We start from the raw sequence: 54,561 nt of genomic DNA, 5'->3' as shown, positions 1-54,561 counted from the left end.
GCGCCGACGAGCCGGTTGCGGGGATCGCTCGCGTATCTCAGTGACCGGGCCACCCCGGAAGCCGTGAGGATCGTGCCGTCAGAGCAGGTCACACCCCTGCGCAGGGTGAAACTCGCCGAAGTGGCTCCGGCCCGCCACTTCTCGGCGAGGCCCGACACCACCTGCCCGTCCGGCGCCATGGTGACCAACGAGTCGTAGGCGTAAGCAGCCAGGGCGGAGCCGAACTGCGCGTACGGATGAAAACTCGGGGTCTCTGATGCGGTGGCGATCGTGACGGTTCCCCCCACGACGACAGGGGTGCGGGTCGATGACACGTCGCCGCCGCCGCAACCGGCCAGCACGACTGACGCGACGGCGGCGGACGCCACCGCGGCCGACCGGGCCCTGGGAAACGACACGGTTCGGCGGTGCATGCCGCTCATCGTGCCACCGCGATCAACGGCGCCGGACCGCCTCTCCCGGGCCGGACACGAACGGAGCGGAGGAATTCCCCCGTCCGAGTGAAACCCCCGACTCGCGGTTGATCTCCGCTGCCGATGTGGCGTCACCCGGCGCGCACACTGGCACCATGGCGAACCACTCATCGGACCTCCCGGACGGCTCGGCAGCGCGGGAGGTCGACCGACTCGCGGCCTCGTACTGGGACTTCCTGCTCGCCCGCGAGCCGTCGCTGCGGACACGCCGCGGGCTGCCGGTCGAGTCGCTGCCGGGGGTGTCCGCCGCGGAGGCCGACGAGCGCGCCGGGTTCGCGGCAGAGGTGCTGAACCAGCTGGGCGCGCTGCGGCCCACGGTGCTGCCCGGTCCCTCCGCCGACACCGCGGACTTCCTACGGGCGCTGGCCGAACAGGAAGCGGAGGCGGGACGTTTCCACTGGCTCACCCCGACCGCCACGCCGTACCAGCTCTTCCGCCTCCAGCAGTACGGTGACACGGTCTTCCGCCCGTTCCGCTTCGAGCACCGGACCGACACGGACCGGTACGTGTCCCTCGTACGGGATCTGGCCCGCTGCGTCGCGACGATCGGTGAGAAAGCCACCGAGCAGGCAGCACGGGGCTTCCGCATCCCGGCCCCGGCGCTGGCCGGGGTCCACACCACCCTCACCCGGCTGCGGGCATCGGCGACGCGGTACGTCCGAGCGGACGCCGAGCGGCTCACCCGACTCGACGCGGCGAGCCGGGGCCACCTGCACGACGCGATGGTGGGCATCGTGGCCACCGAGCTGGAGCCGGCGTTCGACCGCCTCCTCGCCCTCGTGGGCGACCCGGACTACGGCAGGCGGGCGCCACAGGCCGTCGGATGGGCCCACTACCCAGAAGGCGAAGCGGCGTACCGGTCCTTCGTCACGACGTACACGTCCGGCGACACACCACCCGAACGCCTCCACGAACTCGGCCGGGAGCACTGCCGCGAACTCAGCGAGCGGATGCGGGAGATGCGAGCCACACTCGGCTTCGCGGGGACGGAGGCGGAGTTCCACGAACGGCTCGCGACCGAGCCCCGCCTGTACGCCGCCACCCCGGAGGAGGTCGAGGCCCGCTACCGCGGACACCTCGACCGCCTCACGCCGCTGCTGCCACGCTGGTTCACGGTCCTGCCCCGCGCCCCGTACGACGTGGCCCGCCTCGACCCGGCGCTGGAGGCGTCGATGACGTTCGGCTACTACGACTCGCCGACCGCCACGCAACCGGTGGGCCGTTACCGCTACAACGCCTCGGACCTGGCGCACCGGTCACTGCTCGGTGCGGCCGCGTTGATCTACCACGAGCTCGCGCCCGGACACCACTTCCACCTCGCCCGTCAGGCCGAGAGCACCGCGCTGCCCGACCTGCGACGCGAACTGGTGCCCTTCAGCGGGTTCCAGGAGGGCTGGGCGGAGTACGCGGCAGGGCTCGCCTGGGAGATGGGGCTGTACGACGACCCATGGGACGGGTACGGACGCCTGGCCCATGAACGGTTCACCGCACAGCGCCTCGTCGTCGACACCGGCCTCAACCTCGGGACCATGACGCTGGAGCAGGCCCGCGCCTTCATGCGCGCCCACGCGGCGGCCGAATCCGAAACGCAGATCACGAGCGAGTTGCTGCGCTACGCGACCGACATGCCGGGACAGGCACTGACGTACCGGGCGGGTCATACGGAGTTCACGGCATTGCGGACAGCGTGCGAACGCGACTCCGGCGCCGCGTTCGACGTGCGCGCCTTTCACGAGGCTGTGCTGGCCGGCGGCACGCTCCCGTTTCCCGCCCTGCGCCGACGGATGGCGAGAGAACTGCACGAGGCATCGGGCCATCCAGCGGTCTGAACAGGCCGTCATGGGAAGGCCGTTCTACTCGAATGAGTGAAGGCCACGGCGGAACTGTAGCCGTACGCCCAACCATGGATATTCTCTGTGATGCGGGGTGCGGATTCGATGACGTGGAATCCATGCATGGCAACGCAGTTTTCCTGTTCAAATCCTGTCGCCCTTTCCGTCATCGTTTCCTTGGCCGAAGAGAAGGAAGCCCTGCCATGCCTCCTGTAGTACCTCCTTTCCTGATCGGTCTGATCACCGCGTCCCTGGTCAAAAGGCTGGGCAAACCCGTCATGCGAGGGATCGTCAAAACGTCGGTGGGCCTGGGAATCGAAATCAAGAGGGCCGTCCACGAAGCCGGCGGGGAAATCCAGGATCTCGCGGCCGAGGCGACCGCCGAAGTGCTCGCCGCCCAGATGACGCATGGCACCGAGCACGGCACCGACACCAGCGCCCCGGAGGTCGGCCCTGCGGGCCGGGCCGAAGCGGGCACCGGGCCGGCGCCCACGGCCGCAGCGGCCCCCGCGGCACAGGCGGTCCACGCGCCACAGGCCGACAGCGAGAGCAAGACCGCGGCCAAGACCCGCGGCGCCGCTTCCGCCGCTGCCAAGGTGCGCTGAGCGGCTCGGCCACCACCCGTTCACCGACACCATCGATGAGAAGCGGGCAACGGAAGCGTGGAAGGCATGGCTGCGGAAGGCGGCACCCTGATGGAGACAGGTCAGATGTCTGCGACCGGAACACCCCTGTATTCCGCCGAACTCATCCAGGAAGACAGCGCCTACAAACTCGTCGTGACCGATCGCCTTCGCCACACCGTGCAGACCGCCTACCTGTCCAGGAGTGTGGTGAAGCAGCTGCCCGTCTTCCTCTCCAAGCTCAGCTCCCTCCAGCCGGGCGGTCACCGACAGCGATGACACCACACGACGCGAAGAGGTGGTTCCGTGTCCACCGGCGCACGGTGGACCCCAGGATCCGACTGGTGTGCCTCCCGCACGCCGGTGGCACGGCACAACTGTTCCACGGCTGGCCCGCGCTGCTGCCGGAGGACGTCGAGGTGCTCGCCGTGCGGTACCCCGGCCGCCAGGACCGGCTCGCGGAAGCCTGCATCGAGGACATGGCCACCCTGGCCGACACGATCGCGGACGCGCTGCGACCCTGGCTCGACCGGCCGCTGGCACTCTTCGGACACAGCATGGGCGCCTGCGTCGCCTACGAGCTGGCCCTACGGCTGGAGGCCCGCGGCATCGCCCCCGAACACCTGCTGGTCTCCGCACACGCAGCCCCCCAGCATGCCGCACACACCGCACTGCACAACGCCGACGACGAAACCCTGATCACCCACGTCCGTGACCTCGGAGACCTGCACTCGGAGGCCTACGACATCCCGGAGCTGCGTGATCTGCTGCTGCCCGCCCTCCGGGCGGACTACCGGCTCATCGAGGGCTACCACAGCCCGCATCCGGCTCCGGTCAAGGCGCCGATCACCGCGTACGTCGGCCAGGACGATCCGAGTTGCGTGCTCCACCAGGCCCTTGCCTGGTCCGACCTCGCTGCCTCGGATTCCTTCGAGCTGCGCTCGTTCCCTGGGGACCACTTCTATCTCGTGGCCCGGGAGACCGAAGTGGTCGAGGACGTGGCAGCACGCCTTACGCACGCGAACGGCGAGGACCAGACCTGACGGTGGTGTGCCCCCGTCTCCGGAAGCTGGCCGTTCACTGCACCCACCCACAAGGGGCAGGCGCCATGTGCGGTCGGTCCTCGGCCAGGGGCGCGTCTCGGCCCCGGCAGCTGCCCGTAAGGCTGTGCCGGAAGGCGGGGCCCGCCACCGCGTATGGCGCCCGCGGCGCTTTCAGGGGACGATGCCTGTGCCGGGCGCTGAGACGCGCGGTGTCCCTGGCAGCGACACCGAAGGCCGGCACGGAGAGGGAACCATGCGACCGGGCACACGTGTCGCCGACGCGACACTCCGGCTGCTCAGCCGGGACTGGGCCGGGCTGGCCATCGCCCTGTTACCGGCGGCCGCGGGCGCTTGGTGCGTCACCCTGGGAACCGGCTGGCGCGTTCTCGGCGGTGTGCTCTGCGCCGTGGCCCTCGCGCTCGGTCTCGGGTCTCTCCGCCATCTGGTGCACGTGGCCCGGATACGGACGAGGTATCCGCCACCCGGGCTCATGGTCGACGTGGGCGGCTACCGCATGCACGTCCTCGCCGAGGGAGACGCCGGACCGAGGCCGACCGTGGTCTGGATGCCGGGCGGCCATACCGGCGGGTACACCATGTACCGACTGCACGCGCTGGCGCGCGAACGGACGCGTTCGGTCCTGGTGGACCGTCCGGGCTCCGGCTGGAGCGACCCGGGCCCGTTCCCGCGCACGACGGCAGTCGAAGCCGTCGAACTACTCACGGCGCTGGAGCGGACCGGCGAAAAGGGACCCTACGTATTCGTGGGGCATTCCTTCGGGGGACTGCTCATGGCCAACGCGGCCAGGCGCCGCCCCGACCTGGTGGCCGGCCTGGTGCTGCTCGATCCCACCCCGCCCGATGTCATCGCCTTCGGCCCGTCACTTCCGGGCCTGCGGCATGCCGTGAGGGACCAGACCGCCCTCGCACTGCGCCACCTCTTCGGCCTCCACGCCCTCGTGCCCAACAACGAGGTGCACTCTCCCGAAGACCCGGCGCATGTTCTCGCCGTGATCGAGACCAGGACCAAGGCGAACTGCGCCGCGGCATCGATCCTGCGAGAGCTGTCGCCGGACGGCATCACCCGAGTCGGTTGGCAGACGGTCGTGTACGACGGCGAACTCGGCTCGCTGCCTCTCCTCCTCGTGGCGCCACGAGACCTGACGGGCGGTGGCGAGATCTTCGACGCGGTCGACGATCCAGAAGAGAGCGCCCGGGTACGGCACTTCCTCCTCACCGCGAGAGATCGCTTTCTCAAGGCCTCCAACGCGGCCCGGAGGGTCTATACCCCGGAGGGAACCGGCCACGATTTTCCCGACCGCGTACCCGAGTTCGTTGTGCATGTGGTGGGCTCACTGCTGGACGAACGCGGGCCGAGCGCGCCGGATCCATCGTGATCCCGTTCCCCAGCCACGATCTGCCCCGGTGCACCGCCCGAACGAATGAAAGGCGTCAGCGTCCCCGGGCACATCGGCCGAGGGCCGACTACGGTGTTATTGGCGGGGGGGTGACCGTGCCGTGTACAGAAGAGAGGGTTCACTCATGTCCCCTGTAGTTCCTCCCTCCTTTCTCGTTGGCCTCGTCGCGGCCCCTCTGGTCAAGAGAGTGGTGAAACCGCTGGTGCGGGGCATCATCAAGACGTCGGTCGGCCTGACCCTCGAAGTCAGGCGCGCAGCCATCGAGGCGGGCGAGGAGATTCAGGGCCTCACCGCCCAAGTGGCTGCCGAGAAGCTGGCGAGTTCGGCTCGCACGCGTCGTGTGGGAGCCGACGGCGAGGTAACGTCGCAGGCCGCTCCCTAATCCGCTGTTTCCTACGGCTACACGGACTACGCGTTGGGAGCGATCCCGTCGTACAACGGTGCGCGGCGCTTGCCCTCGCACGTGCCGGGTCAGGCTGCGCGGATGGCCGTCAGATCCATCAGACGACGGCACCGATCCGCCGAGAAATCCGGTCCACCACAGGCGGACGCCCTGTGGACTCCCTCCCCCATGCGTGGCGCTGCTTGCTGCGCACGGATGCCACCTTGCCCAGCGCGGCGTACCTGCCCTGCCCGCGGGGGTGATCCGCTGGACGAGGGGCCGCCGGTGGTCGACGGCCATGCCGCTTGACGTAGTTGACCACGCACCGCAACTCCGCGACCCCATCGTGTGTCCGCTGTGCTGATTCCGATGTTCTGGCATTGACAAAGGCGGTGGCGATGTTCGATGGAGGTCACCGGGGACGGAACTGACCACGAGGGCCCGCCCGTGGTGCACTGACGCAGTCCCTGCGGCAGTGCACCAGCATCTTCCGTCCCGCGATCGGCCACGAAGCGTGACCGGCGTACCTGGTCGGCGGGCCTTCCGGAACACGCCCAACGATCATCATCCGGCAACCCTCCTGGGGAGAATCTGGGGAGTACGAGCCGCCGTGGGGAGCGCGTGGGGAGAATGGGCTGCGTAACGCGGCACGATCCCGAAAGAGCCTGAAAGGGTTATCCAGGCAGGTCAGAGTCGGTGCTGAACTCATCGCCGCAGGTCAGGGCATCTCGGTAGACAACTTCAAGAAGATCTCTTCGTCGCCCGAGCCTGCCCGTCACCATGCCTCCACCGAACCCCAGAGGCCTTCGGTGAGCCCACTGTGCACCATGACGTGCCGAATAGCGGCCCAGCCTGTGCCGCGCACCGACACCTCTTCAGAGCGAGCGCCGCGGCAGCGAATCAAAACCGCAGCCATCCCTCTCTCACCACCAGCTTCGGTCACGATAAAAATGACTACGAATCCGCAGACGAACACACGGAATTCGAGGTCACCGTCCGACCGCAGCGAATTCTGTTAATGTTGCGGTAACAGCCCGCTCCCCGATACGCAGGCGCGCACTCCAGGCGTCGAGACAGGCGGCCACCCTGCCGTCATTTACCCGACGAAGATTGCCATTTCTGGGCCCGAACCGCGGGCCGTCGAAGCCGCCCGCCCGCCGGGATGACGCCGAGAACAAAACAGCTATCCCCACGCAACTGACACAGTTCCGTACGCCTCACGAGACCGGGCCCGCCTGAGGATCGGCGCAAGCCAGGCAATCAGCCCTCTCCGCCGCTCGCGCACGCAAGGACAGCTGCACAAGGCCAGGCTCAGCGTGCACGCGCACACCGCCGAAGCACCTGACTACTCGTCAGTAGAGTCAGCAAAAGGTCAGCAAGTGTCTGATCAGACCTGGTCACAGACGCCAACACGTGCACGTCGCGCTCCCGCCCGAGCCGGTCACCACGAGACGCACCACTCCCCTTGGGCCGTTCCTGCCCAGGGGACGCCAACCGCGCCTCACGGATAGCCGCTCCAGGAACGCAACCACAGGGCAACTCACCCGGCCTCGCGGCTGCAGCCGCACCGGCGGGAGTTCAGAGCGGGCAGCGGAGCGCCGTTATAGCCCCCGTACACTTCCCCGATGCGAGTCTCCTCCAGCCAGCCCTTCCAGCCATCTCCGATGCCCTGCCGGGATCGCCCGATGCAGTTGACGACGAGGGCCGCGCGGCCATCGAGCAGCAGCTCAGCGCGCTCCATCGGCATTCGTGACCGCTTCCGCCGACTGCCCGTCGGATCCGCCGTGAACATCACCATGCGACGCCACCGAGCCCAGTTGGACCAGACCAATCCTGTCCGAATCGTTGACATGTACGGCACCCGCCGCAATTCTGAGAGCGCTCTCAACGAGAACCGGACGGCTCCACTCCGCCGGAATCCACCTCGTTGGAATCCCCCCACCCAAGGAGAGAGCGAGTGCCCAGAAGGCTCAGGAGTCTCAAATGGCACGCCCTGGTGGTGGCTGCGGCCACCGCCACCACGGCGCTTGTCACGTTCGGGGCCCCCTCCGACGCGAACGCGGCCGTCCCGACGACGATCCCACTGAAGTTCACGAACAACTCCGGCCGCAGCGACCCCGTGTACATCTACGACCTCGGAACACTCCTCTCGACGGGCCAGCAGGGCTGGGCCGACGCGAACGGCACGTTCCACGCCTGGCCCGCCGGCGGCAATCCGCCGACGCCCGCGCCCGACGCGTCGATCACGGGACCGGCCAACGGCCAGTCGACGACGATCCGGATGCCCAAGTTCTCCGGCCGGATCTACTTCTCCTACGGCCAGAAGCTCGACTTCCGGCTGACCACCGGCGGCCTGGTGCAGCCGGCCGTGCAGAATCCGAGCGACCCCAACCGCAACATCCTCTTCAACTGGTCCGAGTACACACTCAACGACTCCGGGCTGTGGATCAACAGCACCCAGGTCGACATGTTCTCGGCCCCGTACGCCGTCGGGGTCCAACTCGCCGACGGGAGTACGAAGAACACCGGCCACCTCAAGCCGGGCGGCTACACCGGGTTCTTCAACGCCCTGCGCGGTCAGCCGGGCGGCTGGGCCAATCTGATCCAGACCCGGTCCGACGGCACCGTCCTGCGGGCGCTGGCTCCCGGCCACGGCATCGAGGCGGGCGCGCTGCCGAGCACCGTCATGGACGACTACGTCAACCGCGTGTGGCAGAAGTACAGTTCGTCGACGCTGACGGTGACACCGTTCACCGATCAGCCGAACACGAAGTACTACGGGCGCGTCTCTGGTGACGTCATGAACTTCACCAACAGCGCCGGAGCCGTCGTCACCAGCTTCCAGAAGCCCGACTCCGACAGCATCTTCGGATGCTACAAGCGACTGGACGCCCCCAACGACCTGGTGCGCGGCCCCATTTCACGCACCCTGTGCGCGGGCTTCAACCGCTCCACGCTCCTGACCAACCCCAACCAGCCGGACACGGGCTCGGCGAACTTCTACCAGGACACGGTGACCAACCACTACGCCCGCAAGATCCATGCCCAGATGGCCGACGGCAAGGCCTACGCGTTCGCGTTCGACGACGTCGGCAACTACGAGTCACTCGTCCACGACGGCAATCCCCAGCAGGCGTACATCACGCTGGATCCGTTCAGCTGACGGACGCCAGAGGCTAGCTAGGCGGACACCGGGAAGGTGGTGCGCTTCACCAGGTCGTGCCAGCCGGACTCCAGGCGTTCGAGGGGCATCCCGCACTGTCGGGTCAGATGGTGGATCAGGGCGGGTTCCAGATAGCCCATGAGGGTCTGGGCGAGGAGTTCGCTGTCCGCGCCGGGCACGGCCTCACGCAGCAGCATGGCGACATGGGTGAAGCGGACCCGGTACGGCGCCGAGCTGAAGCGGCGGGAGGCGTCCGGTTCGGCGGCGATGTACAGGTCGAGCCGGTCGCGGGTCTCACGCAGGGCCCGGCAGCCGAAGGCGTGCAGGCGGTCCGCCGGTGACGCGCCGGGACCGAGGGGCGGCGGGCCGCCGAAGAAGGCGGCCTGGAACCGCCGCTCGGTGTGGTCGAGCAAGGCCATCAGCAGGCCGGTGCGGTCACCGAAGCGCCGGAAGACGGTTCCCTTGCCCACCGAGGCCGCGGCGGCGACGGCCTCCATCGTCACATTGGCCACCCCGTGCTCCTCCACCAGGCGGGCGGCCGCCTCCAGCAGACGGGCGCGGTTGCGCGCGGCGTCGGCACGCAGCTGCGGCCCGTCGGACCCGGAGGTCAGCTCCAGCGCGACGGGCTCCCCGGAGGGTTCCCGCCGCTTCGGAAAGGGCGGAAGTGGGGTGGACATGAACACAGCGTAACGGCATCCGGGGACAACTGGACCCCGGTCCGCTTAGCTGGTACAACTTTAAACAGACCAGCAAGCGGACCTCGGTCCGGTTTATTTCGGCACTATTTCGTCCCCAGGAGTTACCCATGTCCGTACGTATCCTCGCGCTCGTCGGCAGCCTGCGCGCCGGCTCCCACAACCGCCAGCTCGCGGAGGCGGCCGTGAAGCTCGCCCCCGAGGGTGCGGAGGTCGAGCTGTTCGAGGGGCTGGCCGAGGTCCCCTTCTACAACGAGGACATCGACGTCGAGGGCAACGTGCCGGCCGCCGCCGCGCGGCTGCGTGAGGTCGCGGGCAACGCCGACGCCTTCTTGCTCTTCTCGCCGGAGTACAACGGCACGATGCCGGCTGTCCTGAAGAACGCCATCGACTGGCTGTCGCGCCCGTACGGCGCCGGCGCCCTCAGCGGCAAGCCCGTCGCCGTGATCGGCACCGCGTTCGGCCAGTACGGCGGCGTGTGGGCGCAGGACGACGCCCGCAAGGCCGCGGGCATCGCCGGTGCCACGGTCATCGAGGACCTCAAGCTCTCCATCCCCGGCTCCGTGACCCGCTTCGCCGAGACCCACCCGGTCGACGACGCCGAGGTCGCCGCCCAGCTCACCGAGGTCGTCGCCCGCCTGCACGGCCACGCCGACACCTCCAGCGCCGCCTGACAACTCCCCTGAGGGCCGGTCCGGTTCACCCGGGCCGGCCCTCCGCGCGTCCCCAGCAGCCCCGAACAGAGCCCAACTGTCCTCGAATGTCGGCGATCTTGGCGGAACCAAACCCTCCGGGCCAAGATGCCCGCATGAAGGGTGATCTCTTTTCCAGTGACCACATGGTGCAGCCCGCCGTCGCGCCGGGCATGACCATCCAGAACGCCAAGTCGATCAAGTACGCCGTCAACGGCGACATGCTCGCACGCCAGGGGGCGATGATCGCCTACCGGGGGAATCTGCAGTTCGAGCGCAAGGGCCAGGGCGTGGGCGGCATGCTCAAGCGGGCGGTCACCGGTGAGGGACTTCCGCTGATGACGGTGCGCGGGCAGGGCGAGGCCTGGTTCGCACACGAGGCGCAGAACTGTTTCATCATCGACATCGAGCCGGGCGACCTGTTCACCGTGAACGGGCGCAACGTCCTGTGCTTCGACTCCACGCTGTCGTACGAGATAAAGACCGTGAAGGGCGCGGGAGTCACCGGCGGCGGCATCTTCAACAGCGTCTTCAGCGGTCACGGCAGGCTGGGGTTGATCTGCGAGGGCAACCCGCTGGTGATACCCGTCTCGCCGCAGCAGCCGGTGTACGTCGACACGGACGCGGTCGTCGGCTGGACCGCGCAGCTCCACACCTCGCTGCACCGCTCGCAGTCGATCGGCTCGATGATCCGCGGCGGCTCGGGCGAGGCCGTGCAGTTGAAGCTGGAGGGCGATGGTGTGGTCGTCGTCCGTCCGAGCGAGGCGACGCCGCAGAAGGCGCAGCAGCACTGAGGGCGGGAGCAGGGAAGGGGCCCTGCCGCGCGGCCGGGCCCCTTCTTGCCATCTCGTCCGTCAGCGCCCGGCGGCGGGGGTGTTGACGGTGGTGACATTGACGGCGGCCCACGCCTTGTCCACCGTCCGGTACTCGGCGCTGGTCGCCCCGTACATGTCGGCGGCGGCCTGGAGGGTCGCGGTCCGCGCGTCGTGGAAGTCGGTCGTGGAGACCATGTAGCGGGTCAGCGCGCGATAGAAGATCGCGGTGGCCTTGGCGCGTCCGATGCCGGTCACCTGTGAACCGTCGTACGTCGGCGAGTCGTACGTCACGCCGCCGACCGTCTTGCGGCCGCTGCCCTCGGCGAGCAGGTAGTAGGCATGGGACGAGACGCCGGAGCCCGCGTGCACCTCGGTGTCGTAGGCCGCGGGCGACCAGTAGTCGATGGTGCCCTCCAGCTTGTCCAGGGAGGGGTGGTCGAGGCGGCGCAGGAACTTCTGGGCGAGGCCCAGCTTCTCGCCCACGAGGTAGTTCGGCGGGTTATTCGGGTTGTTGGCGGCGAACTCGACGTTGGAGCCGAAGATGTCGGCGAGGGACTCGTTGAGGGCGCCCGGCTCCCCGTACTGGTTGCCGTCGGCGTCCATCCGGGTCGGTTCGAGCGCCGCGGTGGCGTCGACGACTCCGTGGGTCAGCTCGTGGCCGGTGACGTCCAGGACGACCAGCGGCTTCTTGAACATGTCGCCGTCACCGTCGCCGTACAGCATGCAGCCGCATGTCGAGTCCCAGAAGGCGTTGCCGACCTTGCTGCCGAAGTGGACCATCGCGTGGGCGCCGGTGCTGTCGTTCTTGATGCCCTTGCGGCCGAAGGCCTTCTTGTAGAAGTCCAGCGTCTGGGTGATGCCGTACTGGGCGTCGACCGCGGCGGTGGCCCGGTTGGCGGTGGTGCCGGTGCCCCACTTGTTGGTGGTGCTGATGAACTTCGTGCCGCGCGTGAAGGCTTCCAGTTCCAGGCCCTTGGCGTCCCTGGTCTCGGTGTTCCACCGGGTGGGGTCCTTGAGGAGGAAGCTGGTGCGCGCGGTTTGGGTGGTGGTCAGTGTCACCTTGCCGGCGAAGAGGGAGGTGCCGCTGCCGGTGGCCTTGACCGGGTAGCGGGCGGCCGCCGTCGCGCTGAAGAGGCTGGACGGCTGGGTGGCCACGCCCGTCCGGGGGCTCGCCGTCTCGCCCTTCTCGCGCAGCGTCTTCTCCAAGTGCGGCGAGATGAACTCGTCGCTGTCGGGGGTGTCGCTGCGGATCCGGCCGCTCTGCGCGTCCACGACGACCGTGCGGGAGCCACCGGCCTCGGTGGTGTCGCTGTCCGTCACGCGCACCTGGTAGGCGAGGGCGGCGGCGCCGTCACGGGCGTCGACGACGAGTTCGGCGCTGCCCGCGTCGCCCTTGGCGACCGTGGCGGCCTTCTGCTCGGCCTGTGCGGGCGTCAGCTTCGCCTCGGTCGTGGCCGGCTTGACAACGTGGTCGGCGGCCCGGGTCACCCCCAGGTAGGCGGACTGCTTGCCGAGGTGGACGACGAGGTCGCCGCCGAGCACCGTGAGCCCCTGGTGGCTGCGGACGAAGCGGACGTGCCGCTTGCCGTCCGGGTCCGTCATGACGTCCGTGGCCCGCAGGGTGTCCCCGTGGCTGACACCGGTGGCCGACGCGTGGGCGAACGCGGCGGCCCGGGCCGCCTCCACCGGCGAGGGAGTCGAAGTCGCGGCGCGGGCGGGCGAGTCGGGCACGGCCGCGAAGGCGGGGCCCGCCGGGAGGGTGGCGGCCGTCGTTACCGCGACGGCGATCGCCACGCGGCGTATGTGGGGTCTATGCACTGAGTTCCTTCGAACAGGGGCGGCCGGGATCGCCAACCACCCTGAGGCACAGCGCTGTTGAACGCCGTGGGAGCTGTCGGGCCCCAAGGCGACACCCTCACCGATTAACCATGTCCACGCAAAGAAAAAAAGATGCCTTTTGCAACCTTCAAGGCGATCTCTTTACGAATGTTCACGGCTCAGCGATCAAGAGGTGACCAATTGCGCGTCGCCCGGACAGATGCGAGGGGGGCCGGAGCGGTTGCCTCGCACGGCTCCCCGACCCGCACATGTGACCGATGCCGCAGCGGCGCCGGCCCGCGGCGGGCGGAGCCGGAGGCGAGACGGCGTCAGATCGTGCGGTGGGCGAGGGAGGAGAGGAGAGTCCGCAGGTCCGCGGCGGGACGTGAGGTCAGGGAAGCTCCCGCCGGCAGGACGTCCGCCGCGGCGAGATGCCGGCGCGCCGCGCGCAGGGCCGCCGAGCGGCCGCCGGCCTGTTCGACGTCGACACGCCGCCGACCCGTTGCCGATCAAGACGGCGACGACGTGCGCGAGGTTGCCTGCCGCGATAAGGAAGCGCGAACCGCCGTCGGCGCAGGCATAGTTGGGCCCCATGCCAGACAGAGACCAAACGGCGGAAGCGATCCCCGACGGGCCGATGCGCGCCGACGAGTTCCCGATCGACACCTCGCTCGTACGACGGCTGCTGGCCGCGCAGTTCCCGCAGTGGGCCGAGCTGCCGCTGAAGCGCTTCCCGTCGGCCGGTACGGTCAACGCCCTGTACCGGCTCGGCGACGACCTGGCCGTACGCCTCCCCCGCATCGAGGGGGGCGCCGACGACGTGGGCAAGGAAGCGCACTGGGTGCCGCGGCTCGCCCCGCTGCTCCCGGTCGCCGTGCCCGAGATCCTCGCCACCGGCACGCCCGGCGAGGGTTATCCGTGGCCCTGGATGGTGCAGCGCTGGCTCGACGGCGAGCCGCCACACACCGGCCGCCTCACCGACCCGCTGTCACTGGCCGCCGACCTCGGCGCGTTCGTCGCCGCGCTGCGCCGGGTCCGGTTGCCCGACGGGCCGACCGCCTACCGGGGCGTGCCCCTGTCGACCGAGGACACCACGACACGCGCCGCGCTCGACGAACTGAGCGGCACGATCGACACCTCGGCCGCCACGGCGGCCTGGGAGGCGGCGCTCGCGGCGCCCGCGTGGACCGGCCCGCCGATGTGGGTCCACTCCGACCTGATGCCCGGCAATCTGCTCACCCACGGGGGCCGGCTCGACGCCGTGCTGGACTTCGGCACCGTCGGTGTCGGCGACCCCGCCTGCGACCTCATCCCGGCCTGGAACCTCCTCCCCGCCGAGGCGCGGGACACCTTCCGGCAGGCGGCCGGCGCCGACGACGCCAGCTGGGCGCGGGGGCGCGGCTGGGCCCTGTCCATGGCGCTCATCCAGCTCCCTTACTACCGCGTCACCAATCCGGTGATCGCCGCCAACGCGCAGCACGTCATCCACGAGGTCCTCACGGAAGCCGGCATCCCCTCAGAAGCCGCCGTCCCCACGGAAGCCGACGCCGGGCCCTGACAGCCGTAATGGAACGTATATTCGAATAAGGAGTACGCTGGGCGTATGTCCACGCACCTCCAGGGCTCGCTCTTCGACCAGACCGACGAGCTCCACCTCAGTCCGTTGCACACACTGCGCAGGACCACGCTGGGCGACGGGGCCTGGATCGACCTGTTGCCCGGCTGGCTCGGCGGAGCCGACGCCCTCTTCGCGCGGCTCGTCGACGAGGTGCCGTGGCGGGCGGAGCGGCGGCAGATGTACGAGCACGTGGTGGACGTACCGAGGCTGCTCGCCTACTACCGGGCGGGCGACACGTTGCCGCACCCGATCCTCGCCGAGGCACGGGACGCGCTGTCCGCGCACTACGCCGCCGAGCTGGGCGAACCGTTCACCACCGCGGGGCTCTGCTACTACCGGGACGGCCGGGACAGTGTGGCCTGGCACGGGGACCGGATCGGCCGGGGCGCGCGGGAGGACACCATGGTCGCGATCCTCTCCGTGGGCGCGCCGCGCGACCTGCTGCTGCGCCCGCGCCACGGAGGCGACACCGTACGGCGCCCGCTCGGACACGGCGACCTGATCGTGATGGGCGGCTCCTGCCAGCGGACCTGGGAGCACGCCATTCCCAAGACGGCGCGGGCGGCGGGGCCACGGATCAGTGTGCAGTTCCGCCCGGACGGGGTGAACTGAGGCGGGCGCGGGCGTCCGTATCCGGCGGCGTCCTTCGCCTCACGGCGTCAGGAGGGCCTGGACCGTGGGGCCGTACCGGTCGACGATGTCCTCGATCGCGGTCGCGCGCAGCCGGGCGCCCCGTGCGATGCCGTACATCGTGCCGAGGCCGAGCAGCGTGCCGACGGCCAGTTCGGCGCGCAGGCCCGCGTCGGGGCCGGTCAGACGGAGGGCGAGGCGGTCGCTGACCTGGGTGCGGAAGTTGGCACGCATGACGTCGCCCTGATCGCCCTGGCGCGGAGCGAAGATGATCCGCAGGATGGGGTCGGCTCCGCGCTCGGTCTGGCCGACCAGCACCTGGCGGACCATGTGGTGGCCGAGGTTCTCCAGGGGTGCGTCCAGGAGTGCGGCGGCATCCGTCTCGAAGGACATCACGCGTGCGAAGAGCGCGTCCTTGTTCCCGAAGTACTTGAGGATCAGTGGCGCGCTCACGCCCGCCCGGTCGGCGATCGCCTTGAGCGTGATGTCCGCATGGGCGTGCCGGGCCATCAGATGGCGGGCCGCGCGCAGGATGGCCGCCTTCGTCGCCTCGGCATCACGACGCGGCGGGGCGGGCGGGGTTGCCGCGAGACCGGCGGGCGGGGTGGTCACGGTGCTCATGCTCCTTCCAGTGCCTCGTCCCGGGGCGCTCCCTTGCCGTCGGAGGCCCGGCGGGTGTCGCGGATGGCGGGGTCGGCGGGTATGACGAGGGCGGTGGCACAGGCCACCAGTGCGACCGTACCCGCCAGGGCGAAGGCCAGCAGATAGCCGTGCAGCGTGGGTATCGGGGCACCGCCGAGGAGACTGGCGTGGTGGACCAGGATGGCGGCGACGGCGGCGCTGCTGACGGCCTGCCCGACGGTGCGCATCAGCACGTTGACGCCGTTCGCGGACGCGGTCTGCCCGGCGGGCACGGCGCGCAGGATGAGGGTGGGCAGCGCCGAGTAGGCGAACGTCGTTCCCATCGCGCAGACCGCGGAGCCCAGCATGATCACCAAGAGGCTGTGACTGTCGATGATGCGTATGCCGTAGCCGAGGGCGATGACCAAAGTGCCGATGGCCAGCGTCACGCGGGCGCCGCGGGCCGCCGACACGCGCGCCGAGACCGGCGAGAGCAGCAGCATGATCACCCCGCCGGGCAGCATGACCAGGCCCGTCGCCACGATGGACAGCCCGAGTCCGTAGCCGGTCGCCTTGGGCGCCTGCACCAGCTGTGCCGTGACCAGGGAGTTGGCGTAGAAGGCGAAGCCGGTCAGGAGCGCGGCCACATGGGGCAGGGCGACCCGGGGGCTGGTGGCAAGCTTCAGGTCGACCAGCGGCCGTTCGGCGCGCAGTTGCTGCGCCCACCACAGGCCGAGGACGCAGACGCAACCGACGAACAGGCCGAGGATCCGGGGGCTGGTCCAGCCCCACTGACCGCCCTGTGACACACCCAGCAGCAGACAGGAGAGCCCGACGGCCAGGCCCAGCGCGCCGAGCAGGTCGAAGCGGCCCGGCTCACGGACGGGCGACTCGCGCACCGCCCACCAGGCCAGCGTCGTCCCGAGGGCGCCGATCGCGGTCGTCCCCCAGAACATGACGTGCCAGCTGGCGTACTCGACCACCATCGCGGCGAGCGGCAGGCCGAGGGCGGCGCCGATCCCCACGGTGGAGCTCATCAGCGCCACCGCGGAACCCGTACGCTCGGGCGGCAGTTCGTCCCGCAGCAGGCTGATCGACAGCGGTACGACGGCGGCCGCCGCCCCTTGCAGGGCGCGGGCCGCGATGAGTATGCGGATGTCGGACGTGAGGGCGCACATGAGCGAGCCGACCGTCATCATCCCGAGGGCGATCAGCAGCACCTTCTTCTTGCCGTACATGTCGCCGGCGCGGCCCAGCACGGGGTTCAGTACCGCTCCGGTCAGCAGCGTCGCCGTCACCATCCAGGACACGGCACCCGCCGACGCACCCGTCAGCCGCGGCAGGTCGGGCAGGAGCGGCACCACCACCACCTGCATGACGGCCATGAGGCTCCCGCCGAGCGCAAGGACCGGGACCGTCAGTCGGTCACGCAGTGCCGCCATGAACTCTCCAGAAGTCGACGCGGAGAAGATGGTGAATAGCAATTCACCATAGCGGGTGAATTGCTATTCACTCAATGCGTGCCCTACTTCTGGGGCGGCTACCGGCGCTTGAACCCGCAGAGCGCAGCCGAAGCAGTCGGCGCAGCGCGCTGCCGACTGCGTCGCTCCAGCACACCGAGTGGTCGCGGACTGCGCGCGATCTTCACGCGGTTCGCGTCAGCTTGCGGGCGTGAGCGGCGCCACTCGCCGCACAGCACCCCCGGAAGATCATCGGCAGAGCGTCGCCAGACGGAAGGAATTCCACCTTCCGGCACATCGAAGACACCCTCGACAGCAAGATCGTCTTCGTTCAACTCTGTACGACATTTGCCCAATTGTCCTGATCATAGCCAACCGGCATCCGGCGATTTCTCCCACTCTCCGACAACCCGATAGGCATACCGGGTCATCGACAGAACTTGATCGCAGGAGGTCTCCGCATGCCAGAACTCACCCGTCGCCGTGCCCTCGGGGCCGCGGCCGTCCTCGCCGCCGCGGCCGGTACCCAGCCCGTCGCCGTGGCCAAGGCCTCGGACGCCGGGCACCACGGCGGCCCCGAAGCCTTCGACGAGGTCTACCGAGGCCGCCGGATAACGGGCCGTGCCGTCAGCGGCGGCGGTCACCACCACGATCACGGCGCCGGGTACGCCGTGTTCATCGACGGGATGGAGCTGCACGTGATGCGGAACGCCGACGGCAGCTGGATCAGCGTCGTCAGCCACTACGACCCGGTGCCCACCCCACGCGCCGCCGCCCGCGCCGCGGTCGTGGAACTACAGGGCGCACCGCTCGTCCCCCTCAACCCGCCCCAGCCGTGACCCAGACCCGTCAGCAGACCGTGGAGCCCCGCACATGACCGTACGCAAGAACCAGGCGAACCTGACCGCCGACGAGAAGCGGCGTTTCGTCGACGCGCTCCTCCAGCTCAAGCGCAGTGGCCGGTACGACGCCTTCGTCACGACGCACAACGCCTTCATCCTCGGCGACACGGACAACGGCGAACGGACGGGCCACCGTTCGCCCTCCTTCCTGCCCTGGCACCGCAGATTCCTGCTGGAGTTCGAGCGGGCGCTGCAGTCCGTGGACGCCTCCGTCGCCCTGCCGTACTGGGACTGGAGCACCGACCGTTCGACCCGTTCCGCCCTGTGGGCGCCCGACTTCCTCGGCGGTACCGGGCGGGCCCTGGACGGCCGGGTGATGGACGGACCCTTCGCGGCCTCCACCGGCAACTGGCCGATCACGGTGCGCGTCGACGGCCGTACGTATCTGCGGCGTTCGCTCGGCAGCGGCGCCCGCGAACTGCCGACCCCCGCGGAGGTGGACTCCGTGCTCGGCATGGCGACGTACGACATGGCGCCCTGGAACAGTTCCTCGGACGGCTTCCGCAATCACCTCGAGGGCTGGCGCGGCGTCAACCTCCACAACCGCGTGCACGTCTGGATCGGCGGCCAGATGGCCACCGGTGTCTCCCCCAACGACCCCGTCTTCTGGCTGCACCACGCCTACATAGACAAGCTCTGGGCCGACTGGCGGCGCCGCCACCCCGCCTCCGGCTATCTGCCGCTCTCCGGCACCCCCGACGTCGTGGACCTCGACGAGACCATGAAGCCGTGGAACGACGTGAAACCGGCGGACCTGCTGGATCACAGCGCGTTCTACACCTTCGACACCGTCTGACCGCGTTCACAGGTCCGGTACCCGCTCTCCCGGCGAGCGCCCCGGATAGACGCGCCCATCCCGCCCGCGCCGAGCCGCGCCACGATCCGGTAGCGCCCCACCTGCCACGGGTCCCTCGCACTGCTGTCCGCGCGCACTTCGGGGGCTGCCCGCCGAGCGTTCGGCGGGCAGCCCCCGAAGGAGAACCGACGTGGGGAACGTACTAGGCGTTGCTCGGCTCGGCCGTGCGGCACTCGGGGTGCCCCCAGCCCTGGCCGTTCTTGGCGATCGACTCGCCCGCCGCGTAGGAGCGGCCGCAGACGCAGCGGCCGGGGAACTTGGCCTTGATCGTACGGGTCGACGTACCCTGCCGGGGTGTCTTCGCGGTGGCCGTGGTGCGGCGGCGGCCGGCGCCGGAGGGGGCCGGGGTGTCGGGGGACGGCGGGGGCTCCGGGGAGCCGAGGTCGCTGCCCGCGGGCTGCTGGACGATGGCGGCCTGGCTGGCGGCGCGGTCGGCGAAGTCGTTCAGGCGGTCGCCGTCGACCTGGTGGGCGGGGACGTAGCGGAACTCCACGGTGCGGCCGTCGAGGAGTTCGTCGATGCGGGCGACCAGTTCCTGGTTGGCGACGGGCTTGCCGGAGGCGGTCTTCCAGCCCTTGCGCTTCCAGCCGGGCAGCCAGGTCGTGACGGCCTTCATCGCGTACTGGGAGTCCATCCGGATCTCCAGCGGGACGTCCGGCGCGATCGCCGTCAACAGGCGCTCCAGCGCGGTGAGTTCGGCGACGTTGTTCGTCGCCGTGCCCAGCGGTCCGGCCTCCCAGCGGGTCGGCGTCTCCGCGCCGTCGGCCACGACCCACGCCCATCCGGCCGGTCCCGGGTTTCCCTTCGAAGCCCCGTCACAGGCGGCCACCACACGTTCAAGCATGTCCCCGATCATGCCACGGTCCGGCGACGGCTCCCCGCACGGGCCGTAGCCTGCTCTCCGGGGTCCGCGGACCGGTGCCCAGCAGCCGCAGCCCCAGCGGCGTCGCCGTGTGCAGGACGTACAGACCGCGTGCGCATGGTTGCCCCAGAGGCAAGGGGCCAAAATTCCGCCGTCCGTTCAGGACACGTCGGTCGTCTTGGGCATCGTGCCCGCGGTCGTCTTGACGTCGATCATGGAGAACGCCGCGCCCTGCGGATCGCTCAGCGCGGCGAACCGGCCGAACGGGCTGCTCATCGGCCCGAAGCGCAGGATCGCGCCCCGCTCGGTGGCCTTCGCGACGGCGGCGTCGCAGTCGTCGACGGTGAAGTAGACGTTGACGTACGGCGGGACCTCGGGCGGGAAGTCGTCCGTCATCCTCATCCGGCCGAGGACCGGGTCCCCGCCGAGGTCGTACAACCTGAAGTCGGTCGCGGCGTCGTCCAGTTGCTTCGCGTGGTATCCGAAGACGGCCGGGAAGAAGGCGTCCGACTTCTCGGGTTCACGGGTGAAGACCTCGGCCCAGCAGTACGCGCCGGGCACGGCCCTCGCCTCGAAGCCCTCGTGAAGGCCGCCCTGCCACACGCCGAAGACGACACCACTCGGGTCCCGGGCGATCAGCATCGAGCCGAAGTCGCCGACCTGCATCGGCTCCATCAGCACCTCGCCGCCGTGGGCGCCGATCTTCTCGGCGGTCGCGTCGACGTCCGGAGAGGCGAGGTACAGGCACCAGGCGGACTGGCCCTCCTGCCCGGGCATCGGCTGGACGACGGCGGCCACCGCCTTGCCGTTCGCGTAGGCCTGGGTGTAGTTGCCGAACTCCGAGGCCGCCTCGCCGAACGTCCAGCCGAGAACGTCACCGTAGAAACTCTTCGCTCCCTCGACATCGCTGAACATCGCGTCCGCCCAGCAGGGCGTTCCCTCGGGTTGTACGGCCATGGCGTTCCACTCTTCCTGGTTCGGCGGGGTGCCTGGTCACGGTTCGCACGTGCGGCTCCGGTCGGTCCGTTTTCACGCTAGCCAGCCTCCGTCCGGGCCGCGCGCCGAGCGGAGCGCTCTGGACGACACTGGAGAGCGGACGCGGTGGTCGTCGACAGGACGGGACACGGGATGATGCACGCGTGGGAAGTGGCCCGGCCGGGGCCCCTCGAGCAGGAGCCGCTGCGCTTCGTCGAGCGGCCCGTCCCGGTGCCGCGGGCCGACGAGCTCCTCGTCCATGTCCGTGTCTGCGGGGTGTGCCGCACCGACCTGCACGTCACCGAGGGCGACCTGCCGGTGCGCCGGCCGCGTGTGACACCCGGCCACGAGGTCGTCGGCGTGGTCGCGGCGACGGGCGCGGATGTGCTCGATCACGCGGTCGGCGACCGGGTGGGCGTCGCCTGGCTGCGCCGTACGGACGGCACGTGCGGGTACTGCGCGCGCGGGGCCGAGAACCTCTGCCCGGCCTCGGAATACACCGGCTGGGACGCCGACGGCGGTTACGCCGAGTACACGACCGTCCCGGCGGCCTTCGCCTACCGGCTGCCCGGCGAGGTGGACGACGTCGCGCTGGCGCCACTGCTGTGCGCGGGCATCATCGGCTACCGCGCGCTGCTGCGGGCCGCGCTGCCGCCGGGCGGACGGCTCGGGCTGTACGGGTTCGGCGGCAGCGCTCACCTGTGCGCCCAGCTGGCTCTCGCACAGGGCGCCACCGTGCACGTACTGACGCGTGACCCGGTCGCGCGGCGGCTCGCGCTGGAACTCGGGGCCGCGTCCGCCCGGGGGGCGTACGACGAGCCGCCCGAGCCGCTGGACAGCGCGATCCTGTTCGCGCCGGTCGGCGACTTGGTCCCGGTCGCGCTGCGGGCGCTCGACCGGGGCGGGATCCTGTCGGTCGCCGGGATCCATCTGAGCGACACCCCACCACTGCACTACGAAAGGGAACTGTTCTACGAGAAGGAGCTGCGCAGCGTCACCTCCAACACACGCCAGGACGGTAGGGACTTCCTGGCGCTGGCGGCCCGGCACGGCGTACGCGCCACGACGCACACCTACCCGCTGTCCGAGGCACAGCGGGCGCTGCGCGACCTCAAAGCCGGCCGTTTCGACGGGGCGGCCGTACTGGTGAACGACCTGCCGCCGATCACTTGAGCATGCGCGCCCGCTGCGCGCGTGCGTGGATGGATCCTAGACGTGTCTGCGGCGCTGGAGGTGGCATGGCGGGCCGAGGCGGTGAGGGCGCTACGGGTGTGGGGGCGTCGTTCGCCGCGATGGAGATCGCCGTCGAGGCGATCGGCACCACTCTCAACGAGCGGACCACCTGCGAGGAGCTCGTGGAGTTCGTGTGCCGGCAGGTCTGCGACGCCGCCGCGGTGGATCTGCTGCCCGCCGACGTCCCGGCCGCACAGCACACGCACGAGCCGGACCTGACCCGTGTCGCCACCGGCGGCCGTACCGAGCTGCTCACCGCCTGGACAGCCCACGGCCCCCGCCCGCTGTCCGTCCAGGCCCTCGACGAGGGCCATCCGATCACGGCGACGCTCGACCTGTCCGGCACGGTTCCCCGGCAGGTCATGACCGTGCCGCTGCTCGCGCACGGCCAGCTGTACGGGGTGCTGCTGGCCGTCCGGCAGGGGCCGGCCTTCAGCGACCGGGGCACCGCCGTCACGCACTACGCGGCCCGGCTCGCGGCCGTCCACCTCGGCCACTCACGGCAGCACGACGCCGTACGCAGTACGGTGCTCTCCCTGCAGCGGGCGCTGCTGTACGAACCGGGCCGCCCGCATCCCAACCTCGACCTCACCACCCGCTATCTGCCGTGCGGCGGCAGTGTCCTGGTGGGCGGGGACTGGTTCGAGACCGTACGGCTGCACTTCGGGCGCACCCTGCTGGTGGTGGGCGACGTCATGGGGCACGGGCTGGACGCCGCGGTGGACATGAACGCCTACCGCTCGATGCTGCGCTACGTCGCCTCCACGGAGATGCCGCCGCACCGGGTGCTGCGCCGCCTGGACGCCGCGGTCGCCGAGGACGGCACCCGGCGCCCGGCGACCTGTCTGCTCGTCCAGGTCGACCCGGCGCGCGGCGCGGCCGTACTCGCCAGCGCCGGGCATCTGCCGCCGGTCGTGTTCGCCGGGGACGGCAGCGGGGAACTGCTGCATGTGCTGGTCGGTCCACCGCTGGGCACCGGCGTGGGCGGCTACGAGGCGGTCACCCGCGCGCTCGCCCCCGAGGACACCCTGGTGATGTTCACCGACGGTCTGGTGGAGCGGCGCGGCGAGGACATCGACGCCTCGCTCGCCCGGCTGGCCGGACTGCGCCTGGCTCCCGGGACGGGGATCGACGAAGTCCTCGACGAGATCCTCGTGCGGCTCGACGCCCAGCACGCGGAGGACGACGTGGCGGTACTGGCCGCCCGTATCCGCCAGCGCCCCCCGGCATGAGGCTCGACGCCGCGGTGGCCGACGTACGTCTTCCCCCTTCTGCCCGGCTGTGCTTGCCTGGGGAGCCCTTTCGGCGGGCGGGGCGGGAGTTGCTTCATGCGGAGGCCGTGGATCGTGGGGGTGCTGATGGCCGGGCTACTGCTCGGCGCGTGCGGGGATCCGGCGTCCGGGCCGGAGGCGTCGCCGCCCGCTGCGGCGTTGCCCGCGGCCTCGACCAGGGTGCGGGTGCCCGCCAGTACGGCCAGGCCGATGGGGATGTCGACGAAGAACACCCAGCGCCAGTCCAGGACGTCGGGGAGCGTGCCACCGAGCAGCAGGCCTACCGTGGCGCCGACGCTGCCCATCGCCGCGTACACGCCCATCGCGGTGTTGCGCGATTTGCCGGCCGGGAACGTCGTGGTGATCAGCGCCAGGGCGCTGGGCGTCCGATCGGCTCCTCTCGCTCCTGCCGCTCCTGCAAACCCCGTGGACAGCTGCCCGCCACCGACCTGGCCGAGCGCCTGGAGGTGTCCGTGCGGATGATCTTCCGTGACGTGGAGGCATGGCCGGCGTCCGGTGTGCGGGGCAACGCGGAGCGCGGGCGTACCGGCGGCATCGCGCATCGGCTCGGCACCGCGCAAGGTCATGGGCGCGCTGCGTGCGCCGCACCGCGAGGCGGCCGGCCTGGTCAGCCCCGAATTCTCGTCGATCCTGTCCGCCGGCGGAGCGGGCCGCCCAGGTCGGCCCCGCATCTGGGGACACAGCGGCGCAAGGGAGTGGCACTGGCCGAGGTCCGGGACACCCCGCGTCGGCAGGTCGGCCAGGTCCCCGCCGAGGTGCAGGTCGTGGTGCGCGTACGACACACCTCCCTGGCCGGATTCCCGCGCATCCGCGAGGCCGAGCGCTTCCGCTCCCTGGGCGCCGCACAGCAGTTGCTCGCCTTCGGCACCGAGTTCGAAGTGGTCTCACCGGCGGAGCCGCGCGAGAGCCTGGCGCGGGTCGCGGCAGAGACCGCCGCGCTGTACGCGCCGGGGATCAGTCCGTGAGATCGACTCGCACCGTCGTCAGACCGGCGCCCATCAGGCGCACCGCGGCGCTGTTGAACCGCGGCAGGCTCTTCAGCCGCGCGCGGACATCGTCCTCGGGCATCAGATGGGCGGTGCCGGCGTGCCACCGCCCCCTGACGCGGACCCGGACCCGCGGGTCCGCCAGGATGTTGCGCACGTACTGCGAGCGCTCGCCGTATTCGCTGACGAACCAGAACTCCCGCCCCACCAGACGTCCGCCGACCGGTGTCCGGCGCGGCAGCCCCGATGTGCGTCCGGTGGTCTCCAGCAGGGTCTGGATCGGCAGCCGCTTCAGGAGCGGATTGCCGATCCACCGCTGGAACGACGTGACGACGCGGTACTTCAGGTCGGGGTAGCGGGACATGCGAGGTCCTCCTGTTCAGTGCCGGGCCCACCATTGTGCGGGGCCCGGCGACCGTCTCATCCTCATGGCCGCCGTCGGAGTTCCGTTTCGATCAGAGAGTTGAGATGGCGGCGCGCGTCCTCGGTGCTCAGCGGGAGCGCCTGCCGCAGCCGTTTCAGGGCGAGGTCGTCGGCGGGCTCGGCGCAGCGGGACGCCAGCGAGCTGGAGTTCGCGGCCCGGCTGCCGCAAGGGCTCGACACCGTGGTGGGCGAGCACGGGGCCAGGCTCTCCGGGGGACAGCGGCAGCGGCTCGCGATCGCACGGGTGCTGATCCGCGACCCCGGGTGCTGGTCCTGGACGAGGCCACCTCGGCGCCGCACAGCGGCCGGCTCGCCTGATCCGCGTCGGGCGGAGGGGCGGGCCGGCCGTCGCGCCGGTCCGCTACTCGCCCGCGTACGCCTTCTCCAGGGCCACGATGTCCAGCTTCGACATCCGGAACATCGCCTGGGTGGTGCGGGCCGCCTTCTCCGGGTCCGGGTCGCCGATCAGGTCGATGAGCCTGCTCGGGACGACCTGCCAGGACAGGCCGTACTTGTCCTTGGCCCAGCCGCAGGGACCCGCCTCGCCGCCGTCCTCGATGAGCTTGTTCCAGTAGTGGTCCACCTCTTCCTGGTCGTCGCAGTGGATCTGGAACGAGATGGCCTCGTCGAACGTGAACTGCGGGCCACCGTTCAACGCGACGAACTTCTGTCCGTTGGCCACGAACTCGGCGGCCAGCACGGAACCGGCGGGGCCGGGCCCGGCCTCCGTGTAGCGGCCGATCCTGCCGAGCCGGGAGTTCTTGAAGATCGAGACGTAGTAGTGCGCGGCCTCTTCGGCCTGGCCGTCGAACCACAGACACGTGGTGAATCCATCGGCGGGCATGCGTACCTCCTCGGGCGGGAAACGTCGTCATCTCTGTCGACTGATCGTCGTCCGAAAACTCATCGGTCGCGCGCGGGACGTTTCGGCTGCGGATGGACGGGGCTGCCGGCGCACATGTCCGTGCCCTTCCGGAGCGCCACGGATAGCATGCGCGAACATGACTTCCTCAGCTTCGGACGCCCCCCGCATCGAACCGTTCCGTATCGAATTCCCGCAGAGCGACGTCGACGACCTGCACCAGCGACTGGACCGCACCCGCTGGCCCGACGAACTGCCGGGAGTGGGCTGGGCGTACGGCGTGCCGCGCGAGTATCTGCGGGAACTCGTACGGTACTGGCGGCACGACTACGACTGGCAGGCGGCGCAGGCGCGGCTGAACGAGTGGCCGCAGTTCACGACGGAGATCGACGGCACGCGGGTGCACTTCGCGCACGTCCGGTCCCCGGAACCGGACGCAACCCCGCTGGTCATCACGCACGGCTGGCCCGGCTCGATCGTCGAATTCACCGACGTCGTCGGCCCGTTGACCGATCCGCGCGCGCACGGTGGCGATCCGGCCGACGCGTTCCATCTCGTCGTGCCGAGCATTCCCGGGTTCGGGCTCTCCGGGCCGACCCGGGACACCGGCTGGGAGTTCCAACGGGTCGCCGCCGCGTTCGCCGAGCTGATGACGCGTCTCGGGTACGAGCGGTTCGGCGCCCAGGGCGGTGACTGGGGCGGGGCCATCTCCCGTGAGCTGGGCCGGGCGTACCCCGAGCGGCTCATCGGAGTCCATCTGAACCTGCTGCCCGGATCGTCCGCGGTCACCAAGCCGACTCCCGAGGAACTGGCCGCGCTGAGCCCCGAGGAGCGCGAGCGCACGCTGACGTCCTGGCGGCGGGGCCGGGAATGGCGCCGGGACGAGAGCGGATACGCCGAGCTCCAGTCCACCCGGCCGCAGACCCTCGCCTACGCGCTCACGGACTCCCCGGTCGGCCAACTCGCCTGGATCGTCGAGAAGTTCAAGGTCTGGACGGATGCCAAGGACCGTCCCGAGGAGGCCGTGGACCGGGACCTGATGCTGACCAACGTGATGCTGTACTGGCTGACCGGTACGGCCGGGTCCTCGGCCCGCATCTACTACGAGCGGGCGCACGCCGACCACTCGGGCACACCGCCCGAGCCGTCCCTCGCACCGACCGCGCTGGCCGTCTTCCCGCACGAGCCCCTCGTACCGCTGCGGCACATCGCGGACCGTACGAACAACATCGTACGGTGGACGGAATTCGACCGGGGCGGCCACTTCGCCGCGGCCGAGGAGCCCGAGCTGCTGGTCGAGGACGTACGGGCCTTCTTCCGGGCGCTGCGCGCCGACGACTGAGGTCCCTTGCGCGCCGGTGAGGGCAGCCCCCGGGGTCCCCTCTGCCCGTAGCGAATCTGCTGCGGGCCGAGAAAAGCGATCCGGGAGGGTTTTCGGTCCGAGAGTGGAGGTCGCGGCGACCACCGCCGCGCCACCACAAGGAGGACCGATGACTCCACTCATCACCGGTTGGGCCCCGGCCCGCGCACCCCGCGCCGAGGAGGGCGACACCCCTGCGACCCGCTTCGACGACCATCTGGCCGCGCAACTGCTCGCGCAGCGGATCGTCCTCCTCGGCACCCAGGTCGACGAGGTCTCCGCCAACCGCGTCTGCGCCCAGCTGCTCGTGCTGTCGGCGGAGGACCCGCGGACCGACATCAGCCTGTACATCAACAGCCCGGGCGGATCGGTCACCGCGGGCCTGGCGATCTACGACACGATGCGGCTGATCCCCAACGACGTCTCGACGCTCGTCATGGGATTCGCCGCGAGCATGGGGCAGTTCCTGCTCAGCGTCGGCACACACGGGAAGCGCTACGCGCTGCCGAACGCGCGGATCATGATGCACCAGCCGTCGGCCGGTATCGGCGGTACCACCGCCGACATCGAGATCCAGGCGCAGAACCTGGAGTTCACGAAGAAGGCCATCGAGCGGATCACCGCGGAGCACACCGGCCAGAGCGAGGAGACGATCTCCCGCGACGGCGACCGCGACCGCTGGTTCACGGCCGAACAGGCCAAGGAGTACGGCATGGTGGACCGGGTCGTGGAGTCGCTCGACGACGTCCGCCCGGCCGCGGCACGGCGACGGATGGGGCTCTGACGTGGGTACGTACACGATTCCGAACGTCGTCGAGCGCACCCCGCAGGGTGAGCGGTCCTACGACGTCTTCAGCCGCCTGCTCTCGGAGCGGATCATCTTCCTGGGCACCGAGATCGACGACGGCGTCGCGAACGTCGTCATCGCGCAACTCCTCCATCTGGAGTCGTCGAACCCGGAGAGCGAGATCGCGATCTACATCAACTCGCCCGGCGGCTCGTTCACTTCGCTCATGGCGATCTACGACACGATGACGTTCGTGCAGGCGCCGATCTCGACGTTCTGCGTCGGCCAGGCAGCCTCCACGGCGGCGGTGCTGCTGGCCGGGGGCGACCCCGGGCGACGGTTCGTGCTGGAGCACGCGCGCGTGCTGCTCGGCCAGCCCGCGAGCGGCGGCCGGCAGGGAACGGTCTCGGACCTCACCCTCCAGGCCAAGGAGATGCTCCGTATCCGCTCCCAGGTCGAGGAGGTCCTCTCCCGGCACACGCACCACGACGTGGCGACACTGCGCGCGGACATGGACCGCGACAAGGTCTTCACCGCGCAGGAGGCCGTGGCGTACGGGCTCGCTGACGAGGTGCTGAGCCGACGGCTCGCGACGGTCTGAGGGTGGGCCCGCGTCGGGCCGTCGCGAGTCGGCCGTCCCTGCTCAGGCGGCGAGGCACATGCCGTCGTAGAGCGGGGCCGAAGGGGTGCGGCGGCGGGCCGGCCGGACCTGGGCGAGACGGGTGAGCTCGTCCTGGGCCAGTGAGAGCAGGTCGCCGAGGCCCAGGCCGAGGGCGCGCGCGGCGGCCGCGAGGACTTCGGACGAGGCCTCCTTGCGGCCGCGCTCCAGCTCCGAGAGGTACGGCATCGAGATACGGGCGGCGTCGGCCACGTCCTTGAGCGTGCGCTCCTGCGCGAGCCGCTCACGTCGTAGGACATCGCCCAAGAGGTCGCGCCACAGGGGCTCCTTGCTCCCGGGCGCCGGAGGGGCGACGGGGGTGGCGGGACCGGCCGCCGGGCCGGTGGCCGGACGGGTGGCCGGACGGGTGGCCGATCCCGGTGCGGTCGCCGGGCGGAGAGGAATGACGCGGGCTTCGTTCGGCGCTTGATTACTCACCCCTTCAGCCTAGAAGCGCTGAGCTGCGCGGAAAGGGAGCGGCATTCCGCTCTCGGTGGAATCGAGCGGTGTCGCTGCGCTGGGTGCCCGAGTGGTGGAGCTCGGCCCCGCACTCGCGGCGGTGGCCCGGCGCGATCTGCGGGCGTTTCCCCGAGCTGATGTGGAAGTGGCCGACTTCGAGCAGTGGGCGCTGCCGCCCGAGCCCTTCGACCTCGTGGGCTGCGCGACCGCGTTCCACTGGGTCGCCCCCGCGCTAGGGACGGCCAAGGTGGCTGACGTTGCTCGGCCCGGACTGCGACCGCAGCCCCAGGTCGAAATCGCCAGGGGCACCAGCGAGTTGGAAGAGTGGGGGCGGGTCGAGGTACTCATGACCTGCTTCTGCCGCCCGGCTACTGTCCGACCTTCCCGTCGATCCGCTCGCGCAGGAAGTCCGCGTGGCCGTTGTGCCGGGCGTACTCCTCGATCATGTGCACCAGCACCTCGCGGAGAGTGACGGGCTCGTCGGCGCTCACACCGGTGATGTCGAGGTCGCGGGCCTCGTCCACGAACCGTTCGGCGAAGGCCACCTCGGCGCGCCAGATGTCCCAGGCCTCCGCCACCACCTTCGGGTCGGGCACCGCGCCGTTGAAGTCGCCGTTGGGGTCGTCGTCGGACCGGTAGTGCCGCGGCACGTCCTGTCCGGCCAGCACCCGGCGGAACCAGTTCTGCTCGACCCCGGCCAGATGCCGCACCAGCCCGAGCAGCGACAGATCCGACGGCTCGACCGAACGCCGGGCCAGCGCCTCGGCGTCCAGACCGGCGCACTTCATCTGCAGCGTCAGCCGCTGGTCGCGCAGAAACCCGACGAGTGTGTCCCGCTCCCCCACGAACCCCCCGTCGGTGCGCGGATCGTCGTCGGGGTGCACGAACATGTTCCACCACCCGAAGCTCCGATCGGGCTGGGTGTTTCCGGACTGCAGAGGCGCGATATCAGCCATGTCCACGAGCATCGGCGCCCTGCCGGGAATCCGCCACCGGTTTTCCGGCGCGGCCCGCCACCGGCTGCCCGGAACTCGGACGACGACTCCCCGCTGACAACCTGATCGACGCGCAGGCCTGTTGCCCGAGACAACGGACACATGGCTTCCCGTGTTCGGGGTATGCGCGGAAGCACGATGCTTGAAAGGGCGGACAGTGAGTTTCGTGGGAGAGGTAATGGACACCACCGTGAGCCGGTCGAAGGTCACCCGGGAGTCGGCCAGGACCAGGACGGGTGAGGCGCCACTGCCGAACGTCGAGGACCCGCGGGCCGTGGCTCCTCGTGACGCGCGAGAATTGTCCCGTCGGTTCTTCCAGCGTCTGACGGAACTCGAGGAAGGCACACAGGAGTACCAGTACGCGCGCAACACCCTGATCGAGATGAACATGTCCCTAGTCCGCTTCGCGGCGGGCCGCTTCCGCCACCGCGGCAACGACCTGGAGGACATCGCCCAGGTCGGGATGATCGGTCTGATCAAGGCGATCGACCGGTTCGAGATATCGCGCGAGGTCGAGTTCACCTCCTTCGCGCTGCCGTACATCGTCGGCGAGATCAAGCGTTTCTTCCGTGACACGACGTGGGCCGTGCACGTTCCACGCAGGTTGCAGGAGTTGCGGGTGGAACTGGCCAAGGCGCGGGAGGAGCTCGCCAGCCGACTGGACCGCGAACCGAGCGTCGCCGAACTGGCCACGCTGATGAACCTCCGCGAGGACGAGGTGATCGAGGCCCAGATCGCCGCCAACGGCTACAACTCCTCCTCGCTGGACGCCGCGCTCGCCGGAGACGGCGGCCAGGACGGCGAGGCGGTCCTCGCCGACTTCATCGGGATGGAGGACGACGGGATGCGGCTCGTCGAGGACTTCCACACCCTTGCTCCCCTGGTCTCGGAGCTCAGTGAACGTGACCGGCGGATCATCCACTTGAGGTTCGTGGACGAAGCCACGCAGGCGGAGATAGGGGAGCGGCTCGGCTGCTCCCAGATGCATGTCTCCCGGCTGATCAAGCGGATCATCGAGCAGCTGCGCAGCGGCATGCTGAGTGACTTGAAGCGGGTCGAGCGTGCCTGACACCGGCCCCACCGGCCCTGTCGGCTCCCTGCAAGAGACTCGGCCGGCTCCCTACCACAGACTCAGCGCAGCCACTGGCCCTTCTCCGCGGGCCGGTACAGCGTCACGGCCCGCGTCAGCCGGTCGAGCACCAGCCGCGGAGCCGCGACCCGGGTGACTTCGCCGTCGTACGAGAACTGCGGGTCGCCGTGCAGCACTTCGAGCCGAAGGCTGGGCACCTGAACGGTGGCCACGCCCTCTACCGGGCGCCGCACCGCGTTCACCGGGCCGCAGCGAGGCACTGGTAGGTCGCCTCGGATCAACGGCGCAGGGAGAGCTGGGCCTTGACGCACTTTCCGACCGGCACGCGCCCGACGGTCACCTCCGTCGCGAGCGCGTGGACGATCTCCAGTCCGTGTCGCCCTACGCGTTGGGGATCGCACGGATAGGGCCGCGGCAGGGTGGCGCTGCTGTCGTAGACGGTGACGGTGACGGAGGCGTCGGTTCCCTCCAGTTCCAGGATGTAGGGCCCGTGGCTGTGCCGGTCAGCATTGGTGACCAGTTCGCTCACGACCAGAAGGAGGTCGCCTGCGGCCCGTGCGTCGATCTCGGCGCACCACTGGGACCGTAGCTGCTCGAGAAACACCTCGGCGAAGAAGCGTGCCTCGGCGATGCCCCCCGGCTCACCGGTATAGTGCGCCGCTCGCCGAAGCGGTTCCACGGGGACGTCGAAGCCAGTAGGTATCACCGCTCCGTCCAAGTGCTCGATCATGTGGGTCTTTCTCGGATACCGGTACGTCGGGTCACTGCACGCCCGGACGCTGCCGCACAAGTGCTGGTACCCCGTGAAGTCCTGCACAGTCACCCCGTTCGGCACCCTCCGCCCCCGTAGCGGTGGTCGACACACCGTGCGTGTGCCGCCGTGGAGGCCGGGGCCGAACCGTCCACGCCGCGGGTCACGTTGGCGGACTGCGGCGCTCTCGCCGGAGGTGCCTCCGGCGCGGTGGAGCTTGATTTCGCGGTCGGCTCCGTGAAGGGGTCCCCGGCTTGTTCGCGGCCTGGAGGAAGACCTCGCCGCGGGGTGCGGACGTGCCGTTGGAGCGTGTGAAGACGAGGCCGAGCACCACCGCGGCCACGGCGGCCCCGGTGATGAGCGCCATGCGCGGCGCCGACTTCCACCAGGGGTGGTCCGGGCCGTTGCCGGAGCCGGGCGGGCCGCCGGGCCCGGACGGTCCCCCCGCACCGCCTCCGCCGCCTCCTGACGCGTCGCCGGGTGGCCCCGCGGGCGGACGGCCGCTCGGCTGTGTCGGACTGTGCTCGGACCGACCGGGCCGGGAAGGACCCGGCAGGGGACCCGTAGGCGGTCCGGTGGGGCGGCCGGAGGACGGCTGCTCGACGCTCACGAGCTCTTCCTCCGGGCGTAAGGATCCTGCGACACTTCACACATTTTGTGCCGCTTTCTTCCGCAACGAGCTCATTGTGTGCCCCGGTCCGGTACCCCCCGCAAGCTGACGCGGTCGGCCCTCCCGACGGGCGGCGGCCCGAAGCGCTGCTTAGCGTGGCAGGGTGAGCCCGCAGACATCGTCCGACCAGGCCGTTGCCCCCCAGGTGGAACGGACGGCCGCCCGTCACGGCTGGGTCCAGGCCCTCGTGGCGGTCCTGGCCGGGCTGATCGTCATGCTCGTGGTCGCCGCCCTCGGGCTATGGGGAGCCGGTGCCACGAGCCTGCCCGGCAACGCCTTCCCACGGGTCGTCGCGGCCTCCGTGGTGACCGCGGTCGGCGGCACCATCGAACTCGCGGGCGACGCCGGGGTGATCGCCGACACCCGGGCGGGTCTGACGGTGATTCCGTTGTCGGTCACGCTCGCCGGGGCGCTGGTGATCGCCGCCGGGTTCCTGCGGCCACTGCGGCACCGGGCCGTCGCGGGCGCCCCCGAGCTGGCCGGGTGGGCCGCCAGGATCGCGGTCCTGTGGCTGCCGGCCCTCCTCGGCCTCGCGCTCTGCTCCCACCAGAACTTCAAGATCTCCCTGGGGACCGGAACGATCAGCGACATCGGTGATCTGTTCGGCGTCTCGCCCGAGGTGGGCTTCAAGACCGACGTGCCGGTGACGCTGCTCTTTGGACTGCTGTGGCTCGCGGGCGTGCTCGTCCTCGCGCTGCTGGTGTCGCCGGGGGCCCCGCTCCCGGCCCGGTTGCTGCGCTTCCAGGAGTCGGTGCGTCCGGCGGCCTTCGCCATGGTCGTGCTGCTGCTCGCCTACGTCGCCGCGGGCGCGGTCGTCGGGCTGGCGGTGGCCGCGACGCGCGGGCACGTCCCCGAGACCTTCGCGGTGATCTTCCTCGGGCTGCCCAATCTCGTCTGGTTCGCGTTCACGATCGGCCTGGGCGCCACCTGGACCGGGCGGGTGGACGGGCCGTTCGGGTTGCCCATGCCGCACGTCCTCGACGAGGTGCTGCGCACCCCGGACATCTCCACGCTCAATCTGCGCACCCTCGCCGAGCACGACGGCACGGTGTGGTGGCTGCTGGTCGTCGACGCCCTGCTGCTCCTGGGCTGCGCGTTCCTGATGGCCGCCCGCTCACCGGTCCGGACGCGGGCCTGGCAGCACGCCGTGCACATGGCGGTCGCGCTGGCGCTCACGGTGCTCATGATCTGTCTGGTCGGCAGGATCTCGGCGCACTACGGCCTGTCGCTCATCGGCATCGGCGACGCGGGCGGCGGCCTGAAGGGGGAACTGTTCCTGAAGCCCAAGCTCTGGACCGCGCTCGGGCTCGCCGTGCTGTGGGGGCTGGTCACCGGGTTCCTCGGCGGTCTGCTGGCGAAGGGCGTCCACCGTGGGGGCGAGGTCCCCACGGACACGGCCGCCTGACGCTCAGCGGTCACCGGGCTGGTCCGTCACCCGCGGCACGAAACGCGTCGGTTCACGGTCGTCGGGTTCACGTACGACACCGGTGGACGGCTCCGGATTCCCTGCCCCCTCGCGTACGACACCGGTCGGTGGCTCCGTGGTCCCCGCCCCGTTCCGTACGACATCCGTGGGCGCCCGTCCGCGCGCCCCTCCCCGGGCGCCCTCGATCCGCTCCGGGGGGGCCGCGGGGTCCTCCGTGACCGCGTACGTGCTCAGCCGCGTCCCGTCGCAGTACACCCAGCGCTCATGCTCGGCGTCGTACAGCCACAGCGACTCGCCGTCGACGACCACCCCGATCCGCTGCCCCTGTGTGATGCCGCGGAAGGACTCCCCGTCGAGCCGGCCCGCGGCGAGGTCCTCGGCCGCGCTCCGATAGCGGGAGAGCGCCTCCTCGACGCGGGCGAGGAGCGGGCGCGGGTCGGCCGTTCGGGTGAGGGAGCTGCCCGCTTCGGGCGGTGACTGCGGTACGGCGACCAGCAGCCGGCCGTCGACCCAGGCCGACCAGCCGTTGGCACAGACGATCCGGCCCCAGTCGCCGAGCCGCTCGACGAGTTGGACCGGCAGCAGCGCGTCGAGCGGCACGGTGGGCCGGGACGGATCCGGGGCCTCCCAGGCCGGCAGGCCGTCCGGCGGGACGACATGGGTGGGGCGGAAGTCGTCGATCGTCACCGGGTCGGGGTCGGGAGTCGTCATCGCATCTACTTCCGCATGACCGCGGGTTCGTGCCGCCGCAGCAGCCGGGCCACCAGGTACCCGAAGACGACCGACAGCACGACCAGCATGCTCATATCGACCAGCCACACGCTGGTCTCGTGCCGGAACAGCGGGTCGGCGGTCAGCAGCTCCGGAACGATCCGGCCCAGGGCGATGGTCCCCGACATGGCGCCCAGGGCCCAGCGCGCGGGGACGAGCCAGGCCAGTTGCTCCATGCCGGGCACCCCGTGCAGCTTGAGCAGCGCACCGCTGAAGACCACCTGGACGATGGCGAGCAGCACCAGCAGCGGCATGGTGACCTCCTCCTTGGTCACCATGGCGGAGACGAGGAGGCCGAGCATCATCGCGGCGAAGGCGAGCAGGGCCACGGCCAGCGTGATCTCGAGGAGCGGCGGCATGACGACCCCTTTGCCGCCGGGCGCGTTGAGGTCGACGCCGAGCAGCGCGACGAGGGTCAGGACCACGGCCTGGAGCACGGTGACGGTACCGAGGACCACCACCTTCGACATCAGGTACGCCGATCGGGACAGGCCGACCGCGCGCTCCCGCCGGTAGATGACCCGTTCCTTCACCAGTTCGCGCACGGCGTTGGCCGCTCCCGTCAGGGCTCCGCCGACGCACAGGATGAGCAGCACGTTCATCGCCGTCTCCTGCGTCAGTTTGCTGCCGGCCACCGCGCGGGCCATCGCGCCCATCACGCACGGCAGCCCGATCATGACGGCGAGGAAGGTCCGGTCGGCGCTGAGCACGGCCGCGTACCGGCGCACCAGGGTGCCGAGTTGAGAGCCCCAGCTCTGGGCCTTGGGCCGTGGTCCGACGGCGGCGGCCGGGCCGGCGGGCGGCAGATACGGCTGCGCGCCGGGGATGCCGATGTACTGCTGGTGGAACAGCGAGTCCCGGTACTCCCCCGCCCAGTCCCGGTCCTGGTCCCGTTCGAAGGCCTCGAACGCCTCGGGCCACTGCTCGTAGCCGAAGAAGGCGAGGGTCTCGTCGGGCGACCCGTAGTAGGCGACCTTGCCGCCGGGCGCGAGCACCAGAAGCCGGTCGCAGACGTCGAGGCTGAGCACACTGTGGGTGACCACGATGACCGTACGGCCGTCGTCGGCGAGGCCGCGCAGCATGTGCATCACGGAGCGGTCCATGCCGGGGTCGAGGCCGGAGGTCGGCTCGTCGAGGAACAGCAGCGACGGTTTGGTCAGCAGTTCCAGGGCCACGCTGACCCGTTTGCGCTGACCGCCCGACAGACTGTGGATGGACTGGTCGGCGCGCTGCTCCAGGCCCAGCTCATGGATCACCTCGTCGACCCGCGCGCGTCGCTCCGCCTTGGCGGTGTCCTGCGGGAAGCGCAGTTCGGCGGCGTAGGCGAGAGCCCGACGCACCGTCAGCTGGGAGTGCAGGATGTCGTCCTGCGGCACCAGGCCGATGCGCTGGCGCAGCTCGGCGTAGTCGCGGTAGAGGTCGCGGCCGTCGTACAGGACCGTGCCGTGGTCGGCCTGGCGCTGCCCGGTGAGGGCGTTGAGGAGTGTGGACTTTCCGGCGCCGCTCGGGCCGACGACGGCCAGCAGGCACTTCTCGCCGACGGGAAAGGACACCTGGTCGAGAAGGGTTTTGCGGCCGTGGTCGACGGCGACCGTCAAGTCCTGGACATCGAGGGAGACCTCGCCGGTGTCGACGTACTCCTGGAGCTGATCGCCGACGAGGCAGAACGCGGAGTGGCCGATGCCGATGATGTCACCGGGCGTGACCGGGGCGCGTGTGACGGGCTGGCCGTTGCGGAACGTGCCGTTGTGGCTGCCGAGGTCGACGATCTCGAACGTCCCGTCCGGGTGGGCCAGCAGTTCGGCGTGGCGGCGGGAGACGATCAGGTCGTTGACGATGACGTCGTTGTCGGCGCTGCGGCCGATGCGGACGGTGCGGGTGGGCAGCGGCCGTACGGTGGTCGGCTGCCGGAAGGTGCCGCTGACCGCGGGCAGCGGGACGGACGACGGTCGCCCGGCGGTGGGCATGCCGACGAGGACCGCGCGGGGGCCGTCGCAGGGGTTGCCGAAGTGGATGACGCTGCCCGGTCCGACGCCCCATTCGCGCACGCGCCTGCCGTCGGCGTAGGTGCCGTTCGTACTGTTCTCGTCCTCGATCGTCCAGTGGTCGGCCTCCGGGCGCAGCACCGCGTGGTGCCACGAGACCCGGACGTCGTCGAGAACGATCTCGCTCGACGGATCACGCCCGACGTGATAGTCGCGGCTCGGACTCAGCACCGTTGAGCCCGCCTCGGTTTCGAGGACGAGTTCGGGCGCCGTCGGCGCGACCGGCCGCTCTCCCATGCATCGAATTCTAGCTATTCGTCCATATACGCGCCCGACCGGCGGAAATCCCGCGGATATTTATCTAAGTTAATTATGTAATCAGCTCATATTGATTCACGGAATCCCGCGGTCCGGCGGCGGTCAGGCCGCGGAGGTGCCGAGCGCGGCGGCGGTCCGCTGCATGCGCAGCGCGTCCACGGATTCGGCGAGCAGCTCGTACTCGGTGGTGTCGTCGCTGGTGGCGACACGGACGAGCTTTCCGGCGGCCAGCTCCTCGGCGATGAGCTCCTGTTGGACGACGTCACCGCACCAGGCGCGCAGCATGCTCGGCACGTCCGGAACGGTGTCCGCCACCGGCGCGATCGAGTTCGACGGGAAGGTCGGGTCGTCGGGCTGCGGATCGAGCCGCGAGGCCATCCAGGAGGCGCGGTCCCGCATCCACCACAGGGCCAGCGCCAGGGTCGGCGCGCGATACGTCCCCAGGGGGACGCCGACGCGTCTACCTCCGCATATTCCGTACGCGGTCACATGGCACAGGAATTCGTCGTGCACGATCGCTCCCCCATTGCAACGTTCTCCGCCGGCCCGGCCTCGCTTTCCCTGCGGCTCGTTCACTGCGTGCGGCTCGTCTGTCGTGCATGGTGGTGCTGTGCGCGGGCGTGACTGAATCGCCCTGGTAATCGAGTATCGCCACTCCTGACACTCTGTCACCATGCCATTCCAGCCAGTCTCCTGGCATATTCACGGCCCGGTTTGGCCGAAACGCGCCCCGCTGCCCTTACCCCGGAGGTAATCGACGCCGACGGGCGCCGCCGGGCATCGTTGCGGTACCGGATCCCAGCGGGGCACCGCACCTCGGAATCCGCTCTCTGACCAGCAACTACCCGAATTTTCAACGGAGGTTGATCAACCATGTCCGCAACCGACAACCGTTACGAGACCGCCGTCGCCCGTTACTTCGAGGCCTGGAACGCCGGTGACCGGGAAGCACTCGTCAAGGCGGTCGCCGCCGCCTGGAGCGCGGACGGCAGCTACACCGACCCGCTGGCCGAGGTCCGCGGGCACGAGGGGATCGCGGCCGTGATCACGGCGGCGCACGAGCAGTTCCCGGGGTTCTCCTTCCGGCTCGCGGGGGCGGTCGACGGACACCACGGCATCGCCCGCTTCGGCTGGGAACTGGTCAACGAGGCCGATGGCACGGCACCCGTCGCCGGATTCGACGTGATCACCCTGGACGGCGAGGACCGGATCCGGAGCGTGCACGGCTTCCTGGACCGCGTGCCGGCCTAGGCCGAGCCGCCGCGGAGGCTCGCGATGAGTTTTTCCGCTTCCGGTGGTCTCTTGAGCAGGACACCCACCGGAAGCGGAGGATCACCCCTTCCGCAGTTCCTTCATGGCTCTGGGAGACGGCACCCACAAACTGCCGGTGAAGGCCGATGTGCGCCAGGCCATCGGGAAGGACGTGGGCGAGCAACACGGTGACCGTTCGCCTGGAGGAGTGCCTCAGCTCATGAGGGCCGCCCGTGCGCCATCCCGATAGCGGCTCGGGGCGACGCCGGTCGTCCGCTTGAAGGCGTTGCTGAACGCGCCCTCGGAGGTGTAACCGATCTTCTGGGGGAGGGCCGACACGGATGTCTCGCCGTCTCGCCGTCTCGCCGGGCGCGCCGGGCCACGCTCGTCCGCCAGTCCAGCAGATACGTCAGGGGCGGTACGCCGGCCACGATCCGCAAGCGCTGGGCGAACGTGGTCCGGGACATGGCCGTTCGACGCCAGTCTGAGGAGGTACCTCGCCGAGGAGGATCTCAAGGCCGTCGGCGTCCTCGACGCGGACGGCCAGGCCGTCCTGGACCCGGCGCGGCAGATGAAGACCGTCGAGCAGGGGGCGGCGACCAGCGTACGGTGCGCTACCCGCCCCCTGTTCGAGGGGAGGGGCGGTGTCTACTGCGAGAACAGCGGCATCGCGCCCCTGATGTCCGCGCAGGAGGGCCGCGAGTGGTCCCTCGCGAACAGGTCGTGGAAGGCCGGCGTGGTGCCGTACGCCGTCGACCCGGCGGCGGCCGACCGCCTCTGGGAGCTCAGCGAGCGGCTCACCGTCTGATCAGCGGGCCTCCCCCGCCCGATCGTCGGATCGTGGAGCCTTACGGCTTGATGATCGCGTCGATCCGGGCCAGCTCCTCCGGGTCGAAGTCCAGGGTGCGGGTGGCCGTCACGCTGTCCTCCAGCTGCTGGGTGCTGCTCGCGCCGATGAGGGCGGAGGTCACCCGGCCGCCGCGCAGCACCCAGGCGAGGGCCAGCTGCGCCAGGGACTGGCCGCGGGACTTGGCGATCTCGTCGAGGGCGCGCAGCTGCCGTACGAGGTCCTCGGTGACCGTGTCGGCGCTCAGGAAGGGACTGTCGCTCGCGGCGCGCGAGCCCTCCGGGATGCCGTCGAGGTAGCGGCTGGTGAGCAGGCCCTGCTCCAGCGGCGAGTAGGCGATGGAGCCGACCCGCAGCTCGTCCAGCGTGTCCAGGAGCCCCTCCTCCTCGGGGCGCCGGTCGAGCATCGAGTAGCGCGGCTGGTGGATCAGCAGCGGGGTGCCCAGCTCGGCCAGGATGCGGGCGGCTTCACGGGTCTGCTCCGCCGAGTAGTTGGAGACACCGACGTACAGCGCCTTGCCCTGCTGGACCGCCGAGTGCAGGGCGCCCATCGTCTCCTCCAGGGGAGTCTCCGGGTCGGGGCGGTGCGAGTAGAAGATGTCCACGTGGTCCAGGCCCATCCGGGCCAGGCTCTGGTCGAGCGAGGACAGCAGGTACTTGCGCGAGCCCCATTCGCCGTACGGGCCCGGCCACATCAGGTAACCGGCCTTGGTGGAGATCACCAGCTCGTCGCGGTAGGGCGCGAAGTCCGCCTTCAGGGCGTCGCCGAGGGCGGACTCGGCGGCGCCGGGCGGCGGACCGTAGTTGTTGGCCAGGTCGAAGTGGGTGACGCCGAGGTCGAAGGCGCGGCGCAGGATCGCGCGCTGGGTCTCCACCGGCCGGTCGGGGCCGAAGTTGTGCCACAGGCCGAGCGACAGCGCGGGCAGCTTCAGGCCGCTGCGTCCGGAGCGCCGGTAGGGCATGTCCGCGTAACGGTCGGGGTGTGCGGTGTACAACGCGTACTCCTGGAAGGCCGGGAAAACAGGTCTCCACTCTGGCGCGCACACAGTGCAGAGGTCCAACGGGAGAATCGGATGGGACTGAGCGACGGCGCTTCTCAATCGGCGACTACGCTTGCCTCCCATGGAACTGCGCCACCTTCAACACTTCGTCGCGGTCGCCGAGGACCAGCACTTCACCCGGGCGGCGGAGCGGCTGATGGTGTCGCAGTCGGGCCTGTCGTCGTCGATCCGCACGCTGGAGCGGGAGCTTCAGGCCCCCCTGTTCGTGCGCACCACCCGTCGGGTCACGCTCACCGAGGCCGGTCGCGCGCTGCTGGGCGAGGCGGAGCGGATCCTCGCCCAGGTGCGCTCGGCGCAGGACGCCGTGGCCGCCGTACAGGGTGTGCTGCGCGGCACGCTCTCCCTGGGCACCGAGCAGTGCATCGCGGGAGTGCATGTGGCCAAGCTCCTCGCCGCGTTCCGGCGGCGCCACCCGGACGTCGAGATCCGGCTGCGGCAAGCCGGTTCCGAGGCGCTGGCCGAGGAGGTCGCCGCGGGCCGGCTCGACCTGGCCTTCGCCGTGCGGACGCGGGCGGACAGCGATCAGCTGCGGTCGGTGCCGCTGACCAGCGAACCGATGACCGTGCTCTGCCATCCCACGCACCACCTCGCGACCGCCGCCGTGGTCACGCCCGAGGAACTGGGCGGCGAGGCCTTCGTCGACTTCCACCCCGACTGGGGGCCGCGTCGCACCACGGACGCGGCCTTCGCGGCGGCGGACGTACGGCGGACCGTGACGCTCGAGGTCAACGACGTGCACAGCCTCCTGGAGCTCGTTCACGAGGGCCTCGGCATCGCCGTCGTACCCCGGCACTTCGGCCTCAAGCGCGAGGCCGGTGATCTCACCGCCCTCCCCTTCAAGGGCGCTTGCGAAGCGTTGTACGAGACCGTCGCGATGCTCCCGCCGTCGGACGCCACCAGTCCGGCGGCCCGGGCGCTGATGGTGCTTCTCGACACCTCGGAACAGGGTGCCTGACACCACCCCCGGACGGGCTCCAGCACTCCTGACGCGGCCCGATCCGCCGCAGCAGACTCGTGGAGGTCCACAGCGGCGACTGCGAGCGGGTCGGTACAGCGTCACGCCCCGCGTCAGCCACAAGGGACGGATCCTGGCGCTCCAGGAGAGCGGTCCGCTGCCGTACGAACTCGACCACGAGCTGAACACGGCGGGCACGTACGACTTCCGCTCCACCCTCAAAGGGGCCTTCACCGCGCACACCAAGCCTGGCCGCCCAGGATTTCACGGGGGAGCCGGTCGCCCGAATCCATCTGCCGGGCCGGGTGCCACTGGGCTTCCACGGGAGCTGGATTCCGGACGCGTGAGCGAGCGCCATGCGCCAAGGTGGAGGCATGCATGCCAAGGACATCCTCATCGACGCGTACAGCCGCATCCAGGAAGAAGTCCATGCCGCCGTCGAGGGTCTGCCCCCGGACGACCTCAACGCGCGCCCCGACGACTCCGCCAACTCCGTCGCCTGGCTGATCTGGCATCTCACCCGCGTCCAGGACGACCATGTCGCCGATGCCGCCGGGCTCGACCAGGTCTGGCTGGCGCAGGGCTGGGAGAAGCGCTTCGGGCTCGATCTGCCCCGCCGGGACACGGGGTACGGCCACACCTCCCAGAAGGTGGCCAAGGTCCGGGTGGAGTCGGGTGACCTGCTGATCGGGTACTACGACGCCGTGCACGAACAGAGCCTGGAGTTCGTGCACGGGCTGACCGCCAAGGACTTCGAGCGCATCGTGGACGAGCGCTGGGATCCCCCGGTCAGCCTGGGCGTACGGCTGGTCAGCGTCCTGTCCGACGATCTGCAGCACGTCGGACAGGCCGCCTATGTACGGGGACTGCTTCAGAGGGCGTAGCCGGGCAGCACGACGTCCTCGATGAGGGCCTTGCGCTCGTCGAACGGGATGAACGCGCTCTTGATCGCGTTCACCGTGACCGTGCGCAGGTCCTCGACGCCCCAGCCCGCCTCCTCGACCAGCAGTGCCATCTCGCGGGTCATCGTCGTGCCCGAGACCAGCCGGTTGTCGGTGTTGAGGGTGACACGGAAGCCGAGGTCGCGCAGGGCGGTGATGGGGTGCTCGGCGATCGAGGTGGCCGCGCCCGTCTGGAGGTTGGAGGTGGGGCACATCTCCAGGGCGATGCGGCGGTCGCGCACCCAGCTCGCGAGGCGGCCGAGCTTGCCGTCGACGATGTCCTCGGTGATGCGGACGCCGTGGCCGATGCGCTGGGCGCCACAGACCTGGAGGGCCTGGTGGATGCTGGGCAGGCCGTGGGCCTCACCGGCGTGGATGGTGAACGGGACGCTCTCGCCGCGCAGGTGCTCGAAGGCGGCCAGGTGGTCGGCGGGCGGGAACCCGTCCTCGGCGCCCGCGATGTCGAAGCCGACGACACCGCCGTCCCGGAACGCCACCGCGAGGTCGGCGATCTCGCGGGTGCGGTCGAACATGCGCATCCCGCAGAGCAGGGTGCCGACGCGGACCGGGGTGCCCGCGGCCGCCGCCTTGGCCATGCCGGCCGCCAGGCCCTCCTGCACGGTCTCGACGACCTCGGGCAGGGTCAGCCCGCCGTTCACCATCAGCTCGGGCGCGTACCGCACCTCACCGTAGACGACGCCGTCCCCGGCCAGGTCGAGGACGTACTCCTCGGCCGTGCGCAGCAGGCCCTCACGGGTCTGCATCACGGCGAGGGTGTGCTCGAAGGTGGCTATGTAGCGCACCAGGTCACCGGAGTTGGCGGCCTCGTAGTACCAGGCGGCGAGCGCCTGAGGGTCGGTGGTGGGCAGCGTGTGGCCGACCGTCTCCGCGAGCTCCACGAGGGTGGTGGGGCGCAGACCGCCGTCGAGGTGGTCGTGCAGCACGGCCTTGGGGAGCCGGCGGATGGTGTCGATGTCGATGTGGGGCGCGGTCATGCGTGGCTTTCCTCGGCAGGTTGAGTTCTGGGGCGGGAGCGGGGTGGCCTGGTTCGGCTACTGGGCGGGCTGGAGCAGGTCCCAGCGGTTTCCGTACAGGTCCTGGAAGACGACGACCGAGCCGTACGGCTCGTGGCGCGGCTCCTCCAGGAAGGTCACGCCCGCGGCCCGCATCCGGGCGTGGTCGCGGGCGAAGTCGTCGGTGTGCAGGAAGAAGCCCACGCGCCCGCCGGTCTGGTCGCCGACCCGGCCGCGCTGCGCCTCGTCCTTGGCGCGGGCCAGCAGCAGTCCGCTGCCGCCGCCCCCGGTGCCCGGCTCGACGACGACCCAGCGGGAGCCGTCGGGCCGCGGCTGGTCCTCGACGAGCCGGAACCCGAGGGCTTCGGTGTAGAACCGGATCGCCTCGTCGTAGTCGTCGACAACGAGGGTGACCAGGGCGATGCGTCTCATCAGGACCCCTTCGGTAGTTATACGTAACACGTTAGGGTACGGCATCCCGCCGAGTGCTGGTGGCGAGGTAGCCGGACGCGGCACGGCGGGGGATTCTGAGCATGCCGATCAAGGCGAACGGGCGGCGGACCGGCGCGTGCGAGCCGACGCGTGCGAGCCGGGCCGGGGCAGCACGAGCGGGCCGGGGCAGCACGAGGAAGAACGAGCGAACGAATGGGCAGGTCGAGGGGAACGATCGCCGCTCCCCAATCGTCTACATTTCTGTAGACCGTCTACAGGATTGTAGTCAGCGCGGACACCGTCTTCCCAGGCGCCCGCGCGCTCATGATGGAAGGGGCCCCCGTCGATGTCCGCAGCCCTGCGCACCGTGTCGTCGTACGCGGTCGATGTTCCCCGGGCCCTGTCGTGAAGCGCGCGGACGCCACCGACCTCGCGGGATCGACCGCGGTCGGGAGCTTGGTCGCCTTCGTGCTGCTGACGCTGATCGTCACCGGCCAGGACGGCGCCGCGCTCTTCGGCGACCAGGACCTCAACACCTGGTCGGCGGGCCACCGCCCACCCGTCGCGCTGGCCGTGGCCCGCGGGGTGACGTACACGGGCACGGGCATCCTGCCGTACGTGCTGGTCGCGCTGGCGGGGGTCGTCCTCGGGCGCACGGCACGGCAGCGCGTCGTCTTCGCCGTCGGTTGCCTCGGCTGCCTCGCCGCCGCCCAGGCCGTGCGGTACGGCGTGATGTCCCTGGTCGCCCGCCCCCGCCCCGCCACGGCGGAGTGGGCCACACACGCCTCGGGCTGGTCCTTCCCCTCGGGCCACACCACCACGTCCGCCATCACCGGCGGACTGCTCGTTCTCGCGGTGCTCGCGCGAGCACCGCGCGGTGGCAGACCCCTCGCGGCACTCATCGGCTGCTGGGCCGTCCTGGTCGGGCTGACGCGGGTCTACTTGGGCGTTCACTGGTTCTCCGACGTCCTCGGCGGCTGGCTGTTCAGCCTGTGCTGGCTGAGCCTCAGCGTCTACGCCGTCATCCGCCTCGCCCCGCACACGTACTCCTCCATACAGGCGCTCCGTCTCCGCCCAGGTCCCACGACGACGGAAGAGCGCCGCGATGAATCCCAGCCCCACCGCGAAGTCCCCCCTCACTCTGCTCCGTAGCCACCTCGGCTGGGCCGTCGGCGCGTCCTATTGCGCCGCCGCGACCGTGCCGGCGCTGGGGCTGTGGCTGCGCCATCCGCACACGATCGGGGCGGGCGGCATCCTGGAAGTCCCTCTCAAGACGCCTCGTTTCCTGCTGTCCCTGGTCCTGTTCATCGCCGGCCTGCAGGTGCCGGTCCACGAACTGCGGGCGTTGGTCAGGCGCCCCACCGCGCTGCTGACCGGGCTCGTCCTCCATCTGGTCGCACCGCTGCTGATCATTCCCGGCGTGGCCTTCGCCCTGAGCCAGTCGTCCGACAGCGACGGGGGCAGCGGAATGATCGCGGCGATGATCCTGATCGTGGCGATGCCCGTGGCGGCCGGGGCCACCGTATGGACGAGCAAGGGGGACGGCGACCAGTCGACGACCGTGGGCCTGGTGCTGGCGTCCACGATCGTCAGCCCGCTCACCATCCCGATCACCATGACGGCCCTGTGTCCCCTGCTGAGCGGCGACTACGCGGTCACCCTGTCCGGCGCCGCCCAGACCGCCGGCCATGCCTTCGCGCTCACGGGAGTGCTGCTCCCCTGCGGCGCCGGAATCCTCTGCCGGCTCGTCCTGCCGCGCCGCCTGCTGGCCCGCCTGCTCGACGCGGCGGTCCCCACGTCGATGATCGGCTCGCTGCTCCTGACGTACATCAATGCCAGCGGTGTCCTCGGCCCCTTCCTCACCCGTCCCGAACCGGTACTGCTGATGGCCGCGTTGGTGGTCGCCGCCACTGTGTGCGGCCTGTCGTTCGCCCTGGGCCGAATCACCGCCCGCGCACTGCGCCTGGACGCTCCCGCGGGTGCCTCCGTGACGCTGGCCTGCGGGATGAACAACAGCAGCGCGAGCGCGGTGCTCATCACGACGGCCTTGCCCGACCGGCCGCACGTGCTGCTGCCGGTCCTGGCGTACAGCCTGCTGCAAAAGGTGGCCGCGGGCCGTGTCGTGCGGGCCGGTGGCAAGCGCCGTGTACGCGCATGACATGGTGAAGATCGACTCAGGGCCGGCCCCGCCGGACCCCTACCGAGCGCTGCCCCCACAGGAGTTGAGTGCGATGTCCGAGCTGCCGAAGCCGACCGGAGCCCCGGCCCATCAGAACGTGACCTTCCCCAGTGCCGGAACCACGGCCCACGGTTACCTGGCACTGCCGCCGTCCGGGCGGGGACCCGGCGTGATCGTCATCCAGGAGTGGTGGGGCCTGACCGACCACATCGCCCAGGTCGCGGACCGGCTGGCCGCGGAGGGTTTCGTGGCCCTCGCGCCCGACCTGTACGGCGGCAATGTCGCCCATGAGAGCGGCGAGGCCTTCCGGATGATGAAGGAGCTTCCCGTGTCGCGCGGCGTCGAACTGCTCTCCGGTGCGGTCGATCATCTGCTCGGGCTGCCCGAGGTCACCTCGGACACGGTGGGCGCGGTCGGCTTCTGCATGGGCGGCGGCTTCGTCCTCTACCTGGCCGCGGCCGACCCGCGGGTCAGCGCGGCGGTGCCGTTCTACGGCGTGATCCAGGGCGAGCTGCCCGACTTCTCCGGCCTCAAGGCCGAGATCCTGGGGCACTACGGCGAGCTCGACACCAGCATTCCCGAGGAGAACCTGGAGCAGCTGCGCAAGGCGGTCCAGCAGCAGGCCGGCATCACCCCGGACTTCCGTCTCCACCCCGCCCACCACGCCTTCTTCAATGACGGCCGACCGGAGACGTACGACCCCGAGTCGGCCGCACAGGCCTGGGAGAGCACGGTGGCCTTCCTGCACGAACAGCTGGGCTGAGTCCTCGGCGCCGCAGCCCGATGGAGCTCCCGCAGGGGGCGCCGACGACACCGGATGACGGCGGATGACGGCGGTGAACGGGCGGGTCGGTGGGTCCCCCGCCCCGGGCGGGGGACCCGTCCGTCACTCGCCTCGCCGGTGGAGCGCGTCGAGGCGGGCCAGTTCGGCGTCGGTCAGCCGGAGCGCGCCCGCGGCGATGTTCTCGGCGAGGTGGTCCGGGTTGCCGGTGCCGGGGATGACGAGCACGTGTGGGCCCCGCCCCAGCGTCCATGCCAGGCGGACCTGCGCGGGGGTGACGCCGTGCGCACGCGCGACGGCGAGCACCTCGTCGCCGTCAGCGCCACTCGGGCCCCGCGCACCGCCCTCGCCCGCGATCGCGATCGCGAAGAACGGCACGAACGCGATGCCGTGTTCGCCGCACACCCGCAGCAGTTCGTCGGTCTCGGGGGCCGGGAAGTCGAGCCCGTACTTGTTCTGGACGCTCACCACCGGTGCGATGGCCCGCGCCTGCGCCAGGTGCCGGGGCTCGACGTCGGAGACGCCGAGGTGCCGGATCAGGCCCGCCTCGCGCAGCTCCGCCAGCGCGCCGAAGTGCTCGGCGATCGACTCCTGCCGCATGCGGCGCAGATATACGAGGTCGAGATGGTCGCGGCCGAGCTGCCGCAGGTTCTCCTCGACATGGGCGCGCAGTTGGTCGGGCCGGGCCGAGGTGCCCCACTCCCCCGCGTAGTCACGGAACGGACCGACCTTGGTGGCGATCAGCAGGTCGTCCGCGTACGGTGCCAGCGCAGTGTTGATCAGTTCGTTGGCCGAGCGCAGTGACGAGAAGTAGAAGGCGGCGGTGTCGATGTGGTTGACCCCCAGTTCGATCGCGCGCCGCAGCACGGCGATCGACCGGTCACGGTCGCTCGGCGCACCCAGGTGAAAAGCCGCGCTGCCCGTCAGCCGCATCGCACCGAGGCCGATGCGGCTGACGGTGAGGTCTCCGAGTTTCCAGGTGCCCGCGGCTGCCGCGGTGATCGTCTCTGAGGTCATCGCGGAAGTTTCGCACACCGCTTCCGGGGCCGAGGTCGGATCCCGTCAGCCGAAAGTCAGCGGCAGAGCAGCGGTGGATCAGCAGGAGAGGTTGCCGCCGGCCGTGGTTCCGAGGATCTGCACGAACCGCTGGTAGGCGTCCACCCGGCTCTGCACCTGCGCCGGGTTCCTGCCGTCGCACTCCAGGGAGCCGTTGATGCTGCGGATGGTCTGGCCGAATCCCGCGCCGTTGACCATCGCGTTGTGGCCCGTCATGGTGCCGGGGCCCGTCTGCGTGTTCCAGTACCAGAGGCCGGTCTTCCAGGCCACGGAGGCGTCGTTCTGTACCAGGTAGGGATTGTTGAGGAGGTCGATGCCGAGGGCGTCGCCCGCGGCCTTGTAGTTGAAGTTCCAGCTGAGCTGGATCGGGCCACGGCCGTAGTAGGCCGACTGTCCGGCCGGGCAGCCGTAGGGCTGGCTCCAGTCGCAGTAGTGGGGGTAGTTGGCGGTGTTCTGCTCCACCACGTACACCAGGCCGCCGGTCTCGTGGCTGACGTTGGCGAGGAAGGCCGCGGCCTCCTGCTTCTTCACGGTGTCGCTGCCGGTGTTCGCGAAGGCCGGATAGGCGCTCATCGCCGCCCTCAGCCCGCTGTAGGTGTAGAAGGAACTCCGGTTCGGGAACATCTGGTTGAACTGCGCCTCGCTCACCACGAAGCCGTCGGAGGGAGGCGTTGACCCGCCGTCGCAGGCGTAGGGGTCCCAGTACCAGGTGCTGATGGTGGGGTCGTAGCCCGGGTTGTCGTGCTCGGCGATGTAGGTCTTCCCGTCGGTGTAGCGGACGACGTCACCAGCGACGTACGACCTCCCGGCGACCCAGCTCGGATAGCTCGAACAGGCCGCGGCGGACGCGCCGGAGGCCGGCAGGAGCACCGGGGTGGCGGAAGCGAGGGCGAGTGCGGTCAGGACTGCGGAGATACGGCGCCTCGGCACAGGTCAACTCCTTTGCGGAGCACGACCGCACCCGGACAAGGGCAGCGCGGAGCGGAGCCTTGAGCGCACGTGCCGGCGGGGCCGGCCACGGCGTCGGGGGCGGCCGTGGTGGGGGGTGTGGAGGCACACTCAACCGCTTTGGTATGTACCAGTCAAGGGTGTAGACCAGTCGGATGTGACAACGTTGGCAGACAAGTGGCGCAACGGCGACGGCGGTTGGGTGACACACCGGTGCCCCGGCAGGTCGTCGACCTGCCGGGGCACCGTTCAGCCGGTCCGCGTCAGCCGAGCGGCTTCTCCAGCACGGCCTTGCGGTGACTGAAGGTCTCGATGGAGTAGCGGCCGTGGTAGCTGCCCATGCCGCTCTCGCCGACCCCGCCGAACGGCAGGTCGGAGACGGTCAGATGGGCGAGCGGCAGCCCGAAGCCGAGGCCGCCGGACGAGGTCTCGGCCGCCAGCCGCTCCCGGGTGGTGTCCGACTCGGTGAAGACGTACAGGGCCAGCGGCTTGTCGCGGTCGTTGATGAAGCCGATGGCCTCGTCCAGACCCGCCACTGTGACGATCGGCAGGATCGGGCCGAAGATCTCCTCCCGCATGACCGGCGCCTTGGGGTCGACGTCGGCGAGAACGGTCGGCGCGAGGTACTTGTCGGCGCGGTCGCCGACGCCGCCGGTGACCGTACGGCCGGAGTCGAGCAGGGAGCTCAGCCGGTCGAAGTGCCGCTCGTTGACGATACGCCCGTACTCGCCGGACTGCTGCGGATCGGTGCCGAAGAGGGACTCGACGGCGCGGGCGAGCTCGGGCTCCAGGGCGCGGGCGGTCTCCGGGTCGGTGAGGACGTAGTCGGGTGCGACGCAGGTCTGCCCGGCGTTGAGGAACTTGCCGCGGGCGAGCCGGTCGGCGACGACGGCCAGGTCGGCGTCGCCGTCGACGAACGCCGGGGACTTGCCGCCCAGTTCGAGGGCGACGGGGGTGAGGTGCTCGGCGGCGGCCCGCATCACGATCCGGCCGACCGCGCCGTTGCCGGTGTAGAAGATGTGGTCGAAACGCTCCGCAAGCAGCGCGGTGGTCTCCGGGACGGCGCCCTCGACGACGGCGACCGCGTCGGTGTCGAGGTACCGCGGCAGCAGCCGGGCAAGGGCGGCGGAGGTGGCGGGGGCGAGCTCGCTGGGCTTGACGACGACCGCGTTGCCCGCGGCCAGCGCGCCGAGCATCGGGGTCAGCAGGAGCTGCACCGGATAGTTCCAGGGGGCGATGACCAGGACGACGCCCAGCGGGTCGTACTGGGTCCAGGCCGTCGCGTCGTCGCCGAGGTGCGCCGGGACCGGGGCGGACTCGGGCCGCAGCCACTCGTCGAGGTGGTCGAGGGTGTGGTCGATCTCGCGCACGGTGAAGTCGATCTCGGTACGGAAGGCCTCGGCGGAGTTCTTGCCGAGGTCCGCGTGGAGGGCCCCCGCGAGGTCGGCGCCGTGTGCGGTGAGCAGTTCGCGCAGCCGGCGCAGCTGGGTGGTGCGCCACGCGACGGGCTTGGTCCGGCCGGAGCGGAAGGTGGCGCGCAGCCGGGCCACGATGTCGGCGGGCTGCTCGGGGGTGCGGTCGTTCACGGTGCCTCGCTGATCAGTGCGGACCTGGCGGCCCACGGACGGTCGTCTTGAGCCGCAGGGCTCGATGGTCGAACCGGAGGGCCCGACCATCGAGCGAAGCTCGATGCATATGCCAACCTTTCGGCCGCCCAAATAAATTCCGGATACATGAAACAGCCACCGAGTTCGAGCGCCCTCTCCGCCACCTGCTTCTGGTCGTCGAGGGACGTGCTCGTCAGATCGAAGTGCATGTGGTTCTGGCCTGTCTTCCGCTCCTGGGTCGGGAGGAAGCGGAGCCGGAACCCGGTGTCATCGCTGGGCAGCAGCGTGATGCCGTCGGAGGATTCCTCGGACGTCTCCCAGCAGAGAAAGTCCGCCCAGAAGCGCGCGAGACGGAGCGGGTCGTGCGCATCGAAGCAGAGCGCGTGCAGGTGAGAGGTCATCCGTAGGTCTCCCGGTAGGGGCAGGCGGGTCGTGCCGGAGCCTTCCCGGCCGGTGCCACCCGGTCAACTGATCACGCCCCGTGCTCGTCCGCTGTCGAGCACGATCGAAACGGCAGCCCGTCCACGACCTCACAGTCTCGCGAGGAGGCCGTCGAGCGGGGGCGGTGTCCGGTCCGGTGCGAGAGCCTCGACAAGGAGACGGCCGTAGCGGATCTTGCGGCCCTTCTTCGTGCCGAGGAAGCGCCGCACCTGCTGATGCCGGGGCCGGCCGTGCTGTGCGGGCTGGCGCTGGAAGGTCTGCCAGGCGCGGAAGTCGCCCTCGGCGCGGAGGATCTCCTCGACTCCTGCCGTGCCGAGCGCGCGGATGAGTTCGTCCTCCAGATCCGCAGCGCATACGTAGATGTCCTGGAGCGGTGCCTGTGCCCGTGTCAGGCCGCGCTCGTAGAAGTCCTGTTCGCCCTCGTCGCAGAGTCCCGTCAGGCGCAGACCGAGGCCGGGCGGCCCGAGGAGGCCGGCATAGCGGCCGACGCTCATCGCCCCGCCCATCGGCACGACACACACTCCCTCGGCGGCCAGGTCCCGGCCACGCCGGGCGGCCAGCGCCTCGACGGCCGCGAGATCGCTCAGCCCTTCCAGGAGCACCGCGGTCCGCGCCCCCAGGCTTTCCGCCAGATCGCGCGCCGGCCCGTCGGGACCGCCCGTCGCCCAGCTGGTGACCGCATCCTGGAAAGCCCTCATGTCCGCCATGGGGCGAGTCTGCACGTCCACCGGTGGCACGGCGCGGGATTATTCGACGGCTGCGACGGTCCTCAGGCCCCGGCCGCCGCGGGCCCGCACAGCTCGCAGCGGTCCTTGCCGTCCCACCGCTGCCAATCGTCGAGGCCGAAAAGAGCTGGCCGCCCGTGCGCACCACAGGGGGCTGCTGACGGCCGTCGGCCTGCAGGCCCGGTCGGCTCCGCCGCTTCGGTATCTGCGGGACCTGGTCGCCGAGGGCTACGCGGGGCAGGTGCTGTCGACCAGCATGCTCGGGTCGGGCGGGGGTTGGGGCGCCACGTACGACGACAGCCATGCGTACCTGCTGGACGTCAGAAGCCCGCGCCGGCCCGGACGCCGAGGCCTTCGTACGGCAGCTGGCCTGGCGCGACTTCCACCACCCCGTGCTCGCACAGGTGCTCGCCGCCCGGCCGGACGCCACCGTCGAGGGCTGGAGCACAACCGGGGACGGCTGCTGACCGCGAGTTACCTCGCCAAGGCGCTGTACGTGAACCGGCGGGTCGGTACCCGGTACTTTCTTGACCTGCTGGTGGACGGCGATGTCGCGAACCATCGGCTCAACTGGCGGTGGATGGCCGCAGCGGGTACGGACTCGCGGCCCCACCGCGTCCTCAATCCGGAGACCCGGGCCAGGCGTTACGACCCGGAGGGGGAGCACGTCCGCCGCTGGGTGCCGCCTGCGCCAGGCCGCTCGGGATCACGGATAACAGATTTTACCTGCCGTAGAGATTTCTCCCGTCCGCACAGCCGTACTGATGGACGTCCGAAACACCCGTACCGGATCCACCGCACCGGATCCACCCAGCGGCTCGACGGAGCGTCCCGCTCCGGGCTGCCGCCCCGCCAGGAGGCTCAATGCGCATTGCACGGAACGCAGGAACGCTCTTCGTGGCAGGTGCGTTGACCATGACCCTCGCCGCCCTCGCGTACCCCGCGATGATCGGCGTGCAGACCACTTCCAGTGCCGCGAATCGCGTGATCGCCAACTCAGCGTCGGGCCCGCTGACCGAGGCCGACCGCGACTTCGTCGTCAAGGTGCGGGCGGCCGGACTGTGGGAGTACCCCGTCGGCCAGCTGGCTCTGCAGAAGGGCACCATCCCGGCGGTCAGGACCGCCGGTGACCACCTGGTCAGGGGCCATGCCGCGCTGGACGATGCCGACCGCAAGGTCGCCGCCGCGCTCGGCATCACCATCCCCAACAAGCCGTCTCCGCAGCAGCAGGGCTTCGTCACGACCCTGACCGGGGACACCGGCAAGCAGTTCGACACCGACTTCGCCAACATCCTGCGGGTGACCCACGGTTCGATCTTCAACACCATTGCCAAGATCCGGTCCACCACCGAGAACACGTTGGTACGCCAACTGGCCGACCAGGCCAACAGCACCGTGCTGGACCACATCACGGTGATGGAGAAGACCGGACTGGTCAACTTCGATCAGGTGCTGTTCCAGGAGACCACCCCGCCGAAGCTGCCCTCCTCCGATCTCACGCCGCCCGCGCCCGCGCCGGGCGAGCCGATCGTCGTGCTCACCCCGCCCGCGGGCAGCTCCCCGTCGCCCACGGGGACGATCGGCTGAGCGATCCCCGTACGCCACAACGAGCGATCAGCTCCGGGCGACGGCCGGGGCGGCGGAATCGTACAGGCCCGCGAGGGCACCGAGGGCGTCCCGCAGTCCCGGCGGACGGAGCATGCCCCGCCACGCTGCTCGGCGGCCCGCCCGGCCCGGACCGCCGAGCAGCGTGGCGGGGTGACTGCGGGCCTCCTTGCCGCCCACTGCGCACCTCCATGTAACGGTCGCCGGAGGACTCCCACTTGCGTCCGACCGTGTGCAGGGTCGGCACGGCCTGCTCGTCCCATGCGACGAGCAGGCCGTGCCGCGTCACGAGCGAGGTCAGCCGGTCGTCCGCGGCTGGCGCGTCGAGGCGCGGCAGCGCGTCGGCCGTCCGCGAGCGCCATGGGCCCGGGCTCGGCACACCCCCCGATGGCAGCTCGGGTCCGGGCGGCCGACCAGCGCCCCGGCGCGTTCACTGTGCGGCTCGCGGCTCGCCCTCACTCCCTTGCCCCGGCCCCGCCTCCGTCGGCGTACCGCGCCAGTTCCCAGGGGTCGTGCGCGCTGAAGACGTCGACCTCGTCGCCGTGCAGTCGCACCAGCTCGCGCAGACGGGCATGGTTGCCCAGGCGCAGCGGCCTGTCGACCTCGGTGAGCTGCTGGAGGATGTCCATACCGGGGTGACCCTGCGGGTGGTCGGGGTCGATCTCGCGGTGGAAGTAGTAGGCGTCCCCGCAGTGCAGCAGCCAGCGGCCGGCATCCGCCACCGCTGTCGCACAGTGGCCGCGGGTGTGGCCGCCGAGCGGGACGAGCAGGATCTCGGCGTCCAGGCCCTCCAGTGGGCGGACCGCGTCGAATCCGAACCAGGCCTCTCCGTGCGGCTGCGCGTACGTCACCCAGTGCGGCCGGTGCGCCCACTGGGCCGGGCGGTAACGGACGCGGTCCTCGGGATGGGCCCCGGGCGCCGCCATCGCAGCGCGGTGTTCGGCCTCGCTCAGATGGACCTTGGCCCAGGGGAAGTCGGGCAGACCGCCCGCGTGGTCGAGGTCGAGGTGGCTGAGTACGACGTGCCGGACGTCCTCCGGGCGGAAGCCGAGCTCGGTGACCTGGCGCAGTGCGGTTTCCGCGAGGTCGAGGACGGGTTGGGCCCGGCCGAGGAAGTCCGCGCCGAGGCTCTCCTCGGGCCGCTCCACATCCGCCGTACCGATGCCGCTCTCCACAAGGACGAGTCCGTCGCGGTCGGTCTCGACGAGCAGACAGTGGCAGACCGCGGGCAGGCTCCCCTCCTCGGTGTCGATCGCCCGCATGGAACCGCAGTTCAGGTGATGGATCTTCACGGTGAGTCCCTTCACGCGCCCGGTGCCGTCCGCTCCCGACACAGGAGCTATACCTTACGAACGATCGTAAGGTAATGACGAACGGTCGTTAGGTTAAAGTGGCCGTATGAGCCCGCGCAAGTCCGTCGCCGAAACCGCTCTCACGCGCGGCCGGATCATCGAGAGCGCCCTGACGCTGGCCTCCGCCGAGGGCCTCGAAGGCCTCACCATCGGCCGCCTCGCCACCGATCTGGGGATGAGCAAGGCGGGCGTGATCGGCCACTTCGGCACCAAGGAAGCGCTCCAACTCGCCGTTCTGGACGCAGCGGTCGAGAGGTTCCGGCTACGGGTGCCGGCCCGTGCCGTCGGCGCCCGGCCCGGGACCGAGCGGCTGACACGCGCCTTCGACGAGTGGATCGACTACATGGCGGAGGGCGAGGGGCACGGGGGCTGTTTCCTCACCTCGGTGGCGAGCGAGTTCGACGGCCGCCCCGGCCCGGTCCGCG

General features: G+C 70.4%; 60 protein-coding genes and 4 pseudogenes (2 of these 64 running past the window's edge). 35 read left to right on the top strand and 29 right to left on the bottom strand.

Annotation, left to right across the window (positions count from 1 at the left end):
- Positions 1-413, bottom strand: partial view of an ABC transporter substrate-binding protein gene (locus tag OG747_RS44805; protein WP_405885110.1) — the start only. 1,186 nt of this gene lie to the left of the window's left edge; the window shows 413 of its 1,599 coding nt (coding positions 1-413); the start codon lies at positions 411-413; its stop codon lies off the left edge, out of view.
- A 155-nt stretch (positions 414-568) separates the two neighbouring features.
- On the opposite strand from OG747_RS44805, the gene OG747_RS44800 reads away from it, so the two are divergent.
- The 7 genes from OG747_RS44800 to OG747_RS44770 all read left to right on the top strand — a co-directional run bounded on the left by OG747_RS44800 (position 569) and on the right by OG747_RS44770 (position 8,933).
- Entirely contained in the window at positions 569-2,302 is a 1,734-nt protein-coding gene (locus OG747_RS44800; RefSeq protein ID WP_405885109.1) for a DUF885 domain-containing protein, read from the top strand.
- Between the two features lie 206 nt (positions 2,303-2,508).
- A complete protein-coding gene (locus OG747_RS44795) occupies positions 2,509-2,910 on the top strand; it encodes a DUF5132 domain-containing protein (RefSeq protein WP_405885108.1) in 402 nt (133 codons plus the stop codon).
- 105 nt (positions 2,911-3,015) lie between these two features.
- Positions 3,016-3,207, top strand: coding sequence for a hypothetical protein (locus OG747_RS44790; RefSeq protein WP_405885107.1), 192 nt, complete (start codon positions 3,016-3,018; stop codon positions 3,205-3,207).
- A 65-nt stretch (positions 3,208-3,272) separates the two neighbouring features.
- A complete protein-coding gene (locus OG747_RS44785; RefSeq protein ID WP_405885106.1) occupies positions 3,273-3,971 on the top strand; it encodes a thioesterase II family protein in 699 nt (232 codons plus the stop codon).
- 253 nt (positions 3,972-4,224) lie between these two features.
- Complete coding sequence (locus OG747_RS44780; RefSeq protein WP_405885105.1) at positions 4,225-5,367, top strand: alpha/beta hydrolase; 1,143 nt, start codon at positions 4,225-4,227, stop codon at positions 5,365-5,367.
- Positions 5,368-5,575: 208 nt separating this feature from the next.
- On the top strand, positions 5,576-5,770 hold the full coding sequence (locus OG747_RS44775) for a DUF5132 domain-containing protein (RefSeq protein ID WP_405885104.1): 195 nt from the start codon (positions 5,576-5,578) through the stop codon (positions 5,768-5,770).
- Between the two features lie 1,957 nt (positions 5,771-7,727).
- Positions 7,728-8,933: a glycoside hydrolase family 64 protein gene (locus OG747_RS44770; RefSeq protein WP_405885103.1), complete on the top strand. Its 1,206-nt coding sequence runs from the start codon at positions 7,728-7,730 to the stop codon at positions 8,931-8,933.
- 17 nt (positions 8,934-8,950) lie between these two features.
- On the opposite strand, the gene OG747_RS44765 is transcribed toward OG747_RS44770, so the two are convergent.
- Positions 8,951-9,610, bottom strand: a complete 660-nt coding sequence (locus OG747_RS44765; RefSeq protein WP_405885102.1) for a TetR/AcrR family transcriptional regulator — start codon at positions 9,608-9,610, stop codon at positions 8,951-8,953.
- Positions 9,611-9,738: 128 nt separating this feature from the next.
- Between OG747_RS44765 and OG747_RS44760 the strand changes: the two genes are divergently transcribed.
- On the top strand, positions 9,739-10,302 hold the full coding sequence (locus OG747_RS44760; RefSeq protein ID WP_405885101.1) for an NAD(P)H-dependent oxidoreductase: 564 nt from the start codon (positions 9,739-9,741) through the stop codon (positions 10,300-10,302).
- A 134-nt stretch (positions 10,303-10,436) separates the two neighbouring features.
- Complete coding sequence (locus OG747_RS44755; RefSeq protein WP_405885100.1) at positions 10,437-11,114, top strand: AIM24 family protein; 678 nt, start codon at positions 10,437-10,439, stop codon at positions 11,112-11,114.
- Between the two features lie 60 nt (positions 11,115-11,174).
- Here the strand turns inward: OG747_RS44755 and OG747_RS44750 are convergent, their stop codons facing one another.
- Entirely contained in the window at positions 11,175-12,953 is a 1,779-nt protein-coding gene (locus OG747_RS44750; RefSeq protein WP_405885099.1) for a M4 family metallopeptidase, read from the bottom strand.
- Positions 12,954-13,545: 592 nt separating this feature from the next.
- Between OG747_RS44750 and OG747_RS44745 the strand changes: the two genes are divergently transcribed.
- Both OG747_RS44745 and OG747_RS44740 read left to right on the top strand, forming a co-directional pair.
- Entirely contained in the window at positions 13,546-14,511 is a 966-nt protein-coding gene (locus tag OG747_RS44745) for an aminoglycoside phosphotransferase family protein (RefSeq protein WP_405885098.1), read from the top strand.
- Positions 14,512-14,556: 45 nt separating this feature from the next.
- The gene (locus tag OG747_RS44740; protein ID WP_405885097.1) at positions 14,557-15,183 is read left to right on the top strand and encodes an alpha-ketoglutarate-dependent dioxygenase AlkB; all 627 of its coding nucleotides are present in this window, start codon (positions 14,557-14,559) and stop codon (positions 15,181-15,183) included.
- Between the two features lie 39 nt (positions 15,184-15,222).
- On the opposite strand, the gene OG747_RS44735 is transcribed toward OG747_RS44740, so the two are convergent.
- Together OG747_RS44735 and OG747_RS44730 are read right to left on the bottom strand one after the other, a co-directional pair.
- Positions 15,223-15,822: a TetR family transcriptional regulator gene (locus OG747_RS44735; protein WP_405885096.1), complete on the bottom strand. Its 600-nt coding sequence runs from the start codon at positions 15,820-15,822 to the stop codon at positions 15,223-15,225.
- On the bottom strand, positions 15,819-17,264 hold the full coding sequence (locus tag OG747_RS44730; protein ID WP_405885095.1) for an MFS transporter: 1,446 nt from the start codon (positions 17,262-17,264) through the stop codon (positions 15,819-15,821). The genes OG747_RS44735 and OG747_RS44730 overlap by 4 nt, the downstream gene beginning before the upstream one ends.
- Positions 17,265-17,743: 479 nt before the next feature.
- Here OG747_RS44730 and OG747_RS44725 point away from each other — a divergent pair, with 479 nt between their 5' ends.
- Complete coding sequence (locus OG747_RS44725; RefSeq protein WP_405885094.1) at positions 17,744-18,121, top strand: tyrosinase cofactor; 378 nt, start codon at positions 17,744-17,746, stop codon at positions 18,119-18,121.
- Positions 18,122-18,155: 34 nt separating this feature from the next.
- On the top strand, positions 18,156-18,980 hold the full coding sequence (locus OG747_RS44720; protein WP_405885093.1) for a tyrosinase family protein: 825 nt from the start codon (positions 18,156-18,158) through the stop codon (positions 18,978-18,980).
- A gap of 202 nt (positions 18,981-19,182) precedes the next feature.
- On the opposite strand, the gene OG747_RS44715 is transcribed toward OG747_RS44720, so the two are convergent.
- Together OG747_RS44715 and OG747_RS44710 are read right to left on the bottom strand one after the other, a co-directional pair.
- Complete coding sequence (locus OG747_RS44715; protein ID WP_405885092.1) at positions 19,183-19,896, bottom strand: ribonuclease H; 714 nt, start codon at positions 19,894-19,896, stop codon at positions 19,183-19,185.
- Positions 19,897-20,061: 165 nt separating this feature from the next.
- Positions 20,062-20,859, bottom strand: a complete 798-nt coding sequence (locus OG747_RS44710) for a VOC family protein (RefSeq protein WP_405885091.1) — start codon at positions 20,857-20,859, stop codon at positions 20,062-20,064.
- A gap of 174 nt (positions 20,860-21,033) precedes the next feature.
- Here OG747_RS44710 and OG747_RS44705 point away from each other — a divergent pair, with 174 nt between their 5' ends.
- Both OG747_RS44705 and OG747_RS44700 read left to right on the top strand, forming a co-directional pair.
- Positions 21,034-22,050: a zinc-binding alcohol dehydrogenase family protein gene (locus OG747_RS44705; RefSeq protein ID WP_405886029.1), complete on the top strand. Its 1,017-nt coding sequence runs from the start codon at positions 21,034-21,036 to the stop codon at positions 22,048-22,050.
- Between the two features lie 65 nt (positions 22,051-22,115).
- The gene (locus OG747_RS44700) at positions 22,116-23,342 is read left to right on the top strand and encodes a PP2C family protein-serine/threonine phosphatase (RefSeq protein ID WP_405885090.1); all 1,227 of its coding nucleotides are present in this window, start codon (positions 22,116-22,118) and stop codon (positions 23,340-23,342) included.
- A gap of 290 nt (positions 23,343-23,632) precedes the next feature.
- Here OG747_RS44700 and OG747_RS44695 read toward each other — a convergent pair.
- Positions 23,633-23,944, bottom strand: a pseudogene (locus OG747_RS44695) (hypothetical protein); the annotation flags it as partial.
- Between the two features lie 153 nt (positions 23,945-24,097).
- Here OG747_RS44695 and OG747_RS44690 point away from each other — a divergent pair.
- Positions 24,098-24,367 carry a hypothetical protein gene (locus OG747_RS44690; RefSeq protein WP_405885089.1) on the top strand — a complete coding sequence of 90 codons (270 nt, stop codon included), beginning with the start codon at positions 24,098-24,100 and terminating at the stop codon, positions 24,365-24,367.
- Here the strand turns inward: OG747_RS44690 and OG747_RS44685 are convergent.
- Both OG747_RS44685 and OG747_RS44680 read right to left on the bottom strand, forming a co-directional pair.
- The gene (locus OG747_RS44685) at positions 24,357-24,752 is read right to left on the bottom strand and encodes a nitroreductase/quinone reductase family protein (RefSeq protein WP_405885088.1); all 396 of its coding nucleotides are present in this window, start codon (positions 24,750-24,752) and stop codon (positions 24,357-24,359) included. The genes OG747_RS44690 and OG747_RS44685 overlap by 11 nt on opposite strands.
- Before the next feature lie 62 nt (positions 24,753-24,814).
- Positions 24,815-24,991: a hypothetical protein gene (locus tag OG747_RS44680; protein ID WP_405886126.1), complete on the bottom strand. Its 177-nt coding sequence runs from the start codon at positions 24,989-24,991 to the stop codon at positions 24,815-24,817.
- Between OG747_RS44680 and OG747_RS44675 the strand changes: the two are divergent.
- A pseudogene (locus tag OG747_RS44675) lies at positions 24,930-25,105 on the top strand (ATP-binding cassette domain-containing protein); the annotation flags it as partial. The gene OG747_RS44680 and the pseudogene OG747_RS44675 sit on opposite strands and share 62 nt — an antisense overlap.
- 67 nt (positions 25,106-25,172) lie before the next feature.
- On the opposite strand, the gene OG747_RS44670 reads toward OG747_RS44675, so the two are convergent.
- Positions 25,173-25,655 carry a VOC family protein gene (locus OG747_RS44670; RefSeq protein ID WP_405885087.1) on the bottom strand — a complete coding sequence of 161 codons (483 nt, stop codon included), beginning with the start codon at positions 25,653-25,655 and terminating at the stop codon, positions 25,173-25,175.
- 157 nt (positions 25,656-25,812) lie between these two features.
- On the opposite strand from OG747_RS44670, the gene OG747_RS44665 reads away from it, so the two are divergent.
- From OG747_RS44665 to OG747_RS44655, 3 genes are all read left to right on the top strand, one after another.
- Positions 25,813-27,015, top strand: coding sequence for an epoxide hydrolase family protein (locus OG747_RS44665; RefSeq protein ID WP_405885086.1), 1,203 nt, complete (start codon positions 25,813-25,815; stop codon positions 27,013-27,015).
- Positions 27,016-27,163: 148 nt separating this feature from the next.
- A complete protein-coding gene (locus OG747_RS44660) occupies positions 27,164-27,817 on the top strand; it encodes an ATP-dependent Clp protease proteolytic subunit (RefSeq protein ID WP_405885085.1) in 654 nt (217 codons plus the stop codon).
- Between the two features lies 1 nt (position 27,818).
- Entirely contained in the window at positions 27,819-28,421 is a 603-nt protein-coding gene (locus OG747_RS44655) for a ClpP family protease (protein WP_405885084.1), read from the top strand.
- A gap of 42 nt (positions 28,422-28,463) precedes the next feature.
- Here OG747_RS44655 and OG747_RS44650 read toward each other — a convergent pair whose 3' ends face one another.
- The gene (locus OG747_RS44650; RefSeq protein ID WP_405885083.1) at positions 28,464-28,916 is read right to left on the bottom strand and encodes a helix-turn-helix domain-containing protein; all 453 of its coding nucleotides are present in this window, start codon (positions 28,914-28,916) and stop codon (positions 28,464-28,466) included.
- Positions 28,917-28,971: 55 nt separating this feature from the next.
- Here OG747_RS44650 and OG747_RS44645 point away from each other — a divergent pair, with 55 nt between their 5' ends.
- Positions 28,972-29,409, top strand: coding sequence for a class I SAM-dependent methyltransferase (locus OG747_RS44645; protein WP_405885082.1), 438 nt, complete (start codon positions 28,972-28,974; stop codon positions 29,407-29,409).
- On the opposite strand, the gene OG747_RS44640 is transcribed toward OG747_RS44645, so the two are convergent.
- A complete protein-coding gene (locus OG747_RS44640) occupies positions 29,306-29,827 on the bottom strand; it encodes a DinB family protein (RefSeq protein ID WP_405886027.1) in 522 nt (173 codons plus the stop codon). The genes OG747_RS44645 and OG747_RS44640 overlap by 104 nt on opposite strands.
- A gap of 283 nt (positions 29,828-30,110) precedes the next feature.
- Between OG747_RS44640 and OG747_RS44635 the strand changes: the two genes are divergently transcribed.
- Complete coding sequence (locus OG747_RS44635; protein ID WP_405885081.1) at positions 30,111-31,001, top strand: SigB/SigF/SigG family RNA polymerase sigma factor; 891 nt, start codon at positions 30,111-30,113, stop codon at positions 30,999-31,001.
- A 62-nt stretch (positions 31,002-31,063) separates the two neighbouring features.
- Here OG747_RS44635 and OG747_RS44630 read toward each other — a convergent pair whose 3' ends face one another.
- Positions 31,064-31,234 carry a hypothetical protein gene (locus tag OG747_RS44630; protein WP_405885080.1) on the bottom strand — a complete coding sequence of 57 codons (171 nt, stop codon included), beginning with the start codon at positions 31,232-31,234 and terminating at the stop codon, positions 31,064-31,066.
- A 65-nt stretch (positions 31,235-31,299) separates the two neighbouring features.
- On the bottom strand, positions 31,300-31,752 hold the full coding sequence (locus OG747_RS44625; protein WP_405885078.1) for an ATP-binding protein: 453 nt from the start codon (positions 31,750-31,752) through the stop codon (positions 31,300-31,302).
- 794 nt (positions 31,753-32,546) lie between these two features.
- On the opposite strand from OG747_RS44625, the gene OG747_RS44620 reads away from it, so the two are divergent.
- On the top strand, positions 32,547-33,848 hold the full coding sequence (locus tag OG747_RS44620) for a streptophobe family protein (RefSeq protein ID WP_405885077.1): 1,302 nt from the start codon (positions 32,547-32,549) through the stop codon (positions 33,846-33,848).
- A gap of 3 nt (positions 33,849-33,851) precedes the next feature.
- Here OG747_RS44620 and OG747_RS44615 read toward each other — a convergent pair whose 3' ends face one another.
- From OG747_RS44615 to OG747_RS44605, 3 genes are all read right to left on the bottom strand, one after another.
- Positions 33,852-34,580 carry a hypothetical protein gene (locus tag OG747_RS44615; RefSeq protein WP_405885075.1) on the bottom strand — a complete coding sequence of 243 codons (729 nt, stop codon included), beginning with the start codon at positions 34,578-34,580 and terminating at the stop codon, positions 33,852-33,854.
- Positions 34,581-34,585: 5 nt separating this feature from the next.
- The gene (locus OG747_RS44610; RefSeq protein WP_405885073.1) at positions 34,586-36,922 is read right to left on the bottom strand and encodes an FHA domain-containing protein; all 2,337 of its coding nucleotides are present in this window, start codon (positions 36,920-36,922) and stop codon (positions 34,586-34,588) included.
- A 123-nt stretch (positions 36,923-37,045) separates the two neighbouring features.
- Entirely contained in the window at positions 37,046-37,456 is a 411-nt protein-coding gene (locus tag OG747_RS44605; RefSeq protein ID WP_405885072.1) for a hypothetical protein, read from the bottom strand.
- Between the two features lie 360 nt (positions 37,457-37,816).
- On the opposite strand from OG747_RS44605, the gene OG747_RS44600 reads away from it, so the two are divergent.
- The gene (locus OG747_RS44600; protein WP_405885071.1) at positions 37,817-38,194 is read left to right on the top strand and encodes a nuclear transport factor 2 family protein; all 378 of its coding nucleotides are present in this window, start codon (positions 37,817-37,819) and stop codon (positions 38,192-38,194) included.
- Between the two features lie 76 nt (positions 38,195-38,270).
- Positions 38,271-38,418 (top strand): annotated as a pseudogene (locus OG747_RS44595) (DUF1905 domain-containing protein); the annotation flags it as partial.
- Here OG747_RS44595 and OG747_RS44590 read toward each other — a convergent pair.
- The gene (locus OG747_RS44590) at positions 38,408-38,533 is read right to left on the bottom strand and encodes a hypothetical protein (protein ID WP_405885070.1); all 126 of its coding nucleotides are present in this window, start codon (positions 38,531-38,533) and stop codon (positions 38,408-38,410) included. The pseudogene OG747_RS44595 and the gene OG747_RS44590 sit on opposite strands and share 11 nt — an antisense overlap.
- Positions 38,534-38,765: 232 nt before the next feature.
- On the opposite strand from OG747_RS44590, the gene OG747_RS44585 reads away from it, so the two are divergent.
- A complete protein-coding gene (locus tag OG747_RS44585) occupies positions 38,766-39,002 on the top strand; it encodes a hypothetical protein (protein WP_405885069.1) in 237 nt (78 codons plus the stop codon).
- A 40-nt stretch (positions 39,003-39,042) separates the two neighbouring features.
- On the opposite strand, the gene mgrA is transcribed toward OG747_RS44585, so the two are convergent.
- Complete coding sequence (gene mgrA / locus OG747_RS44580; protein ID WP_405885068.1) at positions 39,043-40,035, bottom strand: L-glyceraldehyde 3-phosphate reductase; 993 nt, start codon at positions 40,033-40,035, stop codon at positions 39,043-39,045.
- 127 nt (positions 40,036-40,162) lie between these two features.
- On the opposite strand from mgrA, the gene OG747_RS44575 reads away from it, so the two are divergent.
- The 3 genes from OG747_RS44575 (at position 40,163) to OG747_RS44565 (ending at position 41,940) form a co-directional block, all read left to right on the top strand.
- Positions 40,163-41,056, top strand: coding sequence for a LysR family transcriptional regulator (locus OG747_RS44575; protein WP_405885067.1), 894 nt, complete (start codon positions 40,163-40,165; stop codon positions 41,054-41,056).
- A 248-nt stretch (positions 41,057-41,304) separates the two neighbouring features.
- Complete coding sequence (locus tag OG747_RS44570; RefSeq protein ID WP_405886026.1) at positions 41,305-41,403, top strand: carotenoid oxygenase family protein; 99 nt, start codon at positions 41,305-41,307, stop codon at positions 41,401-41,403.
- Between the two features lie 27 nt (positions 41,404-41,430).
- Complete coding sequence (locus OG747_RS44565) at positions 41,431-41,940, top strand: DinB family protein (RefSeq protein ID WP_405885066.1); 510 nt, start codon at positions 41,431-41,433, stop codon at positions 41,938-41,940.
- Here OG747_RS44565 and OG747_RS44560 read toward each other — a convergent pair.
- Entirely contained in the window at positions 41,928-42,992 is a 1,065-nt protein-coding gene (locus OG747_RS44560) for an adenosine deaminase (protein ID WP_405885065.1), read from the bottom strand. The genes OG747_RS44565 and OG747_RS44560 overlap by 13 nt on opposite strands.
- A 57-nt stretch (positions 42,993-43,049) precedes the next feature.
- Entirely contained in the window at positions 43,050-43,442 is a 393-nt protein-coding gene (locus OG747_RS44555) for a VOC family protein (protein ID WP_405885064.1), read from the bottom strand.
- Positions 43,443-43,847: 405 nt separating this feature from the next.
- Between OG747_RS44555 and OG747_RS44550 the strand changes: the two genes are divergently transcribed.
- From OG747_RS44550 to OG747_RS44540, 3 genes are all read left to right on the top strand, one after another.
- On the top strand, positions 43,848-44,594 hold the full coding sequence (locus tag OG747_RS44550; protein WP_405885063.1) for a phosphatase PAP2 family protein: 747 nt from the start codon (positions 43,848-43,850) through the stop codon (positions 44,592-44,594).
- On the top strand, positions 44,548-45,600 hold the full coding sequence (locus OG747_RS44545) for a sodium-dependent transporter (protein WP_405885062.1): 1,053 nt from the start codon (positions 44,548-44,550) through the stop codon (positions 45,598-45,600). Before OG747_RS44550 ends, OG747_RS44545 begins: the two co-directional genes overlap by 47 nt.
- A gap of 73 nt (positions 45,601-45,673) precedes the next feature.
- Positions 45,674-46,384: a dienelactone hydrolase family protein gene (locus OG747_RS44540; protein ID WP_405885061.1), complete on the top strand. Its 711-nt coding sequence runs from the start codon at positions 45,674-45,676 to the stop codon at positions 46,382-46,384.
- A gap of 123 nt (positions 46,385-46,507) precedes the next feature.
- Here OG747_RS44540 and OG747_RS44535 read toward each other — a convergent pair whose 3' ends face one another.
- The 5 genes from OG747_RS44535 to OG747_RS44515 form a co-directional block, all read right to left on the bottom strand.
- Positions 46,508-47,419: an aldo/keto reductase gene (locus OG747_RS44535; RefSeq protein ID WP_405885060.1), complete on the bottom strand. Its 912-nt coding sequence runs from the start codon at positions 47,417-47,419 to the stop codon at positions 46,508-46,510.
- 78 nt (positions 47,420-47,497) lie between these two features.
- Complete coding sequence (locus OG747_RS44530; protein ID WP_405885059.1) at positions 47,498-48,388, bottom strand: glycoside hydrolase family 19 protein; 891 nt, start codon at positions 48,386-48,388, stop codon at positions 47,498-47,500.
- 281 nt (positions 48,389-48,669) lie between these two features.
- Positions 48,670-49,992, bottom strand: a complete 1,323-nt coding sequence (locus tag OG747_RS44525; RefSeq protein ID WP_405885058.1) for an aldehyde dehydrogenase family protein — start codon at positions 49,990-49,992, stop codon at positions 48,670-48,672.
- On the bottom strand, positions 49,989-50,414 hold the full coding sequence (locus tag OG747_RS44520; protein ID WP_405885057.1) for a VOC family protein: 426 nt from the start codon (positions 50,412-50,414) through the stop codon (positions 49,989-49,991). The genes OG747_RS44525 and OG747_RS44520 overlap by 4 nt, the downstream gene beginning before the upstream one ends.
- Before the next feature lie 129 nt (positions 50,415-50,543).
- Complete coding sequence (locus OG747_RS44515) at positions 50,544-51,161, bottom strand: TOPRIM nucleotidyl transferase/hydrolase domain-containing protein (RefSeq protein WP_405885056.1); 618 nt, start codon at positions 51,159-51,161, stop codon at positions 50,544-50,546.
- 347 nt (positions 51,162-51,508) lie between these two features.
- Here OG747_RS44515 and OG747_RS44510 point away from each other — a divergent pair.
- Together OG747_RS44510 and OG747_RS44505 are read left to right on the top strand one after the other, a co-directional pair.
- Positions 51,509-51,894, top strand: a pseudogene (locus OG747_RS44510) (FAD-binding domain-containing protein); the annotation flags it as partial.
- Positions 51,895-52,043: 149 nt separating this feature from the next.
- Entirely contained in the window at positions 52,044-52,766 is a 723-nt protein-coding gene (locus tag OG747_RS44505; protein ID WP_405885055.1) for a DUF4142 domain-containing protein, read from the top strand.
- A 27-nt stretch (positions 52,767-52,793) separates the two neighbouring features.
- On the opposite strand, the gene OG747_RS44500 is transcribed toward OG747_RS44505, so the two are convergent.
- Positions 52,794-52,964, bottom strand: coding sequence for a hypothetical protein (locus OG747_RS44500; protein WP_405885054.1), 171 nt, complete (start codon positions 52,962-52,964; stop codon positions 52,794-52,796).
- A 275-nt stretch (positions 52,965-53,239) separates the two neighbouring features.
- Positions 53,240-54,118 carry an MBL fold metallo-hydrolase gene (locus tag OG747_RS44495; RefSeq protein ID WP_405885053.1) on the bottom strand — a complete coding sequence of 293 codons (879 nt, stop codon included), beginning with the start codon at positions 54,116-54,118 and terminating at the stop codon, positions 53,240-53,242.
- Positions 54,119-54,182: 64 nt separating this feature from the next.
- Here OG747_RS44495 and OG747_RS44490 point away from each other — a divergent pair, with 64 nt between their 5' ends.
- On the top strand, positions 54,183-54,561 hold the 5' portion of the coding sequence (locus OG747_RS44490; protein WP_405885052.1) for a TetR/AcrR family transcriptional regulator. 224 nt of this gene lie beyond the right edge of the window; only the first 379 of its 603 coding nucleotides appear in the window; its start codon is at positions 54,183-54,185; its stop codon lies off the right edge, out of view.

It is taken from the genome of Streptomyces sp. NBC_01384, assembly GCF_045040035.1.
GTDB lineage: Bacteria > Actinomycetota > Actinomycetes > Streptomycetales > Streptomycetaceae > Streptomyces.
Note: the sequence above shows the minus strand (reverse complement) of the source record. Positions and strands in the feature narration are given on the sequence as shown.

What these genes read in the sequence shown, in the direction of transcription:
- OG747_RS44800 (WP_405885109.1), top strand. Translation starts at nt 569, where the DNA reads ATGGCGAACCACTCATCGGACCTCCCGGACGGCTCGGCAGCGCGGGAG.
- OG747_RS44795 (WP_405885108.1), top strand. Translation starts at nt 2,509, where the DNA reads ATGCCTCCTGTAGTACCTCCTTTCCTGATCGGTCTGATCACCGCGTCC.
- OG747_RS44790 (WP_405885107.1), top strand. Translation starts at nt 3,016, where the DNA reads ATGTCTGCGACCGGAACACCCCTGTATTCCGCCGAACTCATCCAGGAA.
- OG747_RS44780 (WP_405885105.1), top strand. Translation starts at nt 4,225, where the DNA reads ATGCGACCGGGCACACGTGTCGCCGACGCGACACTCCGGCTGCTCAGC.
- OG747_RS44765 (WP_405885102.1), bottom strand. Translation starts at nt 9,610, where the DNA reads ATGTCCACCCCACTTCCGCCCTTTCCGAAGCGGCGGGAACCCTCCGGG.
- OG747_RS44760 (WP_405885101.1), top strand. Translation starts at nt 9,739, where the DNA reads ATGTCCGTACGTATCCTCGCGCTCGTCGGCAGCCTGCGCGCCGGCTCC.
- OG747_RS44755 (WP_405885100.1), top strand. Translation starts at nt 10,437, where the DNA reads ATGAAGGGTGATCTCTTTTCCAGTGACCACATGGTGCAGCCCGCCGTC.
- OG747_RS44745 (WP_405885098.1), top strand. Translation starts at nt 13,546, where the DNA reads ATGCCAGACAGAGACCAAACGGCGGAAGCGATCCCCGACGGGCCGATG.
- OG747_RS44740 (WP_405885097.1), top strand. Translation starts at nt 14,557, where the DNA reads ATGTCCACGCACCTCCAGGGCTCGCTCTTCGACCAGACCGACGAGCTC.
- OG747_RS44735 (WP_405885096.1), bottom strand. Translation starts at nt 15,822, where the DNA reads ATGAGCACCGTGACCACCCCGCCCGCCGGTCTCGCGGCAACCCCGCCC.
- OG747_RS44730 (WP_405885095.1), bottom strand. Translation starts at nt 17,264, where the DNA reads ATGGCGGCACTGCGTGACCGACTGACGGTCCCGGTCCTTGCGCTCGGC.
- OG747_RS44725 (WP_405885094.1), top strand. Translation starts at nt 17,744, where the DNA reads ATGCCAGAACTCACCCGTCGCCGTGCCCTCGGGGCCGCGGCCGTCCTC.
- OG747_RS44720 (WP_405885093.1), top strand. Translation starts at nt 18,156, where the DNA reads ATGACCGTACGCAAGAACCAGGCGAACCTGACCGCCGACGAGAAGCGG.
- OG747_RS44715 (WP_405885092.1), bottom strand. Translation starts at nt 19,896, where the DNA reads ATGATCGGGGACATGCTTGAACGTGTGGTGGCCGCCTGTGACGGGGCT.
- OG747_RS44710 (WP_405885091.1), bottom strand. Translation starts at nt 20,859, where the DNA reads ATGGCCGTACAACCCGAGGGAACGCCCTGCTGGGCGGACGCGATGTTC.
- OG747_RS44705 (WP_405886029.1), top strand. Translation starts at nt 21,034, where the DNA reads ATGCACGCGTGGGAAGTGGCCCGGCCGGGGCCCCTCGAGCAGGAGCCG.
- OG747_RS44700 (WP_405885090.1), top strand. Translation starts at nt 22,116, where the DNA reads ATGGCGGGCCGAGGCGGTGAGGGCGCTACGGGTGTGGGGGCGTCGTTC.
- OG747_RS44685 (WP_405885088.1), bottom strand. Translation starts at nt 24,752, where the DNA reads ATGTCCCGCTACCCCGACCTGAAGTACCGCGTCGTCACGTCGTTCCAG.
- OG747_RS44670 (WP_405885087.1), bottom strand. Translation starts at nt 25,655, where the DNA reads ATGCCCGCCGATGGATTCACCACGTGTCTGTGGTTCGACGGCCAGGCC.
- OG747_RS44665 (WP_405885086.1), top strand. Translation starts at nt 25,813, where the DNA reads ATGACTTCCTCAGCTTCGGACGCCCCCCGCATCGAACCGTTCCGTATC.
- OG747_RS44660 (WP_405885085.1), top strand. Translation starts at nt 27,164, where the DNA reads ATGACTCCACTCATCACCGGTTGGGCCCCGGCCCGCGCACCCCGCGCC.
- OG747_RS44640 (WP_405886027.1), bottom strand. Translation starts at nt 29,827, where the DNA reads ATGTTCGTGCACCCCGACGACGATCCGCGCACCGACGGGGGGTTCGTG.
- OG747_RS44635 (WP_405885081.1), top strand. Translation starts at nt 30,111, where the DNA reads ATGGACACCACCGTGAGCCGGTCGAAGGTCACCCGGGAGTCGGCCAGG.
- OG747_RS44625 (WP_405885078.1), bottom strand. Translation starts at nt 31,752, where the DNA reads ATGATCGAGCACTTGGACGGAGCGGTGATACCTACTGGCTTCGACGTC.
- OG747_RS44615 (WP_405885075.1), bottom strand. Translation starts at nt 34,580, where the DNA reads ATGACGACTCCCGACCCCGACCCGGTGACGATCGACGACTTCCGCCCC.
- OG747_RS44610 (WP_405885073.1), bottom strand. Translation starts at nt 36,922, where the DNA reads ATGGGAGAGCGGCCGGTCGCGCCGACGGCGCCCGAACTCGTCCTCGAA.
- OG747_RS44600 (WP_405885071.1), top strand. Translation starts at nt 37,817, where the DNA reads ATGTCCGCAACCGACAACCGTTACGAGACCGCCGTCGCCCGTTACTTC.
- OG747_RS44585 (WP_405885069.1), top strand. Translation starts at nt 38,766, where the DNA reads ATGAAGACCGTCGAGCAGGGGGCGGCGACCAGCGTACGGTGCGCTACC.
- OG747_RS44575 (WP_405885067.1), top strand. Translation starts at nt 40,163, where the DNA reads ATGGAACTGCGCCACCTTCAACACTTCGTCGCGGTCGCCGAGGACCAG.
- OG747_RS44565 (WP_405885066.1), top strand. Translation starts at nt 41,431, where the DNA reads ATGCATGCCAAGGACATCCTCATCGACGCGTACAGCCGCATCCAGGAA.
- OG747_RS44560 (WP_405885065.1), bottom strand. Translation starts at nt 42,992, where the DNA reads ATGACCGCGCCCCACATCGACATCGACACCATCCGCCGGCTCCCCAAG.
- OG747_RS44555 (WP_405885064.1), bottom strand. Translation starts at nt 43,442, where the DNA reads ATGAGACGCATCGCCCTGGTCACCCTCGTTGTCGACGACTACGACGAG.
- OG747_RS44545 (WP_405885062.1), top strand. Translation starts at nt 44,548, where the DNA reads ATGAATCCCAGCCCCACCGCGAAGTCCCCCCTCACTCTGCTCCGTAGC.
- OG747_RS44540 (WP_405885061.1), top strand. Translation starts at nt 45,674, where the DNA reads ATGTCCGAGCTGCCGAAGCCGACCGGAGCCCCGGCCCATCAGAACGTG.
- OG747_RS44535 (WP_405885060.1), bottom strand. Translation starts at nt 47,419, where the DNA reads ATGACCTCAGAGACGATCACCGCGGCAGCCGCGGGCACCTGGAAACTC.
- OG747_RS44520 (WP_405885057.1), bottom strand. Translation starts at nt 50,414, where the DNA reads ATGACCTCTCACCTGCACGCGCTCTGCTTCGATGCGCACGACCCGCTC.
- OG747_RS44515 (WP_405885056.1), bottom strand. Translation starts at nt 51,161, where the DNA reads ATGGCGGACATGAGGGCTTTCCAGGATGCGGTCACCAGCTGGGCGACG.
- OG747_RS44505 (WP_405885055.1), top strand. Translation starts at nt 52,044, where the DNA reads ATGCGCATTGCACGGAACGCAGGAACGCTCTTCGTGGCAGGTGCGTTG.